Origin of the sequence: Streptomyces sp. NBC_01460 (assembly GCF_036227405.1) — a bacterium.
Taxonomy (GTDB): Bacteria; Actinomycetota; Actinomycetes; order Streptomycetales; family Streptomycetaceae; genus Streptomyces.
This window is the reverse complement of sequence record NZ_CP109473.1, coordinates 8002623-8060293: the sequence shown is the minus strand read 5'-3', so window position 1 is coordinate 8060293 and position 57671 is coordinate 8002623. Positions and strand designations below refer to the sequence as shown.

The 57671-nt window shown below is 69.5% G+C and carries 46 protein-coding genes, 2 pseudogenes and 1 riboswitch (2 of these 49 cut by a window edge); of the genes and pseudogenes, 28 read left to right on the top strand and 20 right to left on the bottom strand.

Features of this window, described 5'->3' with window-relative positions:
- Together OG488_RS35910 and OG488_RS35905 are read right to left on the bottom strand one after the other, a co-directional pair.
- A protein-coding gene (locus OG488_RS35910; protein ID WP_329237026.1) for an endo-alpha-N-acetylgalactosaminidase family protein crosses the window boundary here: on the bottom strand, nucleotides 1-1907 show its 5' portion. It extends 1174 nt beyond the left edge of the window; the window shows 1907 of its 3081 coding nt (coding positions 1-1907); its start codon is at nucleotides 1905-1907; its stop codon lies beyond the left edge, outside the window.
- Nucleotides 1908-2122: 215 nt separating this feature from the next.
- On the bottom strand, nucleotides 2123-2530 hold the full coding sequence (locus tag OG488_RS35905; protein ID WP_329237022.1) for a hypothetical protein: 408 nt from the start codon (nucleotides 2528-2530) through the stop codon (nucleotides 2123-2125).
- A gap of 246 nt (nucleotides 2531-2776) precedes the next feature.
- Between OG488_RS35905 and OG488_RS35900 the strand changes: the two genes are divergently transcribed.
- From OG488_RS35900 to metE, 3 genes are all read left to right on the top strand, one after another.
- Entirely contained in the window at nucleotides 2777-3865 is a 1089-nt protein-coding gene (locus OG488_RS35900) for a magnesium and cobalt transport protein CorA (protein ID WP_329237019.1), read from the top strand.
- A gap of 174 nt (nucleotides 3866-4039) precedes the next feature.
- Nucleotides 4040-4654 carry a cysteine hydrolase gene (locus OG488_RS35895; RefSeq protein ID WP_329237016.1) on the top strand — a complete coding sequence of 205 codons (615 nt, stop codon included), beginning with the start codon at nucleotides 4040-4042 and terminating at the stop codon, nucleotides 4652-4654.
- Between the two features lie 229 nt (nucleotides 4655-4883).
- Nucleotides 4884-5106, top strand: a riboswitch (cobalamin riboswitch).
- A 161-nt stretch (nucleotides 5107-5267) separates the two neighbouring features.
- Nucleotides 5268-7598: a 5-methyltetrahydropteroyltriglutamate--homocysteine S-methyltransferase gene (gene metE, locus OG488_RS35890; RefSeq protein WP_329237014.1), complete on the top strand. Its 2331-nt coding sequence runs from the start codon at nucleotides 5268-5270 to the stop codon at nucleotides 7596-7598.
- Between the two features lie 152 nt (nucleotides 7599-7750).
- On the opposite strand, the gene OG488_RS35885 is transcribed toward metE, so the two are convergent.
- The gene (locus OG488_RS35885; RefSeq protein WP_329237011.1) at nucleotides 7751-8314 is read right to left on the bottom strand and encodes a GNAT family N-acetyltransferase; all 564 of its coding nucleotides are present in this window, start codon (nucleotides 8312-8314) and stop codon (nucleotides 7751-7753) included.
- Between the two features lie 306 nt (nucleotides 8315-8620).
- On the opposite strand from OG488_RS35885, the gene OG488_RS35880 reads away from it, so the two are divergent.
- The 4 genes from OG488_RS35880 to OG488_RS35865 all read left to right on the top strand — a co-directional run bounded on the left by OG488_RS35880 (nucleotide 8621) and on the right by OG488_RS35865 (nucleotide 14538).
- Nucleotides 8621-11443, top strand: a complete 2823-nt coding sequence (locus OG488_RS35880) for a PQQ-dependent sugar dehydrogenase (protein WP_329237008.1) — start codon at nucleotides 8621-8623, stop codon at nucleotides 11441-11443.
- Complete coding sequence (locus tag OG488_RS35875) at nucleotides 11440-13203, top strand: ThuA domain-containing protein (RefSeq protein WP_329237005.1); 1764 nt, start codon at nucleotides 11440-11442, stop codon at nucleotides 13201-13203. The genes OG488_RS35880 and OG488_RS35875 overlap by 4 nt, the downstream gene beginning before the upstream one ends.
- 287 nt (nucleotides 13204-13490) lie before the next feature.
- The gene (locus OG488_RS35870) at nucleotides 13491-13994 is read left to right on the top strand and encodes a DinB family protein (RefSeq protein WP_329237002.1); all 504 of its coding nucleotides are present in this window, start codon (nucleotides 13491-13493) and stop codon (nucleotides 13992-13994) included.
- Between the two features lie 328 nt (nucleotides 13995-14322).
- Nucleotides 14323-14538, top strand: a complete 216-nt coding sequence (locus tag OG488_RS35865; RefSeq protein WP_329236999.1) for a DUF6243 family protein — start codon at nucleotides 14323-14325, stop codon at nucleotides 14536-14538.
- A gap of 226 nt (nucleotides 14539-14764) precedes the next feature.
- Here the strand turns inward: OG488_RS35865 and OG488_RS35860 are convergent, their stop codons facing one another.
- Nucleotides 14765-15430 carry a TetR/AcrR family transcriptional regulator C-terminal domain-containing protein gene (locus OG488_RS35860; protein ID WP_329236997.1) on the bottom strand — a complete coding sequence of 222 codons (666 nt, stop codon included), beginning with the start codon at nucleotides 15428-15430 and terminating at the stop codon, nucleotides 14765-14767.
- Between the two features lie 110 nt (nucleotides 15431-15540).
- On the opposite strand from OG488_RS35860, the gene OG488_RS35855 reads away from it, so the two are divergent.
- The 4 genes and pseudogenes from OG488_RS35855 (at nucleotide 15541) to OG488_RS35840 (ending at nucleotide 18633) form a co-directional block, all read left to right on the top strand.
- Nucleotides 15541-16503: an alpha/beta hydrolase gene (locus OG488_RS35855; protein ID WP_329236994.1), complete on the top strand. Its 963-nt coding sequence runs from the start codon at nucleotides 15541-15543 to the stop codon at nucleotides 16501-16503.
- A gap of 121 nt (nucleotides 16504-16624) precedes the next feature.
- Nucleotides 16625-17419: an NAD(P)-binding domain-containing protein gene (locus OG488_RS35850; RefSeq protein WP_329236991.1), complete on the top strand. Its 795-nt coding sequence runs from the start codon at nucleotides 16625-16627 to the stop codon at nucleotides 17417-17419.
- Nucleotides 17420-17604: 185 nt separating this feature from the next.
- Nucleotides 17605-17836 (top strand): annotated as a pseudogene (locus OG488_RS35845) (hypothetical protein).
- A 212-nt stretch (nucleotides 17837-18048) separates the two neighbouring features.
- Nucleotides 18049-18633 carry a hypothetical protein gene (locus OG488_RS35840; RefSeq protein ID WP_329236986.1) on the top strand — a complete coding sequence of 195 codons (585 nt, stop codon included), beginning with the start codon at nucleotides 18049-18051 and terminating at the stop codon, nucleotides 18631-18633.
- Nucleotides 18634-18915: 282 nt separating this feature from the next.
- Here OG488_RS35840 and OG488_RS35835 read toward each other — a convergent pair whose 3' ends face one another.
- From OG488_RS35835 to OG488_RS35825, 3 genes are all read right to left on the bottom strand, one after another.
- The gene (locus OG488_RS35835) at nucleotides 18916-19269 is read right to left on the bottom strand and encodes a PRC-barrel domain-containing protein (RefSeq protein WP_329236984.1); all 354 of its coding nucleotides are present in this window, start codon (nucleotides 19267-19269) and stop codon (nucleotides 18916-18918) included.
- 304 nt (nucleotides 19270-19573) lie between these two features.
- Complete coding sequence (locus tag OG488_RS35830; protein ID WP_329236981.1) at nucleotides 19574-19744, bottom strand: hydrophobic protein; 171 nt, start codon at nucleotides 19742-19744, stop codon at nucleotides 19574-19576.
- A gap of 693 nt (nucleotides 19745-20437) precedes the next feature.
- Nucleotides 20438-21253, bottom strand: coding sequence for a hypothetical protein (locus OG488_RS35825; protein ID WP_329236978.1), 816 nt, complete (start codon nucleotides 21251-21253; stop codon nucleotides 20438-20440).
- 429 nt (nucleotides 21254-21682) lie between these two features.
- Here OG488_RS35825 and OG488_RS35820 point away from each other — a divergent pair, with 429 nt between their 5' ends.
- The 6 genes from OG488_RS35820 to OG488_RS35795 all read left to right on the top strand — a co-directional run bounded on the left by OG488_RS35820 (nucleotide 21683) and on the right by OG488_RS35795 (nucleotide 29087).
- Nucleotides 21683-22162 carry an ATP-binding protein gene (locus OG488_RS35820; RefSeq protein ID WP_443074259.1) on the top strand — a complete coding sequence of 160 codons (480 nt, stop codon included), beginning with the start codon at nucleotides 21683-21685 and terminating at the stop codon, nucleotides 22160-22162.
- Between the two features lie 258 nt (nucleotides 22163-22420).
- Nucleotides 22421-23551 (top strand): glutathione-independent formaldehyde dehydrogenase, encoded by a 1131-nt coding sequence (locus tag OG488_RS35815; protein WP_329239241.1) that lies wholly within the window; start codon nucleotides 22421-22423, stop codon nucleotides 23549-23551.
- 491 nt (nucleotides 23552-24042) lie between these two features.
- Nucleotides 24043-25230, top strand: coding sequence for an FUSC family protein (locus OG488_RS35810; RefSeq protein ID WP_329236976.1), 1188 nt, complete (start codon nucleotides 24043-24045; stop codon nucleotides 25228-25230).
- Between the two features lie 273 nt (nucleotides 25231-25503).
- Nucleotides 25504-26688, top strand: coding sequence for a zinc-dependent alcohol dehydrogenase (locus OG488_RS35805; protein ID WP_329236973.1), 1185 nt, complete (start codon nucleotides 25504-25506; stop codon nucleotides 26686-26688).
- Between the two features lie 262 nt (nucleotides 26689-26950).
- Nucleotides 26951-27427 (top strand): SRPBCC family protein, encoded by a 477-nt coding sequence (locus tag OG488_RS35800; RefSeq protein ID WP_329236970.1) that lies wholly within the window; start codon nucleotides 26951-26953, stop codon nucleotides 27425-27427.
- Nucleotides 27428-27470: 43 nt separating this feature from the next.
- On the top strand, nucleotides 27471-29087 hold the full coding sequence (locus OG488_RS35795) for a phytoene desaturase family protein (RefSeq protein WP_329236967.1): 1617 nt from the start codon (nucleotides 27471-27473) through the stop codon (nucleotides 29085-29087).
- Nucleotides 29088-29651: 564 nt separating this feature from the next.
- On the opposite strand, the gene OG488_RS35790 is transcribed toward OG488_RS35795, so the two are convergent.
- Both OG488_RS35790 and OG488_RS35785 read right to left on the bottom strand, forming a co-directional pair.
- Nucleotides 29652-31079, bottom strand: coding sequence for an MFS transporter (locus OG488_RS35790; protein ID WP_329236964.1), 1428 nt, complete (start codon nucleotides 31077-31079; stop codon nucleotides 29652-29654).
- Nucleotides 31080-31500: 421 nt separating this feature from the next.
- A complete protein-coding gene (locus OG488_RS35785) occupies nucleotides 31501-32757 on the bottom strand; it encodes an amidase family protein (protein ID WP_329236961.1) in 1257 nt (418 codons plus the stop codon).
- 991 nt (nucleotides 32758-33748) lie between these two features.
- Between OG488_RS35785 and OG488_RS35780 the strand changes: the two genes are divergently transcribed.
- The 4 genes from OG488_RS35780 (at nucleotide 33749) to OG488_RS35765 (ending at nucleotide 37257) form a co-directional block, all read left to right on the top strand.
- Nucleotides 33749-33952, top strand: a complete 204-nt coding sequence (locus OG488_RS35780) for a cold-shock protein (protein ID WP_010982331.1) — start codon at nucleotides 33749-33751, stop codon at nucleotides 33950-33952.
- A gap of 283 nt (nucleotides 33953-34235) precedes the next feature.
- Nucleotides 34236-35333 carry an FUSC family protein gene (locus OG488_RS35775; protein WP_329236950.1) on the top strand — a complete coding sequence of 366 codons (1098 nt, stop codon included), beginning with the start codon at nucleotides 34236-34238 and terminating at the stop codon, nucleotides 35331-35333.
- Nucleotides 35334-35563: 230 nt separating this feature from the next.
- A complete protein-coding gene (locus OG488_RS35770; RefSeq protein ID WP_329236947.1) occupies nucleotides 35564-35884 on the top strand; it encodes an STAS domain-containing protein in 321 nt (106 codons plus the stop codon).
- Nucleotides 35885-36795: 911 nt separating this feature from the next.
- Nucleotides 36796-37257, top strand: a complete 462-nt coding sequence (locus OG488_RS35765) for an ATP-binding protein (RefSeq protein ID WP_329236944.1) — start codon at nucleotides 36796-36798, stop codon at nucleotides 37255-37257.
- Between the two features lie 74 nt (nucleotides 37258-37331).
- Here the strand turns inward: OG488_RS35765 and OG488_RS35760 are convergent.
- Both OG488_RS35760 and OG488_RS35755 read right to left on the bottom strand, forming a co-directional pair.
- A pseudogene (locus OG488_RS35760) lies at nucleotides 37332-37637 on the bottom strand (nitroreductase family protein); the annotation flags it as partial.
- A gap of 32 nt (nucleotides 37638-37669) precedes the next feature.
- Complete coding sequence (locus tag OG488_RS35755; protein ID WP_329236942.1) at nucleotides 37670-38614, bottom strand: alpha/beta fold hydrolase; 945 nt, start codon at nucleotides 38612-38614, stop codon at nucleotides 37670-37672.
- Between the two features lie 89 nt (nucleotides 38615-38703).
- Between OG488_RS35755 and OG488_RS35750 the strand changes: the two genes are divergently transcribed.
- Complete coding sequence (locus OG488_RS35750; RefSeq protein WP_329236939.1) at nucleotides 38704-39294, top strand: TetR/AcrR family transcriptional regulator; 591 nt, start codon at nucleotides 38704-38706, stop codon at nucleotides 39292-39294.
- Nucleotides 39295-39668: 374 nt separating this feature from the next.
- Here the strand turns inward: OG488_RS35750 and OG488_RS35745 are convergent, their stop codons facing one another.
- A complete protein-coding gene (locus OG488_RS35745; RefSeq protein WP_329236936.1) occupies nucleotides 39669-40787 on the bottom strand; it encodes a fatty acid desaturase family protein in 1119 nt (372 codons plus the stop codon).
- 7 nt (nucleotides 40788-40794) lie between these two features.
- A complete protein-coding gene (locus tag OG488_RS35740) occupies nucleotides 40795-41850 on the bottom strand; it encodes a ferredoxin reductase (protein ID WP_329236933.1) in 1056 nt (351 codons plus the stop codon).
- Nucleotides 41851-41937: 87 nt separating this feature from the next.
- Here OG488_RS35740 and OG488_RS35735 point away from each other — a divergent pair, with 87 nt between their 5' ends.
- Complete coding sequence (locus OG488_RS35735) at nucleotides 41938-43077, top strand: PucR family transcriptional regulator (protein WP_329236930.1); 1140 nt, start codon at nucleotides 41938-41940, stop codon at nucleotides 43075-43077.
- A gap of 151 nt (nucleotides 43078-43228) precedes the next feature.
- Here the strand turns inward: OG488_RS35735 and OG488_RS35730 are convergent, their stop codons facing one another.
- Complete coding sequence (locus OG488_RS35730; RefSeq protein ID WP_329236928.1) at nucleotides 43229-43630, bottom strand: MerR family transcriptional regulator; 402 nt, start codon at nucleotides 43628-43630, stop codon at nucleotides 43229-43231.
- A 114-nt stretch (nucleotides 43631-43744) separates the two neighbouring features.
- Here OG488_RS35730 and OG488_RS35725 point away from each other — a divergent pair, with 114 nt between their 5' ends.
- The 3 genes from OG488_RS35725 to OG488_RS35715 all read left to right on the top strand — a co-directional run bounded on the left by OG488_RS35725 (nucleotide 43745) and on the right by OG488_RS35715 (nucleotide 47803).
- Nucleotides 43745-44653, top strand: coding sequence for an NADP-dependent oxidoreductase (locus tag OG488_RS35725; RefSeq protein ID WP_329236925.1), 909 nt, complete (start codon nucleotides 43745-43747; stop codon nucleotides 44651-44653).
- Nucleotides 44654-45152: 499 nt separating this feature from the next.
- Nucleotides 45153-45605, top strand: coding sequence for an STAS domain-containing protein (locus OG488_RS35720; protein WP_329239240.1), 453 nt, complete (start codon nucleotides 45153-45155; stop codon nucleotides 45603-45605).
- The gene (locus OG488_RS35715; protein WP_329236922.1) at nucleotides 45602-47803 is read left to right on the top strand and encodes a SpoIIE family protein phosphatase; all 2202 of its coding nucleotides are present in this window, start codon (nucleotides 45602-45604) and stop codon (nucleotides 47801-47803) included. The genes OG488_RS35720 and OG488_RS35715 overlap by 4 nt, the downstream gene beginning before the upstream one ends.
- Before the next feature lie 273 nt (nucleotides 47804-48076).
- Here OG488_RS35715 and OG488_RS35710 read toward each other — a convergent pair whose 3' ends face one another.
- Nucleotides 48077-49000 carry a TIGR03620 family F420-dependent LLM class oxidoreductase gene (locus OG488_RS35710; protein WP_329236919.1) on the bottom strand — a complete coding sequence of 308 codons (924 nt, stop codon included), beginning with the start codon at nucleotides 48998-49000 and terminating at the stop codon, nucleotides 48077-48079.
- A gap of 108 nt (nucleotides 49001-49108) precedes the next feature.
- On the opposite strand from OG488_RS35710, the gene OG488_RS35705 reads away from it, so the two are divergent.
- Nucleotides 49109-49699 (top strand): TetR/AcrR family transcriptional regulator, encoded by a 591-nt coding sequence (locus OG488_RS35705; RefSeq protein WP_329236916.1) that lies wholly within the window; start codon nucleotides 49109-49111, stop codon nucleotides 49697-49699.
- Nucleotides 49700-50707: 1008 nt separating this feature from the next.
- On the opposite strand, the gene OG488_RS35700 is transcribed toward OG488_RS35705, so the two are convergent.
- On the bottom strand, nucleotides 50708-51385 hold the full coding sequence (locus OG488_RS35700) for a response regulator transcription factor (protein WP_329236913.1): 678 nt from the start codon (nucleotides 51383-51385) through the stop codon (nucleotides 50708-50710).
- A 104-nt stretch (nucleotides 51386-51489) separates the two neighbouring features.
- Nucleotides 51490-53322, bottom strand: a complete 1833-nt coding sequence (locus OG488_RS35695; protein ID WP_329236910.1) for a sensor histidine kinase — start codon at nucleotides 53320-53322, stop codon at nucleotides 51490-51492.
- A 297-nt stretch (nucleotides 53323-53619) separates the two neighbouring features.
- On the opposite strand from OG488_RS35695, the gene OG488_RS35690 reads away from it, so the two are divergent.
- On the top strand, nucleotides 53620-54324 hold the full coding sequence (locus OG488_RS35690) for a hypothetical protein (protein WP_329236907.1): 705 nt from the start codon (nucleotides 53620-53622) through the stop codon (nucleotides 54322-54324).
- Nucleotides 54325-54684: 360 nt separating this feature from the next.
- On the opposite strand, the gene OG488_RS35685 is transcribed toward OG488_RS35690, so the two are convergent.
- From OG488_RS35685 to OG488_RS35675, 3 genes are all read right to left on the bottom strand, one after another.
- The gene (locus OG488_RS35685; protein WP_329236903.1) at nucleotides 54685-54858 is read right to left on the bottom strand and encodes a hypothetical protein; all 174 of its coding nucleotides are present in this window, start codon (nucleotides 54856-54858) and stop codon (nucleotides 54685-54687) included.
- A 769-nt stretch (nucleotides 54859-55627) separates the two neighbouring features.
- Nucleotides 55628-56281 (bottom strand): FHA domain-containing protein, encoded by a 654-nt coding sequence (locus OG488_RS35680; protein ID WP_329236900.1) that lies wholly within the window; start codon nucleotides 56279-56281, stop codon nucleotides 55628-55630.
- Nucleotides 56278-57671: the 3' portion of an AAA family ATPase gene (locus tag OG488_RS35675; protein WP_329236897.1), read on the bottom strand. Its footprint extends 574 nt past the window's final position; the window shows 1394 of its 1968 coding nt (coding positions 575-1968); its start codon lies off the right edge, out of view — the gene reads right to left on this strand; the stop codon is at nucleotides 56278-56280. Before OG488_RS35675 ends, OG488_RS35680 begins: the two co-directional genes overlap by 4 nt.

Here is a 57671-nt window from a genome sequence, read left to right as displayed (position 1 = left end):
TAGTGGTAGAGCCGGTCCGGGTCGGTGGCCTCCCGTGGCTCCCAAGGCAGCAGATAGCGTCCCTCCTCGTACACGACCCGGCCGTCCGTGGTGATGCGTCGGGTGCCGTCGACGTCGTCCACGGACGTCTTCGTCGGACCGGAGAACGTGATCTCGTGGGCGCCCCAGGTTCTGACGGGATACGCCTGGAGGTACTTGGCGGGCAGGCTGTCGGTCCAGATCTGCTGGTAGAAGGTGTTCCAGTCGGTCTTGTTGACCCAGCCCTCGAAGTTGCCGGTGCGCGGGATACCGAGGAGTGTCGGCCACTTGTCGGCGAAGACGTCCTTCTGGTGGTTGCGGATGAAGCGGATCAGCCGCGAGTTGATGCCCCGGGACGTGTCGCCGCCGTAGTCGGTCTCGGTCGCCCAGTGGGACCAGAGAGAGGAGCGTTCGAGGCCGTGGCCCCACTCGGTGGTGACCTGCCAGCCCTGCTCCCGCAGTGCCCGCTGGAGCCGGTCCGAGGTCCAGCCGGACTCGCGGAAGACATCGATGTACAGCATGTTCAGCGCCGGGTCCGTCTCGTCCCTGAGGTCCTGGAAGCGCGTGACGATGTCGCCGGACACGAGATCCCGACGCTGGTCGATGCGGTAGCTCTGGTCGAGCCAGTCCCACTGTTCGTCGTTCTTGTCGACGAGCGTCTCGGAGAACGCGTTCGCGACGGGGTACGACTCGGTGGCGTTCACGTGGACACCGAAGTCGCTTCCCCACCCGCGCCCCTCGCGTACGAGCGTGTTGAGGTCCTCGAGACCACCCGCGCGCTCGTTGTGGTTGCCCGCGTAGTCGGGGTGGGCGGAGTCGTGGCCCTCCGACTGGTATCCCTTGAGGAGCGTGTACTGGCGCAGGCCGTCCGTCGCCAGGGAGATCCGCTTGACGTTGTCGAGCGTCGCGAGGAACGGGTTGGTGGCCTGGCTCGCGAAGTTGAAGGGGATGTGCGGGACGACGCGCAGGTGCTGTTCGTCGGCGCCCAGCGGGTCGACCATGATGTCGCGGAAGGCGATGGCGGCGTCCTGCCAGTCCACCACACCGTCGCCGTTGCGGTCACCGGTGATGATCACGGTGGCGTACGGGAGCGGCTCGGTGGCGTCCAGGGGCGCGGTCGCGGCACGGTGCGTCCACTGCCCACAGGTGAGCTGCGCCTTGACGTAGCCGTCCCTCCCGAGGGTCTGCCGCCAGAGACGCCCGTTCTCCCAGGTGGCGCCGGGCACACTGTCGGGCTTGTCGTACGTCGTGTTGGTCTCCAGGGCGCCGCCGAGCCGGTCGTGGGCGACGACGGCGTACGCACAACCCGTCGGCGAGGCGTCGGGCACGGTGTCGGAGGTGAGCTCGACCAGGGTGTCGCCGCTCGTGGCCTTGTCGAGCTGGATCCGCGCGGCAAGGAGGGCGGCGCCCGGCTGATCGCTGCGTACCGACAGGAACGCCAGGGACGGGAACTGAAGTGTGCCGACGCGCAGGGCGGGTGTGTCGGCGATGCGGGTGACGCACCAGTCGACCCGGCGGCCGGTGACACCGATCTCGACCCGGATCTCCGTGCCGCCGTCGAAGGTGAGGGTGTACGACGCCCGGTCCCGGCCGGCGCGCGAGGTCACCCTGGGGGTCCGGGCGGTCCCGTCGATCACCACCGAGGCGACCGGATCCTCCTGACCGTGGAGTACGGCGCCGTCGGCACGGTCGGCGTACGAGACGATGCGCGGGAAGTCCGGATCGACGCGAACCTCCAACTCGCGGGAGCGCAGCACCGTTTCCCGCCGCGCCGTCTCCCGCTGCGCCGCGAGTGCGGCGCCGGGTCCCGTGAGAGCCAGTCCCGCCCCTGCCAGTGCGGTGGCCGCCACCACGGTCCTGCGGCTCGGCCCGGGGTCCTGTGCGTGCATGCGCGCTCTCCTGACGCTTGACGGCATCTGTGCTCGCCAAGATGCGCCGCGCGGGATGAACGCGCCCATGGACAAAGGAGGAGAGGCTGTTGGACTAACGTGCCCGGCTCGCCCAGGGTCCCCGGTCTCCGGGGGGTCTCCGGGGGCTACGGGGGTCTCCGGAGGGACGACGTACGCCGGGCGCGGCACCACGCACCGTGCCCCGGACGGCCTGTCTACGGATCGGTCCGGCCCGCGTCCGGCGGGTCGGCGTCGAGTGCGGTGGCGCCGTCCTCCCAGCGCCGGCGACGCTCGCCGACGGACTGTTCCCACCACGGGGTGCCGCGTTCACCGAGCGCCACCTTCGCCGTCTGCACACGGCTTCGGGCCACCCTCTCGGCCTCCGGGTCCTCGTTCCGGTGCGAGGCCGCCACCGCGCGCCGGGCCGCCATGAGGTGACGGCGCAGGCGGGCGGCGACGTCCTCGGGAATCTCAGGATCCGTCGCGCGCCATCTGCGTCCGCCCACCACGAGGTACCGGCCGTCGGGCGTCCGCTCGGGCTCAGACTTCGGCTTCGGCTCCTGCTTCCGCTTCGGCTTCGGGCTCGGCTTCGGGCTCGGGCTCGGCTTCGGTGGGGGTCCCATCCGGGTCATGCTGCCCCACCCACCGATCCTTGCCGCCCGGCCACGCCGCCCCTCCCCGCGCGCATGCCTTCGGCACGTGGGCGGGGGCACGAGCCGCCCGGTGGATCGGACGGACCGGTCCGCTCGGAGGGCCTCTCCGCCTGGCCGCGCAGGACTTCTCAGGGATGAGACCGCGCGCGATCACCCATGGTCATGGCCTGGCCCGGGGATGGCACACTGGCTGCTGATCCGCCCGAAGGAGCCACCGTGTCCACGTTCAGCACCATCCGACGAGCGGTCCGCCGCGGCTACCGGCGTGCCGTGGATCTCAGCCACCCGGCACGCTCGCCCCTGGGCAGCTCGGTGGTGAACTGCGTGGTCTACCGCGAGGGTGCACGACAGGACGGGACCGCCGACGCCGCAGAGGCGCTGCGGCGGGTCCGCAGGTCCGGAGAAGGATTCGTCTGGATCGGGCTGCACGAGCCGCAACCGGACGAGTTCACCGATCTCGCCGAGCTGTTCGGTCTCCACCCGCTCGCGATCGAGGACGCCGTGCACGCCCATCAGCGGCCCAAGGTGGAGCGGTACGACGACATCCTGTTCGCCGTCTTCAAGACGGTCTGCTACGTCGAGCACGCGGAGCTGACGGCCACCAGCGAGGTGGTCGACACCGGCCAGGTCATGGCGTTCGTCGGTACCGACTTCGTCATCACCGTCCGGCACGGCCGGCACGGCTCCCTGGGCCCGTTGCGGGAGGCCCTCGAGGACATGCCGGCGCGGCTGGCCCAGGGGCCGGCCATGGTCCTGCACGCGATAGCCGACCATGTGGTCGACGAGTACCTGGCCGTCGCCGACGCGGTGCAGAACGACATCGACGCCGTGGAGACCGCCGTCTTCAGCGGCAGCAGCGGCCGGGGCGACGCCGGGTGGATCTACCAGCTCAAGCGGGAGCTGCTGGAACTGAAGCGCGCGGCGGCGCCGTTGGACCGGCCCCTGCACCAGCTCGCCACCCAGCCCATGCCCGCTGTCGGGCCCGACCTCCGTGCCTACTTCCGGGACGTGGCCGACCACCTGACCCATGCCCGGGACCAGATCACGTCGTTCGACACACTTCTCGACTCGATCCTCCAGGCCCATCTCGCCCAGGTGACCGTCGCTCAGAACGAGGACATGCGCAAGATCACGGCATGGGCCGCGATCATCGCCGTGCCGACCATGGTGTGCGGGGTCTACGGGATGAACTTCGAGCACATGCCCGAGCTCGGCTGGACCTACGGCTATCCCCTGGCCCTCGGGGTCATCGCCGTCGCCTGTTTCACCGTGCACAGGGGTTTCCGCCGCAACGGCTGGCTCTGATCCTTCCCGCCACGCGGCCCGGCTCGACGGTCAGCCGTCCGCCGGGACCGGTCGGTCGGCGGCGGCCGGTCCACGACGGGGAGCCGCCGATCCTGGTCATCACCGTCCGGTTGCTCCCCTTGTCGGGCAAGATATCCCTGCCACCGGTGTGACCGACATCGCTAAGGAGCCGTCATGTCCGAGACCTTCCACCTTGATCCGGCGAAGACCGCACTCATCCTGATCGAGTACCAGAACGACTTCACCAGCGAGGGCGGGGCGCTCAACGGGGCTGTGGCGGGAGTGATGGAGAAGACCTCCATGCTCACGAACACCGTGGCCCTCGCCGCCGCCGCCCGCGCCGCGGGCGTCACCGTCATGCACGCGCCCATCACCTTCGCCCCCGGCTACGGCGAGTTGTCCCGGCACCCGTACGGCATCCTCAAGGGGGTCGTCGAGGGCTCGGCCTTCGTCAAGGGCACCTGGGGCGCCGCGATCGTGGACGACCTCGCGCCGGCCCAGGGCGACATCGTGATCGAGGGGAAGCGCGGCCTCGACACCTTCGCGAGCACGAACCTCGACTTCATCCTGCGGAACAAGGGGATCGACACGATCATCCTCGGCGGCTTCCTCACCAACTGCTGCGTCGAGTCGACGATGCGCACCGGGTACGAGAACGGCTACCGGGTCATCACACTGCCGGACTGTGTCGCCGCCACCTCCCAGGAGGAGCACGAGAACGCGATCACGTACGACTACCCGATGTTCTCCCTGCCCATGACGTCGGCCGAGGTCATCGCCGGCCTCTGAGAGTACGCAGGGGCCGTACCGAGACTCCGTCAGCCCGGGTGAGCGGCCGGCGGAGTACGGCCTCGAACAGCAGCCGGTATCCGCGACGCCGCCACGCGGCCCCCCGCTCGCGACCCGCCTGGTGCACAGACGTGCGGGGCCGTTCACGACCCCCAGGATGCCGGTCGGAGGACGCGTTCCGGCCATGTCCCGGACGGTGAGCGGGTTTGCGGACTCCGCCCGCCCCCGTAGGGTGTCCGGTGCAGCTGGTTCGCCCCGTCACCCAGACGGGATGCGTCGTAAGAGGGAACCCGGTGGGAATCCGGGACTGCCCCGCAGCGGTGAGTGGGAACGAACGCCGTCATACGCACTGGACCCGGACGGGTCTGGGAAGCGACGGCCAGTAGGAGGACGCCTCTCCCGAGGTGACCGTGCCCACGAGTCCGAAGACCTGCCCGCTGCCCGCACGCGACCGATCGCGTGCGGAGATCCCGGTGACCTCGTGGGCGGGTCGGCGCAGATATCGAGCGGCACGCACGGTGCATCCCCGGCGTGATCCGTCCGATCGTCGCCCCTTCGCGTCCGCGTCCCGTCTCCGGGATGTCCAGGACACATCTTCGCGAAGGAGAGTTCCATGACACCGACACCGAAGCCCACAGCCGCGGCAGCGCGAGCCACCGTGTACGGCTACCCCCGCCAGGGACCCGACCGTGAACTGAAGAAGGCCGTCGAGGGCTACTGGAAGGGCCGCGTCACCGCCGAAGCCCTCGACGGGACCGCAGCGGACCTCCGCCGGTCGAACTGGCGGCGGCTGGCCGACGCCGGGCTCCATGAGGTGCCGTCCGGTGATTTCTCGTACTACGACCATGTCCTGGACACCAGTGTCATGGTCGGGGCCGTCCCCGAGCGCCACCGTGCCGCCGTCGTGGCCGATGCACTCGACGGCTACTTCGCGATGGCCCGGGGCAACCAGGACATCGCACCCCTCGAGATGACGAAGTGGTTCGACACGAACTACCACTACCTGGTCCCCGAGCTCGGCCCGGACACCGCCTTCACTCCCGACTCGACCAAGCAGGTGGCCGAGTTCAAGGAGGCCTTCTCCCTCGGCCACACACCCCGCCCGGTCCTCGTCGGCCCGGTCACCTACCTGCTGCTCGCCAAACCCGCTCCCGGTGTGGCCGCCGAGTTCGAACCGCTGACCCTGCTGGACCGGCTCCTTCCCGTCTACGCCGAGATCCTCGCCGATCTCCGCGCGGCCGGCGCCGAGTGGGTGCAGCTCGACGAGCCCGCCCTCGTCCAGGACCGTACGCCTGCCGAGCTCGACGCCGTCGCCCGCGCCTACCGCGAGCTCGGCGGGCGCACCGACCGGCCACAGCTGCTGATCGCCTCGTACTTCGACCGCCTCGGCGACGCGCTTCCGGTGCTGGCCAAGTCCCCCGTCGAGGGCCTCGCCCTCGACTTCACCGAGTCCGCCGCCGGAAACCTCGAGGACCTCGCCGCCGCCGGGGGCCTCCCCGGGAAGCGCCTGGTGGCAGGTGTCGTGAACGGCCGCAACATCTGGATCAACGACTACGAGAAGTCCCTCGCCACGCTCGGCACCCTCCTGGGGCTCGCCGAGCGTGTCGACGTCGCCGCGTCCTGCTCGCTGCTGCACGTCCCGCTGGACGCCGCCGCCGAAGAGGACATCGATCCGCAGATCGCCCGCTGGCTCGCCTTCGCCCAGCAGAAGACCGCGGAGATCGCGGTCCTGGCCCGCGGGCTGGCCGACGGCACCGACGCCATCACGGCCGAGCTCGCCGCCAACAGGGCCGATCTGGAGTCCCGTTCAGGATCCGCGCTGACCAGGGACTCCGCCGTACGCGCCCGCACGGCTGCGATCACCGACGCGGACGGCCGACGCTCGCAGCCCTACCCGGAGCGGACCGCCGCCCAGCGCGCGCACCTCGGGCTCCCACTGCTGCCGACGACCACGATCGGGTCGTTCCCGCAGACCACCGAGCTGCGAACCGCACGGGCCGACCTGCGGGCCGGACGGATCGACGACGCAGAGTACGAGGAGCGGATCAAGGACGAGATCCGCGAGGTCGTCTCCTTCCAGGAGAAGGCCGGCCTCGACGTCCTGGTGCACGGCGAGCCCGAACGCAACGACATGGTCCAGTACTTCGCGGAACGGCTCACCGGCTACCTGGCCACGCAGCACGGCTGGGTCCAGTCCTACGGCACCCGCTACGTCCGCCCGCCCGTGCTCGCGGGCGACATCTCACGCCCCGAGCCGATGACGGTGCGCTGGACGACGTACGCGCAGTCACTGACCGAACGGCCCGTCAAGGGCATGCTCACCGGGCCGGTCACCATGCTCGCCTGGTCGTTCGTCCGCGACGACCAGCCGCTCGGCGACACGGCCCGCCAGGTCGCCCTCGCCCTGCGTGACGAGGTGGCCGACCTCGAGGCCGCGGGCACGTCGGTCATCCAGGTCGACGAACCGGCCCTGCGCGAGACCCTGCCGCTGCGTACCGCCGACCACGCCGCCTACCTCGACTGGGCCACCGAATCCTTCCGGCTCACCACCGGCGGCGTGCGGCCGGACACACAGATCCACACCCACATGTGCTACGCGGAGTTCGGCGACATCGTCCAGGCCATCGACGACCTCGACGCCGACGTCATCAGCCTGGAGGCCGCCCGCTCCCACATGCAGGTCGCCCACGAGCTGGCCGAGCACGGCTACCCGCGCGAGGCAGGTCCCGGCGTCTACGACATCCACTCCCCCCGCGTCCCGAGCACCGAAGAGGCGGTAGCCCTCCTCCGCACGGGACTCGAGGCCATCCCCGCCGAGCGGCTGTGGGTCAACCCCGACTGCGGCCTGAAGACCCGCGGCTGGCCCGAGACCCGGACGTCTCTGGAGAATCTCGTCGCCGCGGCCCGCGAGATCCGCGCGGGCCTGGCATCCGAGAACGCCTGATCGCCGGACCCGGGGCCGGACGCCTGTCCGCGGGCCGGGCCGGCCCCGGCCCGTCTCAGGGCGCGCGCGGCGTGCTCGCGGTCCGCCGCAGCCGGGTCCGGGGCCTCCCGCACGCACGCACTCGGGCGGCCGGTCATCGTGCGGGGAACTGATCAGCCGCGCCGACGGAGGTCCAGCATGCAGAGCACCTTGTCGTAGCGGCGTTCGCCGACCGCGACGAAGTCGGGCAGACGTCCGTACTCGGTGAACCCCAACGACCGGTAGAGGTGCAGGGCGTTGGTGTTGTCACCGCGGGCGTCCAGGGTGAGTACCTCGATCCCCGCCTCCCGGGCGTCAGCGATCAGGGCACCGGCCAGCGCCCGGCCGATGCCACAGCCGTGGGCAGCAGCGTCCACCGCGATCTTCTCCAGATCGGCGTGCGGCCGCTGGGTCGGCCGGTCGTGGCGCAGCCAGTAACCCAACCCGACCAGCCGGCCGTCGAGATGGGCGGCACGCAGCGCCGCGTCCCCGGCCCGCACCGCGGAGAGGACGTGTCCGAGCAGTTCCGCCACCTCGTCCCGCGACGGTGGTTCGACCCAGCCCAGCGCGGCACCTCCGCCGACCAGGTCCGCGAGGATCCGGTGGGCCGACTCCGCGAACCGGACCTCCGACTCCGGGTCGGACGTCAGCTCTCCGGCGTCGAGGATGGCGGGTTTGGTGGCCCCTTCGCTGGTCATGGCCGCATTCATGACGGACAGCCTAGTAGGGCGGCCCCGGACCGTGATCTTGCGGCCGGGGGCCAGGATCCGGCGGCCCCGAGCCGGCGGCCCGCCCCCCGCACCCAGCCCCTTTGTCCCTCGACTAGAGAAAGTTGCGGTCCAGTACGTCAAAGGTCTATCTGGACGCCGCAAAAGCCATTACTTTCCTGATCTGAACCGGACAGCAAGGACCGGGTGCCCTCCTCCCCCTGGGGCACCCGGCTCCCGGCGCGACGGCACGCGCCTGTGCTCCACCCCGACCCCGTCTCCACACGGAGGATTCGCGTGCACAGGAAACTCATCAGACCTCTCGCGGCCCTGGCGTGCACCTTGGCCGTCACCGCGGGCGTCCTCACCGCCCAGGAGAGACCGGTCGAGGCCGCCCCCATGGCGGCCGAGGAGTTCCAGCAGGTCACCCTGGCCAAGGGAGTGGCGGAGACAGGTGAGCCGATGACGCTCGCCGTCCTGCCCGACAGGTCCGTCCTGCACACCTCACGGGACGGCACCCTGCGCCTCACCGACGCGGCAGGCACCACCAAGGTCTCCGGGCGCCTCAACGTCTACTCCCACGACGAGGAGGGGCTGCAGGGCGTCGGCGTCGACCCCGGCTTCACCAGCAACCGCTTCGTCTACCTCTACTACGCCCCGGTGCTCTCGACTCCTTCGGGGGACGCCCCCGCGAACGGGTCGGCCGCCGACTTCGCGCCGTTCGACGGCGTCAACCGGCTCTCACGGTTCGTCCTCAGGACCGACGGAACCCTGGACACCGCGTCCGAGAAGAAGGTCCTGGACGTCCCCGCCAGCCGCGGTCTCTGCTGTCACGTCGGCGGGGACATCGACTTCGACGGCCAGGGCAACCTGTACCTCTCCACGGGCGACGACAGCAACCCCTTCGCCTCCGACGGGTTCACCCCCGTCGACGAGCGGTCCGGCCGCAACCCCGCCTACGACGCCCAGCGTTCGGCGGGCAACACCAACGACCTGCGCGGCAAGGTCCTGCGCATCAAGGTGAACGCCGCGGGCGACTACTCCATCCCGTCGGGCAACCTGTTCGCGCCGGGAACGGCGAAGACCAGGCCCGAGATCTACGCCATGGGATTCCGCAACCCCTTCCGCATGAGCGTCGACAGGCCGACCGGCACCGTCTACCTCGGTGACTACGGTCCGGACGCCGGCACAGCGAGCGCGAGCCGCGGGCCCGCCGGGCAGGTCGAGTTCAACCGCATCACCAAAGCGGGCAACTACGGCTGGCCCTACTGCACCGGGAAGAACAACGCGTACGTCGACTACGACTTCGCCACCTCGACGTCCGGAGCCGCGTTCTCCTGCTCCGCCCCCAGGAACACCTCGCCCAACAACACCGGCCTGACCGACCTGCCTCCGGCCCAGGCCGCCTGGATCCCCTACGACGGCGGATCGGTCCCCGAGTTCGGCAGCGGCTCCGAGTCCCCCATGGGCGGGCCCGTCTACCGCTACGACGCGGCCTCGACCTCGGACGTCAAGTTCCCCCAGAGCTACGACGGCGACTTCTTCGCCGGCGAGTTCGGCCGCAAGTGGATCAAGCGCATCGAACAGGGTACCGACGGCGCCGTCCAGTCGATCAACGCCTTCCCCTGGCAGGGCACCCAGGTCATGGACTCGGCCTTCGGGCCGGACGGCGCCCTCTACGTGCTCGACTACGGCACGGGCTACTTCAACGGGGACGCGAACAGCGCCGTCTACCGCATCGAGCACATCACCGGCGGGCGGTCCCCGCTCGCCAAGGCGGCCGCCGACCGCACCTCCGGCGGCGCCCCGCTCGCGGTGAAGTTCTCCTCGGCGGGCAGCTCCGACCCCGACGGCGACCCTCTCACCTACGCCTGGAAGTTCGGTGACGGCACGACCTCCACCAGCGCTTCCCCCTCCCACACCTACTCCTCCAACGGGCGCTACACCGCGGAGCTGACGGTCTCCGACGGCACCGGGAAGACCGCGACGGCGTCAGTGATCATCACCGTCGGCAACACGGCGCCCAGCGTCACCCTCGAACTGCCCGTCGACGGATCCGTCATCGACCCGGGTGCCGCCGTGCCCTTCAAGGTCACCGTCTCCGACCCCGAGGACGGCACGATCGACTGCTCCAAGGTGAAGGTCACCTTCATCATCGGCCACGACAGCCACGGCCACCCGCAGACCTCCGCCACCGGCTGCTCCGGAACCGTGCAGACCATCGCGGACGGTGAACACGACCCCAACGCCAACATCTTCGGCGTCTGGGACGCGGAGTACACCGACAAGGGGGCGAACGGGCAGCCGGCCCTGACCACCCATGACCAGAACCTCAGCCAGGGCAGCCAGCGCCAGGCCGAGCACTTCGGGGACTCCGCCGGCGTCACGATCGTCGACAAGGCCCAGGCACACGGCGGGAAGGCCGTCGGCTACATCGACAACGGCGACTGGATCTCGTTCAAGCCGTACCTCCTCGCCGACGTCACCAAGCTGACGGCCCGCGTCGCCTCCGGTGGCGCCGGAGGGACCCTGGAAGTACGAGCGGGCTCGCCCACCGGCACCCTGCTCGGGTCGGCGGCCGTCCCCGCCACCGGAGGCTGGGAGTCCTTCCAGGACGTCTCCACGAACCTCACCGCCCGCCCGGCCGGCACCACCACGCTCCACCTCGTCTTCAAGGGGGGCAGCGGATCCCTCTTCGACGTGGACGACTTCACCGTCACCACGAGTGCGCAGCCCGCCCGGACCGGCAGGATCACGGGGATCGGCGGCAAGTGCGTCGATGTCGCTGCCGGCGCCACGGCCGACGGGACGCAGATCCAGCTCTACGGCTGCAACGGGACGACCGCCCAGAGCTGGACGGTCGGCACGGACCAGACGCTGCGCGCGCTCGGCAAGTGCATGGACATCAGCGGGGGCGCCACGGCCGACGGCACGAAGATCCAGCTCTACGGCTGCAACAACACCGGAGCCCAGAAGTGGGCTCCGCAGTCCGACGGCACTCTGAAGAACCCGGTGTCCGGCAAGTGCCTGGACGCGGCCGGTGGGTCTTCGGCCGACCTCACCAAGCTCCACCTGTGGACCTGCAACTCCGGTGCCAACCAGAAGTGGATCCTGCCATGAGCCGACTTCACGGGCGCGTTGCCGCCTGGGCCGCGTGCGCCCTGCTCGCCACGGCCGCCCTCCCCACGGCGGTCTCCACCGCCGCATCCGAAGCCGGGGCACCCACCCCCGCCGGAGTCTCCGCGGTGGCCGCCGCCGACCCGCAGTACGACGTCCTGGTCTTCTCCAAGACTGCCGGATTCCGCCACTCCTCCATCGACGAGGGCGTCACCGCCCTGCGCGAACTGGGCGCCGCCAACAACTTCACCGTGACCGCCACCGAGGACGCGGCCGCCTTCACCACCGCCAACCTGGCCGGCTACGAGGCCGTCGTGTTCCTCTCCACCACCGGCGACGTGCTCAACAGTGCGCAGCAGACCGCCTTCGAGGGCTACATCACGGCGGGCGGAGGCTACGTCGGCATCCACGCGGCGGCCGACACCGAGTACGACTGGGCCTGGTACAGCGGCCTCGCCGGGGCGCTGTTCAAGTCCCACCCGCAGATCCAGCCGGCCACGGTCAAGGTCGAGGACCGCGCCCACGACGCCACCGCCCACCTCGGCCCCACCTGGCAGCGGACCGACGAGTGGTACGACTACCGCACCAATCCCCGGACCACCGCACACGTCCTGGCCTCCCTCGACGAGTCCACGTACAGCGGAGGCACGATGGGAGGTGACCACCCGATCGCCTGGTGCAAGGACTACCAGGGCGGGCGCGCCTTCTACACGGGCGGCGGCCACACCGAGGACTCGTACACCGATCCCGCCTTCCGCCGCCATCTGCTCGGGGGCATACGCTGGGCCGCGCGCCTGACGGAGGCCGACTGCAGCCCGGAGACGGGTTACACGCCCCTGTACGGCACCTCGGGCACCGCCGGATGGAAGCAGGCCGGACCTGGTTCCTTCACCGAGTCGGGCGCCACTCTCACCTCCCAGGGCGGCCTCGGCCTGCTGTGGTACCAGGCCAAGGAGTACAAGGCGTACTCCCTGAAGCTCGACTGGCGGCAGGCCGGCGACGACAACTCCGGTGTGTTCGTGGGCTTCCCGGCCTCGGACGACCCTTGGTCGGCCGTCGACAAGGGATATGAGATCCAGATCGACGCGACGGACTCCCCCGACCGCACGACGGGGTCCGTCTACGGCTTCAAGTCGGCCGACCTGTCCGCCCGCGACGCGGCGCTGAACCCGCCGGGAGAGTGGAACACCTACGAGATCCGGGTCGAGGGCGAGCGCCTCCAGCTCTTCCTCAACGGCCGCAGGATCAACGACTTCACCAACACCGATCCGGTGCGCAGCCTCCAGCAGGGCCACATCGGCCTGCAGAACCACGGCACGGGTGACGACGTCTCGTTCCGCAACATCCGCATCAAGGAGCTCGGCGGCACGACCGGCCCCAAGGAGGGCGCCGTCACGGGCGTCGGCGGCAAGTGCCTCGACGTCGCGAGCGGTGCGAGCGCCGACGGCACGCAGATCCAGCTGTGGACCTGCAACGGGTCGGCCGCCCAGAAGTGGACGGTCGGGACGGACCAGACGCTGCGCGCCCTCGGCAAGTGCCTGGACATCAGCGGCGGCGGCACGGCCGACGGCACGAAGATCCAGCTCTACGGCTGCAACGGCTCGGGCGCCCAGAAGTGGGTACCGCAGGCCGACACCACGCTCAGGAACCCGCAGTCGGGCAAGTGCCTGGACGCTTCGGGCGCCTCCTCGGCGGACGGGACCAAGGTCCACCTCTGGTCGTGCCACACCGGCGCCAACCAGAAGTGGAACCTGCCCGGCTGAGCACACACCCGACTCCGTCGTCACCGCGGGAGGCGGTGACGACGGAACCGGCCGCGGGACCGGGCCGGTGACGGCGGCGGGGCGCGAAGCCGTAGCGCCCCGCCGCCGTTCTCGCGCGTTCGGCGAGCTGCGTGCATTCCGGTAACCGGGGCATGCCCCGGCAGGTCACACCGGACAGTCCCCCCAGGAGTCGGATGGCTCCGACACCCCAGGGGGCGGGGTGCGGGTGGAGCGAACCGTCGGTTAATGCCTCGACATCGGGTGCGTGATCGGGGATTCTTCGCGCGATGACCAGAATCGACGACACACCGCCCTCATGGGACGAACGCGCTCAGCTCACCACGTTCCTCGACTACGCACGCGACGCCGCCCGCGCCAAGTGCGACGGCGTCTCCGCCGAGAACGCACGCAGGGCGCTTCTTCCGGGCTCACCGCTGATGACCATGAACGGAGTGATCAACCACCTCCGCTGGGTCGAGTACTACTGGTTCCACGTGGTCTTCCTCGGCGAGGAGGACCAGGGCCCCTGGACCGACGAGGACCCCGACCGCGAGATGCGAATCGCCGTCGACTTCCCGCTCACCCAGTTGCTCGCCGAATACGCCGGACAGGCCGCCGACCACCGGGACCTGGTCGCCGTGAACAGCCTGGACGAGCCGGCCCGGCGAGCCGTCCGCAACGGTGTCCACGTCAATCTGCGCTGGATCCTCCTCCACCTCACCGAGGAGACGGCCCGCCACAACGGCCACCTGGACATCCTGCGCGAGATGCTCGACGGGACGACCGGCTAGAAGCAGGTGGGACGGCTAGGGGACGTCCGCCATGCGGGCTCTTCCACTGGTTTTGGGTGAGCCCGCGGCGTCCCAGGTCGCAGACGGCCCGCGCCGTGGCCCTGTGATCCACGAGCGACGCGGCCCGGGTGAGGAGGATCCGGCCGCTGTCGTCCGCAGGGCTTGGTGCGCGGGACCGACGGGACCGGGTATTCTCGGGCATGTTCTTCCAGACACCGGTTTACGAGTGAGCGCGTGATGGGCCCCTGTCCGACGTCCTCCGACGTCGCCGCGCCCGTCCCCCACCGATGAATCCGTAGATCACTTCACATCATTGCCGGGAGAGCCCGTGACCGACAGCAAGAACATCAACAACCCCGTGGGCCAGGGCGGCGGCCAGCGCAAGAGGCAGTCCCGCGCCGAACGGCAGAACCACGGTCCGCACCGCAATCTCGACCGCCAGGGCGCTGCCGACAAGAAAGCGGAGTTGGTGCGCAAGATGCGCGAGAAGGCAGCCGCAGCCGAGGCCGCCGCACAGACGGGCGACGACACCGCACAGAGCTGATGCACCACCGCCGGGCGACACCGGCAGAACGGGGCCCGGACCGCGACGCGCGGTCCGGGCCCCGTCACCGTGCCGGGGCTCTTCCGCCGTGCCGGGTGCGGCCGGCGGCAGGCCGCGAACAAGCACGGTGATGCCGCATTCACCCGCCGGGCGGACCTCAGTATCGGCAGTGGTCGGCCATGACCTCCGTGAGCACCGTCCGGTGCGACTCGGAGTGCGCCGCATGTCAGCCCAGGGGGTGCGGTCGGAACCGGCTACTGGCGGCCTGTTCCCGAATCCCGCCGATCACGGTGTCGAGCATCCGGTCGAACTCCGTCCGGGATCCGAAGTCGGCCATGAGGGGAGTGAGAGCGGCCATGGCCGGGTGGTCGGCGGCATCGAACGCCGGCACGGCACCGGGCTCGCCGGGGGCCGCACTGATACGCGCCAGCAGGTGTCCGTTGAGGAAGCTGAACAACACCATGGGCGCGTCTGCGACGACTTGGTCGGGCAGTCCGGCCTCGCGCATCGCGGAGACCAGTCTCTCCAGGGCGGAGATGGCCACCGTCGAAGTCTGAGCACGCGTCACCAGCAGGGGAAAAACCTGCGGATGCCGGTAGGCCATCTGCCGGTAGCCGTGCGCCGTCCGGCGCGCGATGTCTTCCCAGCCGTCGGCTGCGTCGTCGTCCACGGTGGCCGCCACCTCTGCGAGCACCGCTTCGGACACGGCGTCCAGCAGAGCGGCCTTGCCCTTGACGTGGTGGTAGATCGACATGGGGTCGACCCCCAGCTCTTGGCCGAGGCGTCGTACACCGAAGCGCTCCAGGCCGTCCCGGTCGACCAGCGCAACGGCGGCGGAGGCGATCCTGGCACGGTCAAGTCCCGCCGGAGTTCCCTGAGTTCGCTTGGCCACGTCAACTCCGTTCCTTGTCAAACCTACAACGTAGAAACTATCGTACGGAACGTGAACCTACGGCGTAGGTTTCAGGACTCGGCTCCACGGGAGCCGACCGAGGAGGAGACATGGGCGAGGCGATTGACACAGGACGGCCGCCGGAGCCGGACTGGCAGGCGATGACGCACGAGGAACTGGTCACCTATCGCGACGCGGAAAACCGCTGGCGGGCCTCCGCCGCGGCGCGGGCGATCCTCGGGCATCCTGATCCCGGCGCCGCGATCGAGTGGCAGGAGGTGGCGCTGTCCGGCCGCAGGGTCCCGGTCCGGGTGTACCGTCCGGCCCCCGCGCGCGACGGCGGAGGCGCCGGACGGGCCGATCTCCCGCTCGTGATCCACGTGCACGGCGGCAGCTTCGTCGGCACAGCCGCGCAGTGCGACTGGGCCAACAGCCATCTCGCCGCCCGGCTGCCCGCCCTCGTGGTCTCGGTCGAACACCGCCTCCTCGATCTGCGGACTCCGCTGCCGGATGCCGTCGACGACGGCTGGGACGTGCTCCGCCATGTGGTGCGGCACGCCGCGGGGTGGGGCGTCGACCCGGCACGCACGGCTGTGTTCGGCGAGAGCTGCGGTGCGTTGATCAGCGCCCTCCTGGCGATCCGAGCCAGAGAGGCCGGCCTGACCCTCAAGGCGCAGGTGCTGGTCAACCCAGCGGTCGACGTGACGGGAACCATGTTCGACTACGCCTCGATGACCGAATTCGGGTACAGCCCGACCCCCGCCGCGCCTCAACTCCGCCTCTTCCGGCGACTCTCCGCTCCGCCGGCCGTCGACGCTCGTGACATCTCACCGCTGTACGCCGAGAACCTGAGCGGGCTGGCCCCGGCTCTCGTGGTGGTGCCGACCCAGGACGCGGTGGCCGATCACGGCCGCCGCTACGCCGGCCGACTGCAGGCGGCCGGGACACCCGCGCGGCTCACCGAGTACCCCGGAGCCCGGCACGCCTTCCTCACCCTGCCGGGCGTGGAACGGCAGGCGGAGGCCGCACGAGCGGAGATCGTCGAGTTCCTCCGGACCTCCCTCGGCGCATGACCGAAAAGAAGGTGAGGACTGTGACGACGAAGCCTCGTGACGAGGCAGGGAGGCCGATCTGTGCGACGTCCGACATCGCAGACCGTCATCACGCGCGCCACGAACGACAGGGGCAGAGGCAGTGAAGCGGATCGGCATCATAGGTGTGGGCGAGATCGGCCGGGCTGTCGTGACGGGCCTCTGCCGCGAAGGCGACCACGCGCCGGAAGTCTTCCTGTCCCCCCGAGGAGCCCGTGCAGCCGCAGAGCTGTCCGAACGCTACGAGAGCGTACAGACATGCGCCGACAACCAGGAGGTGGCAGACCGCTCCGAAGTGGTGATCATCGCCGTACGCCGAGCGGACCGGCACGACGCACTGGCCGGTCTGAGAGTGGACGGCGACAAGGTGATCGTCAACGTGATGGCCGGCGTCGGCAACGACGACCTGCGCCGCACACTCGCGACCGATGTCCCGCTGGTACGGGCCATCCCCCTGCCCACGGCACGCGAACAGCGCTCCGTCACGGTCACGTGGCCGTCCCACCCTGCCGTGGACTCCCTCTTCGAGCAGCTGGGCGGGGTGCTCCCAGCCATGGACGAAGCGGCGTTCAACGTCCACTCCGCCCTGACGGGGACACTGACCACCCACTACGCGTATCTCGCCACACTCACGCAGTGGGCCGTCCGCCACGGCATCTCCTCCGACGACGCGGACCGCTACGTGCGCAGCCTCTTCCAGGGGGTAGGCCGCACCCTGAGTGACCAGACCCGTTCGTTTCAGCAACTCGCCGCCGACCACGAGACCCCGAACGGCAACAACGAACGCATCCGCACCTCATGGTTCGACAGCGCCAACTCCGAGTCCTTCAACAAGGCTCTCGACGACCTCCTCGGCCATCTGGACGTGCCCGGGAACGAGCGCCCGCAGGCCACGTGAGAACCTCATCGGTCGTCGCTCCTCGCCTGGACGCGCGATCTCGGGCTCGATCCCCCGCTGCCACGGCACGGCTGTCCCGTACCAGTTCCTCGATCCTGCGGGGAGGGCGCCCCTATGTATGTGGTCAAGGTCGGAGGCCAGTAGGTTCGGGGGTCGAGGGTGGGAGCCGAGCCGTGGGGGTAACCGTGGGCTGCAGTCAGGTCACGATCGAACTCACGGCTGACGAGGCGCTGGTGCTGTCACATTGGCTGGAGAAGCTCCAGATGACGGACCTCAGTCGTGTTGTCGACGATCCGGCGGTCTGGGCACCGATCCATCGTATTGCGGGGACGCTGGACAAGGCGCTGCCTGAGCAGTTCGCACGCGATGACGACGCGGCTCGAGGCGGCTCGTCGGCGGTTGCGGCCGGAGGTCTGACGGATCGGTGTGACCTACTCATACCGAAGAGGACATCGGTCCGGCTTCTGGCAAGGCAGAACAGAGCCACGGAAGCCTGAGCGGAGGATGTGGAGATCATTGACGGCTACTGAAGAGGTCGCACCGGTCCACCTCGGTCGGGATCTCATGGAGGACTCCGTCGAGGGGCTCGTCGTCACCCGGTGCACTGCCGCTTCCGGGGAAGGGGCCTGGTGACCGGGATCGAGCAGGAGGGAACCCTGATCTCGGACGGCCTCGCCGTCATGCACGCCCTTGAGCGTGTTCTTGGACGGCGATACTCCGAAAAGACTCCCCGGTGGACAGATCTCGGCTTCCCTGTGATCGACCGGGGCTCGTACGCGATTTTCCCACTCGCTGTGGTCGGTACGCCACAGGACGGTGATTCCGGAATGACCGAGGCCCTGTCGGACATGCGGCACGGCCTGCGGCGCAGCTGCGTCCATTTCTTCGGTGGCGACGACTTCCACGCCGAGATGGAGCTGGATCCCGAGGACGGGTACGGCCGGAAACTCGTGGATTCCGGAGCCCTCGTCACCGGGCCTCCTTGGGAATGCCTCTGGTGTATTCAGCGCTTCGCCGTGGTGCTCGTGCACTCGGTCGACCAGCAACGAACCCTGGAAACCCTGGCTCTCCATATCGTTCCGATGGACTGGGTCCGGTACCAGCCTCTCAACTCGGGTACGAAACGCGAAGCGTCACGCCATCGGCGGGTCATCAGGGAACGGGAGGATGCCGATGTGATCTGGTCATGGCCGCTTTCGGTTCCGGACGAATGAGAATGTCCTACATATTCTGACCCTCGTCCGATGCGACGAAGCTCGGGCGTCATCCGACCGTCCCAATCTGACGGCGACCACCACCACGCTCGGATCCGCCCCGGGATCGGTGTACTGGGGCTCCGTCGCGAACTGAACGCACCGCGCACATGGCATGCGGGATGGATTCCTCGAATCACTCGTCCGAAGGCAGGTACGCCACGGGGCGGCCCAGCATGACACAGCGCAGGAGGCGCCCGGAAAGGTCTCCGGGCGCCTCCACATCTGGCTTGTGCTGCGGGGTTACGGGCGTCGGTGGCTGTGGTAATAGCCGCCGACCTGCTCGTGGTAGCCCGTGTCGCCGACATGCTTGTCCTTGTCGAACTCCGGGGAGCCCTTGATCTGGTCCTTGGTCAGGTCGACGAAGATCTTCCGCTCGGACTCGTCGATGGTACGGACGGTTCCGGCCGGCAGCAGAACGTGCTTACCGAAGATCCAGACGCCGGTGTCAACCACCAGATACGAGGAGTTGACTTCGTCCGAGTGCTTGTCGACCTTGCCGATACTGCCGTCGGTGGCCTCGACCTTGTATCCGATCAGATCGGTGCTCGCGGTGCGGCCGGCGGTCGGCTGGTAACCCCAGATGTTGTCACTCATAAAACGGCTCCTTCATCAGATAGCTGCCACTCCCCGACCGAAACCGTGGAGCGGGATCGGCGTCGCCGAAATCCGGTGACGCTCTCTCAATACCTCACGTGCCCAGCATTCCTGAGCTCATGCATCGCAACCCCGAACGGTCCCGCTCCTTCAGCGATCGGAGTTCCTGTCGCTGAAATACATGATTCCTGACGCATGACCGGCCATATTCCCTGCGGGCGCACCGGACATGCGGGTGGGCCGCGACAACGGTTCGTCGCGGCCCACCCGCACAGAAGAGGAGTTTCTACTCAATCACCGATCGTCACCATCGATACCAGCGTCCCCGCTTACCACCACTCGCCGTCGGCCGGACAACGAATCCGAGCAGCCAGACCACCAACACGATGATCGCGATCCACCACAGTGCCTTCAGAGCAAAACCAGCACCGAAGAGAAGTAGGGCGAGCAGAAGAACAAGAATAACGGGAACCATGATTATCAACCTCCGACACGTCCTGTGCCCCGACACTCCGTCCTCACGCCAGACGCCTGACGAAAACCTGTGGACGCACCCCGGCCACGGACAGGTTCGGCGGCCGTCCACGGCAAGGCGCTTCCTGAGCTGCTCGCACCTGACTACGAACGACGGCTTGAGGACGCTCGTCGGCGGCTTCGGCCGTAGGGCTGCTCGAGCGGCATGAACTCCGGCACCGTTGAGACAGACCTGCAGCATGACCCCATCCTCGCAGGCCGCACCTGCGGGGCCTCCTGGCAGACAGCCGGATCAGGCCGAAATCAACTCCCGAAGATCGAGGGCGAGTCGATACACATCCTGGGGAGTGGGTCGTCGGGAGGTATCCGTCGCGGGTCACTCAGCCGACACACCGAAGACAGCCACGCTCTTCGCCGTTCGCTCGGGAACAGACATCCCGTCCGAGGTGCAGAAACTGTTCGACGGCTCCTGATCCGAAACGCGAGGTTCGGTGTGGTCCAGAGCCTGCGCCACACCGACCCCCGGCACACCGGACCGGGGCAGCCGCGTAACGGCCTTTCTCGGTCTCGCTGTCCACCTCGCGCGTCCAGCGGCGGGTGGGGATCGCCTGCACGGGGGCTGGAAGTTGAGCGGGCCGGACCCGTCGAAGGTCAAGATGACCTCGGGTTCGCCGCACTCCGCGCGATAGCGGCGTCAGGCGTGGCAGTGGAGCCGGACGAGGATCGTGTCAGCGGGAAGAGCCTCAAGGTATGCCTCACTGCCCGGCCACACCGCGGGCTTCGGAGGGTCATGAGGGCAGAGGGCGGGCTCGCACGACGCATGGACGGCATGAGACCTGCCCTCCAACCACCAGCCGTCCAGGGTGAGTACGTCGGTATCCGGCCGGGCCGATGAGGTGAACTCCCGGATATAGGCGGAGCGGGAGCCGTCATAGCTCATGACGGGATGCTCCTCCGGGTCGTGAGGGCCGATGAAACCCAGGTATCCCAGGCCGAGGCTGAAGGGGTGGTCGAGGTAGGCCTCGACCAGCGGCTGGGCCCGGTAGGCGGAGATCATCTCGTCTCCCCGACGGTCGCCGGGAAACGCGCCCGGATCGTTGCGCCAGCGGTCGACGAAGACCGTGAGAGGAACGGCCGGCGGGTGTACGGCGGACAGGCTCTGCCACAGATCCCAGGACGCGGCGACCGCACGCTCGGACGCACGATGCGGCTGCGAGAAGTCGAGCAGGCCGCGCGGCCCTCCGGCGCAGACACCTGGGGCGCTGGGGCAGGGGGTGCCGCCGTATCCCGGATCGTCGTGGATGAGCCTGGGGTCGTTCTCGTATCCGGCGGCGACCGCGAAGCCCAGACCGTCGCTGCCCCCCTGGATGCGGCGATGGTCCCACATGCCTCGGTCGACGGGGTTGTCACTCGTGTCCAGGTAGAAAGGCGCCAGGGCGTCCGCAAGAGCCCCTTCGACATCACCTGCGGCCTCAGCCGGCAGACAGACCGTCACCCATAGGCCGGCCATCCCCCACCTCTTCACCTCGTGTCGGCGAACAGCATGATCGCACGCATACGGAGTCGCACCACACAGGCCACCACTATCGACAGCGGCCCGACCGTGCGCCGGGCTACCGGTGCTCGCGCCCAGCAGCGGGTTCGACCTCGGAGACCTCCCCTCGCCGGAACCACAGATCACAGCAGTGACGGCCACGCACCCCGGCTGGTTCCGGACACCGGCAGCATCACCTTCGCCGACTCGATGTTCCTGCGGCTGGTCCTCGCCGGGCCCCAGCACACCACCCGTGCGCCCCCACCGTTGAGGCCCACACGCCGCCTGATCGACCGCACTCTCGCCTCCGTCGTGTGCTCGTCCTGTCTGAAACACGTCGGGACGGGTAGGCAGGAAGTGTTCCGAACCGCGGTGAACGCGGATCAGATCGACGGGGGAAGGCTCATGGAGCAACTGATGTACGGCATGACCGGGCAAGAACGACGAGAGGCGGCCGCCACGGAGTCCGTGCGGGCCGGCACCGCCTACGACATGGGCTCGGAGGAGATCGCTCTCGCCCGGCGCTTCGTCGAAGAGTTCCTGACCGTCGCACGGTCGCGGCACGGGCTGGATGTCTCCGCCCGGGCGGTGGAGATCGCGCAGCTGGTCGTGAGCGAGCTGGCGACGAACGTCTGCAAGTACGCTCCCGGACCGTGCCTGCTGGACCTGGAGACGGACGGCAGCACCCTCGACATCGTCATGTGGGATTCCGGCCCCGTCCTGCCTGCCGCGTCCCCCGCCGACGCGGCCCGGATCGGCAGGCACGGACTGGAACTGGTGCTCATGGTCTGCCAGAGCTTCGCGGTGGACCGAGAACCTGTGGGAAAGCGCATACGTGTCCGGGTCGCCCTGCACGACGACCCGGCCGGCCACACCCCCTGGTAGCCGCCGCGAGCACCGGCATGCAGTGTGACCCCGCTTCCGTCGACAGGTCTCGGCGCGCTGTTTCACTGCACGCGTCCGTACGGCGCGCCCCGAGGACATGGCGGTCGACGCACCACTGCGTCATCGCGGCAGATCCCGTTCCTGGCCGAACTGCGTGGAAAGCCGTCGGCGGGCATGGTGGAGGGAAGGCTTTCCCCCGTGCCCCGGGCCGCCGATCGCCCGGCGTGCTGCGGGCCGACGGAGAAGGCGGTGAGCCATGTGAAAGCACTCGTCTACCAGGGTGCGAAGAATGTCGCGGTCGTCGACGTTCCTGACGCGAGGATCGAACGTCCCACGGACGCACTGGTAAAGATCACCTCGACCAACATCTGCGGCTCCGACCTTCACATGTACGAGGGTCGGACCACGATGGAGACCGGGCGGATCCTCGGCCACGAGAACCTCGGGGAAGTCATCGGGACCGGGGACGGAGTCGACCGCGTGAAGGTCGGTGACCGGGTCTGCCTGCCCTTCAACATCGGCTGCGGATTCTGCGCCAACTGCGAGCGCGGCCTCACCGGTTTCTGCCTCTCCGTCGACTCCGACACACCGGGCGGTGCCTACGGCTTCGCCGCCATGGGCACCTACGCCGGCGGCCAGGCGGAGTACCTCAGAGTCCCCTGGGCCGACTTCAACTGCCTCGTACTGCCCGAGGACGCGGCGGAGAAGGAGAACGACTACGTGATGCTGGCGGACATATTTCCCACCGGCTATCACGCCACGGAGTTGAGCGACGTGTCACCGGGTGAATCCGTGGTGATCTACGGAGGCGGGCCCGTCGGCCTGATGGCGGCGTACTCCGCCCGTCTGCGCGGCGCCGCCCAGGTCCTGGTCGTGGACCGTCACCCCGACCGGCTGCGACTGGCCGAGGAAGCCGGAGCCCTGCCGGTCGACGACTCCGAGGGCGACCACGTGGACCGGATCGTCGACCTGACCGACGGCGGAGCCGACAAGGGGTGTGAATGCGTCGGCTACCAGGCTCACGACCCCCAGGGCGACGAGAAGCCTGAGGGGACCATGAACGACCTGGTGGCCTCCGTGAAGGCGACCGGAGCCATAGGCGTCGTCGGTGTGTTCCTCCCCCAGGACGAGGGCGCTCCCACCGCACTGACACGCGAGGGCAAACTGCCGTTCGACTTCGGTCAGTTCTGGTTCAAGGGCCAGCGCATCGGCACCGGTCAGGCCAACGTGAAGGCGTACAACCGCCGCCTCGGCCGACTCATCCAGCAGGGGAGGGCGAAGCCCTCGTTCATCGTCTCGCACGAACTGCCTCTGGACGCCGCGGTGGACGCGTACCGCCACTTCGACGACCGCGATGACGGATGGACCAAGGTCGTACTCAAACCGTGAGCCGGCTCAGGCCGCACTGAGCGGGTCCTGCGTGCCCAGCTGCCGGGCACGGGTGGGCGGGTGAGGACGTCCGCCCTCAGAGCTGGCCTCCCGCGCTCGCCGACACGCCCCCGACCACATGCGGACCCTGCGACGCGGCATGACGCAGCGCGTGCGGGCGGACGTCCACTCGTACGTTCACGGCGCCGGGCCCCGGTGTACGCGCCGACTCCTACCTCCGCTGCGGCGGCGACCCGCCACCGGCCACAGGTGAGGACCGCACGCCGGTGGCTACCCTCGCATCGAGCGGCCACCGCGTGCTCCGCACGAGACTGTTCCCCGTCCTCACCTCCGCGCGCCTGACGGCACGCGCCGGACTCGGATACGGCGACCACCTCGCGAGACACGTGCGGCTGCTCGATCGACGGTCTTCCGCCGCGAACGGGTTGCTCGTGGCGGCAGGCCGGCCATGACGGAGTGACGGGAGGGCGCACGCCCCTATGACCAATGGCATGACGACCGAAGGGTCCGGCACGGGGCGGCGATTCGCGGCCGTGGCGCAGTGGTGGCGGCGTGCACGCGCGTACTCCGGGGACGAACGCGAAACCCTGCTGATGCTGGGGAAGAGCACGCTCGCGGCCACGCTGGCCTGGGTCGTCGCCTACGACGTCCTCGATTCCCGTTCGCCGGCCTTCGCACCGTTCTCGGCAGTGCTGATCATGCAGGTCACCGTCTACCGCTCGGTCACACAGTCGCTGCGCTATGTCGGTGCGGTGGTCGTCGGGGTCCTCGTGCAGGCCGCCCTCGGCTTCCTCGCCGGCCCTGACCTGCTGACCTTCGTCGTCGTGGCTCTCATCGCTCTCGCGATCGGACGGTGGCCCGTGCTGGGCGTTCAAGGCCCGCAGGTGGCCACCGCCGCCTTCTTCGCCTTCTCCACATACGCCTCGTCGTCGGGGGACTCCCAGCGGATCTGGCGGCTGGGGGAGATCGTGGTGCTCGTCCTCATCGGCTGTGTGATCGGCACAGCGGTCAATGTGCTCGTGGCGCCGCCTCTTCGGTACCGCAGCGCCGAGTACGGGATCCACAGCCTCGCTCACACGCTTCACGATCTGCTGGCCGACATGTATCCCGTCCTCGCCGAGGGAGTACCTCACCAGGACGTCACCCGGGGGTGGCAGGACCGCGCGGCCCGCACCGGAGCGATGATCGGACAGGCTCGGTCGGGACTGCAGACCGCCAAGGAGAGCGCCCTGTTCAACCCTCGACGCCTGATGCGGCGCTACCGCGGCCACCCCGGATTCCAGGGGTACGAGGCCGTGCTCGGGGCGCTGGAGCGCACGCTCTACCAGGTGGCCGCGCTCACCCGGGGACTCGACCGGTCCCGCGAGAAGGACGAGGCGGTCCGGCCGTTCCTGCAGCGGTACGCGGCATTCCTGAAGTCCGCCGGCGCGGTCGCCGAGGTGCTGACGACGCTGGACGAGACGACGCTGCCCCAGCAGGCAGAACGACTGGAGCGGCTGACCGATGAAGCCGAGGCTCGCCGCGACGAGGTCATCGGGGAAACGGAACGGCTGTCCCTGTCCCTCTCCGACCCCGCCTCTCCGTACGGCATCCTCGTCACCGAGGCGACGAGGCTCACGGAGGAGTTTCGCTACACCTCCGAGGTCCTCCTCGACCTTGCGCACGCCGAGGACCGCTGAGTGATCATGCCCCATCGCCGCGCCGCCGTCCGACGCCGACAGCCGGACGGGACCATCCCCCGATCTGCGCGGGAGCGCCGCCGTGGGCATGCTGGAGTGAACAGTCGACGGGGTCGGGCCGCCTGCCGGAACCGGTCTGCGGGACGGGCCGACGCCGGGCTCCCCCGACTGTCCGCCGAGGCACTGGCCGCGTTCCCCGGCGGGGTGCGCGGAGGCAGAGGCGCCCCCACCACAGCGAACGACATGCAGACCCGACAGACAGGGAGAGCTCACATGCGCGCACTCACCTACCAGGGCAAGAGGGATGTCCAGGTGAAGACGGTTCCTGATCCGAAGATCGAGAAGCCCGACGACGTCATCGTGCGGATCACCTCGACGGGCATCTGCGGATCGGACCTGCACCTCTACGAAGTGCTCGGCCCGTTCCTCGATCCCGGAGACATCCTGGGACACGAGCCCATGGGGATCGTCGAGGAGACCGGGGCGGAAGTGACCGCGCTCTCGCCGGGCGACCGTGTGGTCATCCCGTTCAACGTCTCCTGCAACCACTGCTTCATGTGCAAGCAGGGCCTCCAGTCGCAGTGCGAGACCACCCAGAACCGTGACCGCGGCACCGGTGCGTCGCTCTTCGGGTACACCAAGCTGTACGGCCAGGTGCCCGGAGGGCAGGCCGAGTTCCTGAGGGTGCCGTTCGGCAACAGCCTGCCGATCAAGGTGCCGGACGGGCCGCCCGATGACCGCTTCGTCTATCTGTCGGACGTCCTGCCCACCGCATGGCAGGCCGTCGACTACGCGGCGATCCCGCCCGGCGGCTCCGTGACGGTCCTCGGCCTGGGACCGATCGGGGCGATGGCGGCCCGGATCGCGCAGCACCGGGGAGCTGGGCTGGTCATCGGCGTGGACCTGGTCCCCGACCGGCTGGAGCGTGCCGCCGTTCACGGAGCGAAGTGCTTGGACCTCCGCAGGTACGGCAAGGACCTGGGCGACGCCGTCCGAGACCTCACACAGGGCCGGGGAACCGACGCGGTCATCGACGCAGTCGGGATGGAAGCGCACGGAGCTCCACTCGCGAAGGCGGCTCACTGGGCGGTCGGGATGCTGCCCGACGCGGTGGGCGAGCGTCTCATGGAGAAGGCGGGCGTCGACCGGCTCTCGGCGCTCTACGCCGCGATCGACGCGGTGCGCCGCGGCGGAACGATCTCGCTGTCAGGGGTCTACGGGGGCGCCGCCGACCCGCTGCCCCTGCTGACCATGTTCGACAAGCAGATCCAGTTGCGCATGGGCCAGGCCAACGTGTGGCGCTGGGTGGACGACATCCTGCCGCTCCTCACCGACGAGGACCCCTTGGGCGTGGACTCGTTCGCCACCCACCGGCTCCCCCTGGAGGAGGGACCTCAGGCCTACCGCACCTTCCAGGAGAAGGCCGACGGCATGATCAAGACACTCCTCATTCCCTGACCCGGCGCCGTCGGCCACGCGGCACCGCTGGTGAGCGGCAGGTCAGGGCCTGCCCCACCCCTCCGCGCCCTGTCAGTCACCGCCCACCTCGTGAACGAATACGCGCATGGTGTCGAGGGTGCCGTCGTGGGACGCGGTCACGGTGGACGGTGCCCGGAGGCCGCCGCTGACGGCACGGCCGCCGACGCGCGACGTCGTGCGCGTGCATCTAGCGTGGGAAGCCGCAACGAGGACCATCACGTCGAGCAGCGGAGGTGCCCCCGTGGCCGTACGACACCGGTTGATCAGGAAGCCGCCGGAGGACGTGTGGACGGTCCTCTCCGACGTCGCGCAGTACGGGAACTGGGTCGTCGGCACCGCCCGCGCCGAGCCCGACGAGGGCGCGTGGCCCGAGCTGGGGGCTTCGCTGCGCTACGAGATCAAGCTCGGACCGGTCACCCTGCACAACCGGACGGTCGTACGCCGCAGCGAGCCCCTCAAGGCTCTGGAACTGGAGGCGGACAGCGGGCCGTTGGGTACCGCGCGGATCGCGGTGGAACTGCGCCCGTGGGGCGAGCACACCCTGGTCATCTTCGACGAACACCCGCTCAGCGGTCTGGGGGGCCTCCTCCACAACGGCCTTCTGGAGCTGGCTCAGCAAGTGCGTCACCGCGTGGTCCTGCGCCGGCTCGCCCGGCTGTGCGAGCAAGGGAGCAGCGAGGCCACGGGCTTCGCACCGCTGCAGACAGGCGGGGCCTGAGCGGACAGCGATTGCCCGGGTGCCATCGAGGCGGGAGAGAGCCATGCCGGACGCCGTAGTCGTCGGAGCCGGACCCAACGGGCTGGTGGCGGCCAATCTCCTGGCCGACGCGGGCTGGAGCGTGGAGGTCCTGGAGGCGCAGAACGAGCCCGGAGGAGCGTGCCGGCACGATCGTGGGGTCGACGCCGACTTCGCCAGTGATCTGTTCAGCGCCTTCTATCCCCTGGCCGCGGCTTCCCCCGTCCTGGCCGCTCTGGAACTGGAGCGGGAGGGGCTGGGATGGAGCCACGCCCCGAAGGTGCTCGCCCACCCCTTGCGGGACGGGCGCTGCGCGGTCCTCAGCCGTGACGTGGAGGAGACCGCCACGAGCCTGGACGTGTTCGCTCCCGGGGACGGTGCCGCGTGGAAGGACCTCCGGGAGCTCTGGGAGACGCTGCGGCCCGGCATCCTCGACGCCCTGTTCACCCCGTTCCCGCCGGTCGTCGCCGGGGCGCGGCTGGCGCTGCGGCTGCGTGCGGCGGGCGGACTGAGAATGGCCAGGACCATGGTGCTGCCGGTGCGGCGCCTGGGCGAGGAGGAGTTCCGGGGCGCGGGCGGCAGGCTGCTGCTCGCCGGTAACGCGCTGCACGCGGACCTCGCCCCGGAGGCGGCGGGCAGCGGCGGCTTCGGATGGCTGATGTCGATGCTGGGGCAGACCTACGGCTTCCCCGTGCCCACGGGCGGCTCGGGAGAGCTCACCGGCGCCCTCGTCCGCCGGCTGGCTCGCCGCGGCGGAGCGGTGCGCTGCGGGGAACGGGTCACCGAGGTCGTCGTGCGCGGCGGCAGGGCCGTCGGGGTCCGTACCGCCGGTGGCGAAACGGTTCCGGCCGGCCGGGCCGTGCTGGCCGACGTGTCGGCGCCCGCTCTCTACGGTTCCCTGGTGGCCGCGGAACACCTCCCGGGGCGGCTGCTCGCCGACCTCAAGCGCTTCCAGTGGGACTTCGCGACCTTCAAGGTCGACTGGGCGCTCGACGGCCCGGTGCCCTGGTCGAGTCCCGAGGCATCACAGGCCGGGACGGTGCACCTGGCAGAGGGAGTGGACGGGCTCACCCGGTTCGCCGCACAGATCGCCATGGGACGTGTACCGGACGCCCCCTTCACCATCTTCGGTCAGATGACCACGACCGATCCCAGCCGCTCACCCCGGGGCACCGAGTCGGCATGGGCCTACACGCACGTACCGCAGCACGTCCGCGGCGACGCCGGCGACGCCGGACTGACCGGCGTCTGGGACGCACGGGAACAGGAGGTGATGGCGGACCGCGTCGAGGCGCAGGTGGAGCGCTATGCCCCAGGATTCCGCGCCTTGGTCAGATCCCGTCGCGTCCTCGGCCCGCCCACGCTGGAACGTCTTGACGCCAACCTCCACGGGGGCGCGATCAACGGTGGGACCACAGCCATGCACCAGCAGCTGGTCTTCCGCCCCTCCCCCGGCACGGGGCGCCCCGAGACCCCCGTACCCGGGCTGTACCTCGCGTCCGCGTCCGCGCACCCGGGCGGAGGCGTGCACGGCGCTCCCGGAGCCAATGCCGCGCGAGCGGCGCTGCGCCGACAGCGCACCGCGCCACTCGCCCGCCTCCAGAGCGGCCTGACTCGCCGAGACCGCCAGGGCCGACGCTGATGCTCCCCGCGGCGCCGGTCCGCACCTCCGCTGTCCGGCCCGGTCCGCATCGAGCGCTCCCGTTCGACTCTGATGGATGCTTCAGCTCGGCGGATGCGGGGCTCTCGTGAGGTCCATAGCCGGTTGGCGCCCCAGTTGCACGTCCACAGCTCCAGGGCCGTGCCGTTGACGTTCCCAGCGGGTGGGAACGATGTCGCCGAAGAACGCGTCGACGTGTACACCGCCACGTCGGCGGCCTCTTCCCCGCCCTGATACTTCGGCATGGCCGTGTCCACCACGCTCCTGCGGATCCAAGCCCGCTTCGGCATGGCCGGCCTCGCCTCGGCAGCGCGCCGATGATGCTCCTGGGCAATCGTCTCTCCAGCCTTGCCACAGGCCCCACTGCTGCCGTCCGACAGGCGGCGACATGCGGCAAGCACCGCGCGTCGCCGCCACTGCCCCGTCGGACACCCGAGACACCCGGGGAAGAGAGGGCGCTCCTCGCCCACAGGTGTCTCGGCCCGGACACCTCGGGGAACCACCACGAAAATGCGTGGACGATCAGGCACACCCTCCTGGTCCGCGTCAGGCGGACGGGTCCTCGGTCCCGGCGAGGGGGGCCGGGACCTCGCCCTCGTCCAGGGCCACGTCCTTCGTCTCCTTGCCGATGAGGAGGGCGGTCAGTGTGAGGACGGCCATCACGGAGAGGTAGACGCCGACCAGCCATGGGGAGCCGTCGCCGGCCTCCCAGAGGGCGACCGCGACGAACGGGGCGACGGCCGCGCCGAGGATGGAACTGACGTTGTAGGCGATGCCTGAACCGGTGTAGCGGACGCTGGTCGGGAAGAGCTCCGGGAGCATCGCGCCCATCGGGCCGAACGTCGTGCCCATCAGCGTGAAGCCGAGGACCAGCCACAGGACCACGCCGAGCGTGCCCAGGTTGATCAGCGGCACCCAGACCAGGCCGAAGACGATGATGCCGACGGTGACCCAGGCGAGGGTCTTGCGGCGGCCGTACTTGTCCGCGAGCGGGCCGGAGATCAGGGTGAACGCGGCGAAGAACAGCACACCGAAGATCATCATCAGGACGAACGTGGTGTAGCTGTAGCCGAGGCCCGGGACGTCCGCGTCCTCGGCGGTGCGGCCGTAGCTCAGCGAGAACGTCGTCATCAGATAGAAGAGGACGTACGTCGCCAGCATCGCGAAGCTGCCGAGGACCAGCTGCTTCCAGTGGTGGCGGAAGACGGTGGCGAGCGGCAGCTTGCGGACCTTGCCGGTCTCCTGCGTCTTCGCGAAGACCTGCGACTCGACCAGGCGCATGCGTACCCACAGACCGATCGCGACCATGACGGCCGAGAACAGGAACGGGATACGCCAGCCCCAGCTCTGGAAGGCCTCGGAGGGCTGCGACGGGTCGGCGCCGGCCGCGGAGGGCAGCAGCGCGCCGATGAGCAGGAAGAGGCCGTTGCCGATGATGAACCCGAGCGGGGCGCCCAGCTGCGGGAACGTGCCCCACAGCGCGCGTTTCCCGGCGGGCGCGTTCTCGGTGGCGACCAGGGCCGCACCGCTCCACTCGCCGCCGAGCGCGAAGCCCTGGGCGAGCCGCATCAGCACCAGCAGTGCCGTGGCGACCCAGCCGACTTGCGCGTACGTCGGCAGAACGCCGATCAGGAAGGTGGCGATGCCCATCGTGAGCAGCGAGGCCACCAGGGTGCCCTTGCGGCCGAGGCGGTCGCCGAGGTGGCCGAAGACGATCGCGCCGATCGGGCGGGCGACCATCGCCGCGCCGAAGACCGCGAAGGAGGAGAGCAGGGCCGTGGTCGCGTCGCTGCTCGGGAAGAAGAGTTTCGGGAAGACCAGGACCGCGGCGGTGGCGTAGACGTAGAAGTCGTAGAACTCGATCGTCGTGCCGATGAGGCTGGCGATCAGGACACGGGACCGCGAGTTGGCGGGCGCGGCCTCGGCCGGGGACTGCGGCGGCGCCTGGGCGGGCCCGGTGGTGGGGGCGTACATCTCTGGAACTCCCACGAGGGCATGGAGCGGCCGTCGACGTAGCCGGCCGACGGTCCCGCACGGCGGCGCAGGTCCCCCTCGTGGCAAGGCCGCGCGACCCATGCGGGCGCCATGACGATCTCACGCATCTCACGGACCGGTTGATCGTCGTCCAGAATGTGGGATTCGGAAGCCGGCCACGGGCCGCCCCCAGGCGGTGTTCCGGACCGAACTGAGAGGCGCTGAGAGGCCGCCGCGACCGGACAGGCGACCGGCCTGCCTTCACGCCCTTCGGCACCAACGGCTCCAGCGCCGCCCCCTGTTCGTCCGTGAGATCCCCCCGGCGCATGCGCGGCGATCGTCCACCGCTCAAGACCCACTGACGACACACGGCCTGACCGCGCCCGGACCTGCGATACCCGGCGCCGGCGGGCATACCCGCTCACACCCCGGCTGACTCCACGCGGACCGCGAGATCGAGCAGGTGGCGGTCGCTTCCGCGCGGGCCCACCAGACACAGGCCCACGGGTGCGGTGCGGCTGCGTACGGGGATGCTGACCGCGCAGCGGCCCGTGAGGCCGGCGAGACAGGTGAGCTGGAAGGTCTGAGCCCTGGCCTGCTCGATGACAGGGCCCCCGAGTGCGGCCTCCTCACGGGTGGGGGCCACCGAGGACGCGGACGGCAGGATGAGTACCCGGTCGCCGAGCAGGTCGTCGACGCGGGCTCGCGCCTCGCGCAGAACCCGCTCGGCCGCGGCGAGATCGTCCGGGGTGTACTGGGACGCGGTCTCGAACCGGGACCGGACATCCGGGTTGAGGGACTCCCAGTGCCGCGAGACCCACGGCCCCCACCGGTGCCAGGCCTCCACGCCCTGCTTGGTCTGGAAGGCGCGCACCCATCCGGGCAGCACGCCGGCGTCGAACCGTACGCCCTGGACGCGCGGCAGTCCGGCGGCGCGCCAGCCGGCCACCGCCCGGCGCACCGCGGCGCCGACCTCCGGCGAGGCCACGCCGATGATCTCCTGCGCGAGTACGGCACCCGACGGAGCCGGGCCGCCGCCGGGCAGCAGAACCCGCCCCGCGGCGCGCAGTGCCCTGGCGTCACGGGTGATCCAGCCGACCGTGTCGAAGGACGGTGCGAGCGGCAGCAGCCCCTCGGTGGACACCGCGCCGTGGCTCGGGCGGATTCCGTAAAGGCCCTGGTAGGAGGACGGGATGCGGATCGAGCCTCCGGTGTCGGTGCCGAGACCGATATCGGCCTGGCCCAGTGCGACGGCACTGGCGGGACCGGAGGTCGAGCCGCCCGAGATGCGTTCCGGAGCAGCGGGGTTGGGCGGGGTGCCATAGTGGCCGTTCGTGCCCGCCAGGCTGTACGCGAACTCATCGGTGCGGGCCATGCCGGCAACGGCGGCGCCCGCCGCGAGCAACGCCGCGACCGCCGAAGCGGTGGTGCTCTCCGGGCGACTCCCGGCCAGCCAGGCAGGATTGCCCGCGCCCACCCGGTGCCCCTCGACAGCGAACAGGTCCTTGACGGCCACGGTAATTCCGTCCAGCGGACCGCGTCCCGTCGCCGGCACCAATGGGTCGCCGAACTCTCTCCACACCGTGGGATCGGGCTCGCCGGAGATGCGGCGGTCCGGTGTCGGCTCCCTGCCGGCTCCGGTCGCCGCGAAGACCGGCTGCCCTCCGGAAGAGACCATTGCCCCTGCCCCTGCTGCCGCCGCGAGTCCCAGAAACGGCCGCCGGTTCATCCCCATCTGCCGCACCCCTCATCTCGTAAGCCGGTGATGGAGGCTAGGCGGGGTGTATATCGGTGCTGTTTCACGATCGTGGGCGACAGGTAAACGGCGGTGCCGGTCAAGCAAGTTGACCTGTCTGACCGGCGAAACCGGTATACGACGCCCAGCCTGCGACCCTCACCGACCCTGACTCACCCCCGGTGATGAGACGCGTCCGGAACGCAACGGCTGCCACGGCATCGGAGCGGCGCGCAGTCCGAGGGCGTGGCGCAGCACCTCAACGGGTGTTCAGCGGTCCAGGCAGAGCCCTGCGACGAACGTCGTGACCAACCGCCGCCCCTTGGACCCGGGTGAGCCGAACGACGCGGCCCGGCCGGCACTGTGGCACGCTACGGTTCTTCCTCTCTCTCCCGTGAAGCAGCCGGATCGCGCGTGCCGCACTGCTTCACGCCCGGTACGTGCGATCGGCTCCGTGTCCCGACACCTCGGCGAAGACGACCGCCACCTCGCCGGTGACACGCCGGAAGGTGAAACGCCGCAAGGCGACCAGCGCACTCGGCAGCGAAGGACAGGCCACCTCACGGCCACCCCACTCACCGCTTCAAGAGCTTCGCTGTACGGCGCTCCCCGGCCTGAGGCTCGTGGCGGCCCAGCATGCCGGCAGCAGGGCTCGGCACGGCAGCCAGGCGTCCTCACGACCGTCTGGTTGAGGAGCCCTGGCCTGCGGTCGGGTCGATCCGGTTCAGAAAATGACGCTTCATCCAGCTGCAGTCATAGGCGGGAGTTGGCAGATCGGTGTACCGTCAGGTCCAGCTGTCGTGGTTCCTAGGAGATCGCCCGCGAGAATGTCAGCGGGCGATTGTGCTGTTCAAGCGAGTCTCGAAGGACCAGGGCGATCACCTCCGGTTCCCGCAGGGTGCGGGAACCGATTCTCAACGCCTTGGAGGGCAACATGGCCAGCGGAACCGTGAAGTGGTTCAACTCCGAAAAGGGCTTCGGCTTCATCGAGCAGGACGGCGGCGGCCCCGATGTCTTCGCCCACTACTCCAACATCGCCAGCTCCGGCTTCCGTGAGCTCCAGGAAGGCCAGAAGGTGAACTTCGACGTCACCCAGGGCCAGAAGGGCCCCCAGGCGGAGAACATCACCCCCGCCTGATCCCTTCATCCTCCTGGGACCCGCCCCGCGACTGCTCGCGGGGCGGGTCTCGTGCGTCAGGGCGTCTCTTCCCTCGCGACGTGATCGTGCCGTCAAGAGGATCGGGTCGGAGTAGCGGACCAGCATCACCCCGTGACGCCTTTGTGCCGGAAGCATGAAGATCGTTTGCCGGGTAACCCGGTCGGCTGAGAGGCGAAAGCGCCAGCGGCTGACGTACGGAGGGGTGCCCACGGTGCACATGACGAGAGCCGTCCGGCGACGGTCGGCGTACGAAGTCACAGCCGTGCGAAGAAGTGCGAGCCGGGCCGTGCGCTACCCCGGACCGGAGCGAGCCACCGCGGTCCAGGCGCTCAAGGCGGCGGGGGCGGCGATGCTCGCCTGGGCTCTGGCCGCATTCTGGATCGAGAGCCCCATGGCCCTGATGGCTCCCTGGACTGCGCTGGTCCTCGTCGATTCGACGGTCTACAGGTCGTTGCGGGCCGGTGCGCAGCAACTGGGCGTCATCTCGATCGGCACGGTGTGGGCCTCGGTGGCCATGTACCTCACCCATGGCAGCACCCTGCCGGCCATGGCCGTCTCGCTGCCTCCCCTGATGCTCATAGCGGGCTACCGAAGACTCGGGGCGCACGGCGTCTACGGAGCAACCACGGCTCTGTTCGTGATCGCCTACGGCGCCTACCAGCCGTGGCAGGTCGGCCACCGTCTCCTGGAGACGCTGATCGGAGCGCTGATCGGCCTGTCCGTCAACGCATGCGTCCTGCCGCCCGTGCGCCTCGCCGGCGTACGGGCCGGTCTCCACGCCCTGGCTGTGGAATGCGGCGACCTCCTGCAAGGGATCAGCGACGGCCTCAAGCACCCGTGGGATCCGGACCAGGCCGACGCGTGGGAGGGCGCAGCACGCAGACTTCACCGCAGCGTCCAGGCCGTCGGCCGCGCGCGGCACCTGGCCGCTGAGAGCACGCGCCTCAACCCGGGGCGGCGCATGCGCCGCGGTCACCGCACTCCCCATCCGCCACCCTGGCTGGACCGACAGTGGGAGGACGTCGTTCACCACCTCACCGCTCTCACCCACACTCTGTCCGGCATCGCAGCCAGGTCGCACACACTGTCGCCGCCCACCGAAACCTTCACACACGACTACGCGGCCCTGGCCCATGATCTTGCCTGCCTCTGCGCGGACCAGGCCGAGCTGATCGCGCGGCACGACGAAGGCGGCGACGAGCAGCAAGAGCGGGCGGTGGCGTCCTGGAAACGCTACGAGCAGCTGTTGGGGAAGGTGCACGACCAGAGGGACCGGGCGGCCACGGCGGTCAGTGGTGGCCTCCTCATCTCGATCCGCCAAGTACTCATCGCCCTGGCCCCGGAAAGAGCCGAGGGGTGAGCCCGGCACCGTCACCCGCACAGTGCGGCACCACCACGGGTCGAAGAAGCCACCCCGGGACCGCGATCTGGCGGCGGTCGATGAGCTCGGCTGCACCCGCCTCCGCCCAGGGCATGGCCCTGGGGACTGTCCGCTGGTCCGGTGGCAACAGGAAGCCGTGTGTCGCACTTGCGTTCGGTATCTGTTCAGGGTTGTGTATGCCTCAACCGGGGGAGCTGCAACGTACGTCGATGTCTGGAGAAGACTTGCCGCTCGCTATTGCCCTTGTCGTCGCCGAGGGCGAACTGGACGTCGAGTCCGCACGCCCCTTGCAGGAACGTCTCGAACGGGCTGCCGCCGACCACGACGCCATTGTGCTCGAGGCGAGCGGGGTGACGTTCGCCGACTCCTCCTTCTTGAACCTGCTTCTGCGCACCAACCAGGCCGCTCCTCTGCGGATCGCCGCAGCCTCTGCCCCTGTGCGCCGGTTGCTCGAGGTAACCGGGGCCGACCAGGTACTGCGGGTGCACCCGGATGTCGATGCCGCCCGGGAAGCCCTGAGCCGCGAATAGGTTGTGCCCGGTCGATATTGGATCGCGGGACGATGCTTCTCGTGACTGATGTCCGAAGGACCCGTGCCGCGTAGAACACCGGCTTCACTTCGGCCGCGTCCACGCGGCTGGGGGCGACCGTGGGTGCACTGTCGCGATGTCCCGAGACTGTCGGGAGCCGCGAATGCGGCCGTCCGCGCCCTCGAACGGGAACGTTTGACCCCGGGCATCGTGTCGGTGGCGCTGAGCGTCCGGTCTGTCCGTGTCCACGGCAGCAAGCGCCGTTGGGGGCGTGAGGAGGCCGAGTTCGCCTGTCCGTGCTGTGGTGAAGCCGGGCTCGGGACAAGCCGGAAGAAGCTCTGCTCCTGCTCACGGCGAGCGCCGCCACCGAGCTCCGGGTACGGGTCGAGAGCCTCGATGAGGTGCTGCTCGGGCGAACGCATCACGAGCCCGTGGCAGATCCGGAGTTGTCGTGGTGGCACCGCAGATGCTGAGCGCTTCCCGCAGCCGCCGTGGGACACGGACAGCAGCCCAGGTGGTGTCGTGGAAGAAGCGCTTGATCTCACCACCATGCAGGGGATGACGAGGGTCGCGAACTCGGCCTCGCGGGGAGCTCGAAGCGGTCGATGGCTTTGATGCGCCGATGGTCCCGACCTGGATGACGTCTTCCCTCTGCCGTCGCCTCGGTTGCGGAGCCCTGGGCGTGGTGCACGGCCACGCCAGGCGTGAGCGAAGCGTTCGTACGGAGGATGGGTCCGTGCCCTGTGGGCGGGCGCGTGCCGCACGGGGGTGCGAGGCCGACGGTTGCGCAGCTCTGCATGCCCGTACCAGAGGGTTGTCAGCGCCACGGGCTATGGTGCGGGCGCGGGTGCCGGAGCGTATAGCCGGCGAGTCAACGGGCAGGCGGGATGCTATGGAAGAAAGCGTTGAAGATGGATGAAATCCTTGCGGATCCGGTTGATGACGGCTTCCCGCCTCCGCTGACAGCCTCCCTCGTGCTGAAGGAGGACGGGGCCGGCATCTCTCAGGCCCGCCACTTCGCAGCCGGCTTCCTGAAGACGTCGAGGGACCAGCACAAGGTCGATGTCACCACCGAGGCTCTGGAGATCACCCAGCTGATCGTCAGTGAACTGGTGACCAACGCACGCAAGTACGCCCCTGGCCCAGCTCTCCTGAAACTCCAGATCGTCGGTCCGACCCTGCGCCTCCACGTCTGGGACAGTGCTCCTGTGCGACCCGAGGCCCGGAGCGCGGATCCGGAGCGCATCGGGCAGCACGGCCTGGAAATCATCACGGCGCTCGCCCGGACCGTGGACATCCGCTCCGCGCCACCCGGGAAGTGGGTCACCGCCCACATCAGCCTCGGCACAGATCCACCAGGCATCACGTCCTGAGAGCTCGAGGGGTCCGCGGCGTCAAGGACATCGTCCCGCTCAGCCAGGCGCTGTTCCCGTGAGTTCGGCAGTGATCACCAGCGGTCCCAGTGCAGGACCTGCTCGCGCGCGATCCGTCGGGCCGGACGGAACTCGGTGCCGAGGGTGTACGCGACGGGGATGAAGGCAGCCTGCATGACCTCCGCGTAAGGAATACCCAGCTCCTCGGCGAACTCCCTTTCCAGCGGGAGGTTCCCGGTCGTCCACACGGTGCCGAGGCCGCGCTCCCGGGCGGCCGGCATGAAGCTCCACGCAGCAGGCAGGATCGATCCCCAGGTGCCGGCCTGGTGGGTGACGGAGAGGCCCTCGGTGCGCCCCTCGACGCAGGGAATGACATAAGCCGACGTCACCGGGCCGACCAGCGCGTCGCGAACTACTCGACACGCTCGTGATCGATGAACGCGGTCAACACGTCCACAGTGGCGCCAGGCTGTTCGTCGGGAATGAAGTGTCCGGCCTGTGGGATGAAGACGCCGGTCGCGTTCTCCGCCCATGGGCCGAGGGAGGCGGCCATGTCGGGGATCGAGCCGTGGGAGCTGGAGATCCCCAGGATCGGGACGGTCAAGTGCCCCCGTTCGAGAGCGTCATGATTGCTACGCGCTGATTCCGCGGCGTCGCGGTAGTAGGCGAGACACGCTGAAAGACCTCCCTCGGCCGCGATGGCGGCGGCGTAGTGGTCGATCTCGGCGCTGTCGAAGGTGTTCGGGGCCAGAGCTTTGACCTTCAGGAACCAGCCGACGTAGTCACGCTCCCGGCCGGTGAGCAGGGTCTCGGGCAGTTCGGGCACCAGGTGGAAGGCGAAGTGCCAGGTCTTCCAGGCCCGGTCGGGATCCGTCGGGATGGAGTCCGGGAGGGTGATTCCGGGAATGCCGGCGTCAAGCAGAGCGACACCGTGCAGGTGCTCTTCGTACTTCAGGGCCAGCGAGAAGGCGACCCAGGCCCCGATGTCGTGGGCGACGAGCCAGTACGTCGGCACGTCGAGCGCGGCCAGCGCGGCCTGGACACGCGAAGCGACGGTGTGCGTGTCGTAACTCCCCTGAGGGCGGTCGGAGTGGCCCTGCCCCGGCAGGTCGATCGCGATCACGTGGAATCGCTCGGCAAGGCCTGGCATCACCTTTCGCCATGCCCACCAGGTCTGCGGGAATCCGGCGAGCAGGACGACGGTGGGTCCGGCCGGCCGGCCGCCTTCCACGGCGTGAAGGCGGATTCCTTCCGCGTCGACCCAGCGGTGGGTGAACCCCGCAAGGTCGTACAGCGGCAACCCGGGGATCGGGTTCTGGTCGCCGGAGCGGTTCGGGGCCATGGTGTCGTCGGTCATGTCTCGACCCTACGCCATCTTGAACTGGTCAGTTCAAGATAGGCTGGGCAGGGCCACACCGACTGGTCCGAGAACGAGGAGCGTGCGTGATGGCCGGAAAGAAGCAGTTCGACGTGGACATCGCGCTCGACGCGGCGATGGTCCAGTTCTGGCGGGCCGGATACGCCGACACGTCTCTCGACGACCTCTCCAGGACGACCGGGCTGAACCGGAGTTCCCTCTACTCCTCGTTCGGCGACAAGGACTCGCTCTACCTGCGCTGCCTGGACCGCTACGCCGCGCGGTACGGGACCAGGTACGACCAGGCGCTCTCACACGCGTCCGAGGAACCGCTCCAGGCGGTACGGGCGTTCTTCGAGGTCACCCTGCAGCGCATCGCCGACCCTGACGTACCGGATGGATGTCTGATCGCGCAGACCGCGATGGCGGCACCGGCACTCAGCCCCACCATCGCCACACGCGCGATCGAAGCTCTGGGCTTTCAGCATGCGCGGCTGCGGACCGCCTTGCACGCGGCGCGGTTGGCCGAACGCGATGTCGAAGACTTCGCGGTTCACCTCACGGCGGTCAACCAGTCACTGGCCGTGATGAGCAGGACCAGGGTGAGCCAGGAGCAGCTCCGCACGGTCATCGGCATCAGCGTGAGCGCGCTCTCGCGCGCCGTGCACGGCCGGAGCTAGCATCGGCCGTTTCCGATCGGACGGCAGCAGTCACTTGGTCATCTCGCGACAGCCGCCTGCCCCGGAAACACGCCGTGCCGCCAGGCACCCGTCGTCCCGCGCCGGGTGCCTGGCGGCACGGCTGTCACCGAAGCGTCTGCTCACAGGGATCACCCGAGGGCAGATCGCCGGGCCTGCGCTTCATCGACCCACGGGTGGACACAGTCGCGTTCGCGCCCGTCCCGGCTCTCCCCCACCGGCAGCAGCGCGATCGCGTCGCCGAGCGGATTCGGCTGCCGACCGCGGGAGTTCCGGGCGCGGCGCCGCCCGTGACACTGTCGGAGTGGCGGGCCTGTCATCGGTTCGGCCGTCGTCGCGGAGTGACGTACCGGGAATCAGGCCGCGACAAGCTCCTGCTCGCGGTCCGGCGTCCTGACCTTGGGCTTCTTGTTCGGCAGCGAGAGCCGGAAGACCTTGTGCCACGCGGAGAACACCTGCTTGGGCAGCGGGCCGGTGACGTACTCCAGCTCGTACTTCTCGAACAGCGCGCGCACCTTCACCGCGACCTCGGCGTACCGGTTGCTCGGCAGGTCCGGGAACAGGTGGTGCTCGATCTGGTGCGACAGGTTGCCGGTCATGAAGTGCATGGCCTTGCTGCCGCTGATGTTCGCCGAGCCCATCATCTGGCGCAGGTACCACTGGCCGCGGGTCTCGCCCCTGATCGACCGGCGCTCGAAGACCTGTACGCCCTCGGGGAAGTGCCCGCACATGATCACCGAGTGGGTCCAGAGGTTACGTACCAGGTTCGCGGTGAACGTGGCGGCGAGTGTGGTGAGGAACGACGGGCCCGACAGCAGCGGGTGGATCACGTAGTCCTTGAGCACCTGCTTGCGGATCTTGCGGCCCACGGCCTTGGCCCGCGCGCGGAACTCCGGGTTCTTACGGCGGCGCTTGTGGAGGTTCTTGCCGAGTTCCAGGTCGTACGCCGCGATGCCGTACTCGAAGAAGCAGGCGTTGAGGAAGTTCCACAGCGGCTGGCCGAGGTGGAAGGGGTGCCACTTCTGGTCCTCGTCGACGCGCATGATGCCGTAGCCGAGGTCGTTGTCCTTGCCGATCACGTTGGTGTAGGTGTGGTGCAGCTCGTTGTGCGAGTGCTTCCACTGCTCGGACGGCGAGACGTGATCCCACTCCCAGGTGGTGGAGTGGATCTTCGGGTCCCGCATCCAGTCCCACTGGCCGTGCAGGACGTTGTGCCCGATCTCCATGTTGTCCATGATCTTCGCCACGGACAGCCCGGCGGTGCCGAGCAGCCACGCGGGCGGAAAGAACGAGAACAGCAGTACGCCCCTGCTGGCCAGCTCGAGCTTGCGCTGCGCCGAGATGACCTTACGGATGTAGGCGGCGTCCTTCTCGCCGCGGTCGGCGATCACCTCGTCGCGGATCGCGTCCAGCTCGCGGCCCAACTCCTCGATCTGTTCCGCGGTCAGGTGGGCGGTGGGGTCGATGGCGGTCAAGGTGCTCCTACCGTTCGATGTCGCAGGGGCCCGCCGCGGCGGACACACAGGTCTGGATGAGGACGCCCGGCTCGGCCTCGGTGATCTCGCCGGTGCGCAGGTCGCGGACGGCGCCCGCCTTGAGCGGAGTGACGCAGCCGAAGCAGATGCCCATGCGGCACCCGGAGGGCATGAGTACGCCGGCCTCCTCGCCGACGTCCAGCAACGGCGTGGCGCCGTCCGCGTCGACGGTCGTGCCGGTGGCGCTGAACGTGACCTCGCCGCCGGCCCCGACGACGACGATGCCGGGACGGAAGCGTTCGGTGTGCAGGTGCTCTCGGAAGCCGTGCTCGGTCCAGTGCTCCTCGGCGGCGTCGAGCAGGCCCGCGGGCCCGCAGGCCCAGGTCTCGCGCTCGGCCCAGTCGGGCACGAGTTCGCCGAGACGGGAGATGTCGAGCTGGCCGTCCGTGTCGGTGTGCACCTCGGTGAGCCGCAGCTTCTTGTCCGCGACCAGACCGTGCAGTTCTTGGCGGAAGATCACGTCCTGCGGCTGTGGCGCACAGTGGACCATGACGACGTCGTCGAACTCGATGTCGCGCAGCATGCCCATCACGGGCGTGATGCCGCTGCCGGCCGTCAGGTAGAGCACCTTGGCGGGCTTGGCCTGCGGCAGCACGAAATCACCGGTCGGCTGGTCGAGCTGGATCAGCGTGCCCGGTTTCGCCCTGCGGACCAGGTGGTTGCTGACCTTGCCGTCCGGGACCGCCTTCACGGTGATCGTGATGCGGCCGTCCTGGCGGTTTGTCGGCGAGGTGATGGAGTAGGCACGCCACAGGCGCACCCCGTCGACGTCGACCCCGATCCGCACGTACTGACCGGCTGTGTGGCCGCGCCAGCCCCGCCCCGGCCTGATCACGACAGTCGCGGCGTCACCCGTCTCGGGGTGCACGGCCTCGATGCGCCCCCGTAGGTCAGCACCCGTACGCAGCGGGCTGACCAGGTCGAGGTAGTCCGACGGCAGCAGCGGCGTCGTGACCATCTCCAGCAGTTTCCACGCCCTGCCGCGGAGGGCTGTACTCGTCATGACTCCAGCTTGCTGTGTCCCTGGGCGTAAAGTCCTAACCACAGGACGTAAATCTGATCGGCTGATTTGTTCGCAGGGAATAAAAACGTGAGCCATGCAATCCGGAGGGCCAGCGAGCTGGCCCTGGACGAGACGACGGTCACCGCTCTTCGGGCCGCGCTGAAGACCACCGCCGACGAGGTCGTCCAGGCGATCATCGACGAGGTGCCTCCCTACGCGAACGCCCTGTCGGGCCACATGGGCGCCACCATCCGCCGAGCCGTCCGCACCGCCCTGGGGCACTACCTCGACCTCGCGAGCGGGAACGCCACGGGCGGCGACGGCGGCGACGCGGCCTACGAGCTGGGCCGCGGCGAGGTGCGCGACGGCCGTTCGATGGACGCCCTGCTCAGCGCCTACCGCGTCGGCGCCCGCGTGGCCTGGCGATGCCTGGCAGCGGGTGCCGTACCCGCAGGTCTGCCCGCCGCCGAGGTCGCCAAGTTCGCCGAGCTGACCTTCGCCTATATCGACGAGCTCTCCGCCGCGAGCGCCGCGGGCCACGCCGACGAACTGGCCGCCCGGGGCAGGGCCCACGAGCGCCACCTGGAACACCTGGCCCGCGACCTGCTCGCCGGCGCGAGCCCGGACGTGCTGCTGGCCTCTGTTCAACGGGCCGGGTGGCAGCCTCCGGTTTCGTTGACCGCGGTCCTGCTGCCCGCCGCCCAGGCCCGGCCCGCCTACCGCGAGCTCGACCCGAGCACCCTCGTCCTCGACGATCTGCCGGACTCCACCGGTGTGCTGCTCGTCCCCGATGCCGACCGATCACACCTCTTGCGACAGCTGACCGACCGCACCGCCGTGGCCGGCCCGGCCCGGACGTGGACGCGTGCGTCCGCCTCGTACACACGAGCCGTACGCGCGCGCTCCCTCTCCCCCGATATTCGCGACACCGAGGACCACCTGCCCGAGCTGGTGCTGAGCGCCGACATGGAGGCGTTCACGGACCTGCGTACCCGAGCCCTCGCACCGTTGCGGACCTTGCCTGTCGCGACCGCGCGGCGGCTGGAGGAGACGTTGCGGGCATGGCTGTTGCACCAGGGCAGGCGGGAGGAGGTGGCGGCTGCGCTGTTCGTCCATCCGCAGACGGTCCGGTACCGGATGTCGCAGCTGCGGGAGCTGTTTCCGGATCTCGCATCGCCGCACCGGGTCCTTGAACTGACTCTGGCGGTCGGTCTCCGGGGCAGCTGACCCGTACGGCCGCTCGTCGGCCGGCATCGTCTTCGGGCGTGCAGGTGCCTGCGCTGCGGGACTGGTCCCTGTCCCCGGTGACGAGAAGGGGGCACGTGATCGCGCGCGAGGGGGACGTCGACCGCACGCCCGGGCAGGACGGCAACACCGGTCAACCGCGTGCGGCGCTGCGAGCCGGTCGCACCGGCGCCCGCCCGTGGGCGCACTCGGGCGGAGGGTTGCGTGTGGTGGCGATCACTCCGTCGAGCCGGTCACGTGCGGCAAGGAGCTCAGTGATCCGCTCACTGATCCGTGCGCGTTCGCTCTCCAACTGATCGAGAAGCCCCGGCTCCACGGTGCCGGCGTACACGCTGCGCAGCACCTCCCGCACGGATCTGCTCGGCAGCCCGGCGGCGAACAACTGCTGGATCAGCTGTACCCGGTCGACAGCCGAGTCCGGATACCGACGCTGCCCGCCGGAGCTGCGTTCGGCCTGCAGCAGGTCCTGCTCCTCGTAGTAGCGCAGTGCTCTCACGCTCACCCCGGCCTGGCGAGCCACCTCACCGATCCGCACGCGTCCTCCTCCCTCCTGGCGGACGCCTCGACTTGCACCTCACGTCGACGTCAGGTTTTAGCGTAGTCGACGTCAGGGCATACCAAGCCGACCGCATACACAAGGCAGGTCCTCATGCGCGCAGCCCGCTACCACGAGTACGGCGGTACGGACACCCTCGTCGTCGAGCACGCCCCGGACCCGTTGCCGGGGCCCGGAGAGATCCGCGTCCGTGTCGCGGCGGCCGGCGTCAATCCCGTCGACTGGAAGGTGCGTAACGGATCGGTGCGCGACTTCTTCCCGGTCGATCTGCCGGCGATCCCGGGACGCGACGTCGTAGGTCTGGTGGACATGATCGGAGAAGGGGCCACTTCGGTCGAGATCGGGGACCGCGTCTTCGGTCTGTGCGGGGTGACGGGCGCGACGGCCGAGCTGGCGGTGGTCTCGGCCTGGGCTCCCGCCCCCGCCGCCTGGAGCGACGAGGAGGCGGCCGGGGCCGGCCTGGCGTCCGTGACGGCGCTGGGCGGACTCAAGGCCCTCGGCGATCAGCTGGAGGGTCGCACCCTGCTGATCGAGGGGGCTGCCGGAGGAGTCGGCGGCGCGGCGGTCGAGATCGCTCGCGCTCTGGGTGCCACCGTGATCGGGACGGCCAGTGAGCGCAACCACGCGTATCTCACGTCCCTGGGTGCCATTCCCGTCGCCTACGGTCCGGGCCTGGCGGAACGTCTCACCCGCCTGGCCCCGAACGGGGTCGACCTCGTTCTCGATGCCGCCGCTTCCGGCTCCCTGTCCGATCTCGTCGAGATCGCCGGTGCCCCGGACCGCGTGGTGACGGTCGCCGACCACATGAACGCACAGCGTCTGGGCGTCCGGGTGGCCAACGCGGTCAACGATTCCACGCTCCTGGCCGAAGCGGGCGCCCTCGGCGAGCAGGGTCGCTACGTGCCGCGCATCGATCGGACCTACCGGCTGGAAGACATCGCACAGGCGCACGCCCACTCCGAAGGCGGGCACGTGCGGGGGAAGATCGTGGTCCTCGTGTGACCACAGGGAGCCCCTGGGCGTGATGCCGGCAACCCCGCCCGCATGAGGGCAGGCTCACCCTCTACCCATGGTCAGGGCTTGTGGATCATGGCTGCTGGTCCCGTTCACCGCGCCCCGGTCCCCTCGACAGCATGAACCGGGGCGCGGAGCCTGCGGTCCGCATCTCACTCCGAGGGCGCCATGCGATCGAGGTCACAGCAATCGGTCGACCAGCCCGTCGACGCGGTCAGGGGTGAGCGGAACGATGCCGGTCGGGACGCGATGGACATCGGGCCAGGATGTCGTCCAGGAGATCGCGCCCGCCGATCGCGTCCGCCGCGATCGGCGGGCGCGATCGAGGGCGCGATCGGCGGGCGCACCGTAGATGACCTCTCCGAGCCGCGCGTGCAGAACTCTCACAGAGGAACACGTGTGAGAGAGCTCCGCCTTGTCCGACGCTGCGGATTCCGGCCGCCTGCCGACCGGGGTGGCTTCTCCGGCCGGGAAGGGCGCTTCTACGATGAGGTCCTCAGTGTCTTGGCGGCGGGAGGCGTGGCGGCAGGTGTTTTCGGTTCAGGTCAGGCCGGTGCCGACGGGAGCTGTGGTGCTCCAGCTGCGAGGAGATCTCGACGTCGAGAGCGTGGTGCAGCTGGACGAGGCAGCGGATGCGGCGCTGGCCCCGCGGCCCACGCCGCCATTGGTGGTGGTCGACTGCGCCTCCCTGTCCTTCTGCGACTCTTCCGGGATCGGCGGTCTGGTCCGTCTTTACCAGCGCTTGTCGGCCCAGGGGGGACGGCTGCGGCTGGCTGCGGCACCGGCGTCGGTGGCCAAGGCCTTCTCCCTCACCGGGCTGGACGGGGTGATTCCCGTGCACACCAGCACCGGGGATGCTCTTGCCGTCGCCCGGAGCGGGCGTGACAAGGTGGCCGATGCCGGTGAGGGAACCGTCGTTCGGGGAAGGGGGGTGGGATGACCAGCACACCAGAGCTGCCGGCCGTACTGCGAGGTCCCGGGGCGGCGGCGTCTGCCGACGAAGCGGATCTGCGCGCGCTGTTCGGTGAGTCGACCGCCCTGTTCGCCTCGATGGCGGGCCCGGCCCACCTGCTGGAGTCCGCGAACCCGGCCTTCTTCACCGCTGTCGGCCGCGCGGCGGAACGCACCGGGCTGCCGCTGGGACAGTTGATGCCCGAGCTCGTCGAGCAGGGCTTCTTCACCCTCCTGGACCGTGTCTACCGCACCGGCCAGCCCTACACAGGACGCAACGCACGGGTACTGCTGGGCGAGGGAACGCGGCTGCGTGAGGCGTTCTTCGACTTCACCTACGAGCCCCGCCGTGACGAGGGTGGCAACGTCATGGGGGTGCGGATGATCGGAGTGGAGACCACCCAGGTCAACCACGCCCAGCGGCTGACCGCCGAACACCGTGCCCTGCTGGAGCAGATCGCCCGACAGGCCCCCCTGGAGGACGTCCTGGAGGGCATGGCCAAGGCCATCGAAGACCTTTCGCCAGGAGTGCTGGTCTCGGTTCTCCTTGCCGACGAAGACGGTCTTCACCTGCGCCACGGCACCGCCCCGAGCCTGCCCGCCTTCTACAACCAGGCCATCGACGGCATCGCCACCGGTGACGGCATCGGATCCTGCGGCACCGCCGCGCATCGCCGGCAGCGGGTCATAGTCACCGACATCGCCACCGACCCGTACTGGGACGACTTCCGCGACCTGGCCGAACGCGCCGACCTCGCCGCCTGCTGGTCCACCCCCATCCTCGCCCGCGACGGACAGCTGCTGGGAACCTTCGCGATGTACCACCGCGTCCCACGCGCTCCCGTCGAGACCGACCTCGCGCTCGCCGGCGTCTTCGCCGACACCGCTGCACTGGCCATCGAGCGCCACCGTGCCGAGGAGGCCAGGCTGGCCGCCGAGGCGCGGGAGAAGGCAGCCCGCGACGAACTGGCGTTCCTCCTCAAGGCCAGCACCGCCCTGAGCTCCGATCTCCACTACGCCCAGACCCTGGAGCGGCTGGCCGCCCTGTGCGTGCCGGCCCTGGCCCCGCTGTGCGCCGTCGACGTCATCGAGCAAGGACGGGTACGCCGTATCGCCACCGCCGGCCCGACCGAGGACGAACAGCGGCTGCTGGCCGCGCACATCCCGGTCTACGACGCCGACGACGACGCGGTGGCCCGCGTGCTGGCATCCTCGCTGACCGAAGTGGCCCGCCGCACCCCCACCGGGCCCGGCCCTTGGCAGGACCTGGATGTCACCGGCTACCTGTGCGTACCGCTGACCGATCGCGGCCAGACCTTCGCCACCCTGACCCTGCTGACCACCGGCGATCAGGTCTTCGACGGGCACACCGTCGCCCTGGCGGAGGAACTCGCCCGCCGCGCCGCCACCGCCGCCGCCAATGCCCGCCAGTACACCCAGCGCGCCACCCTGGCCCGCGACCTGCAGGCCGGGCTTCTGCTGCCCGACCTGCCCACCCTGCCCGGCGCGGAGCTGGCCACCTACTATCATCCCGCCGGTGAAGGGCTGGAAATCGGCGGGGACTTCTACGACGTCTTCCCCCTGGAGGACGGCAGCTGGGCCTTCATGCTCGGTGACGTCTGTGGGCGCGGCGCGCTGGCCGCCACCACCACCGCCCTGGTCCGCCACACCGCGCGGGCCGTCGCCTCGTTCCTGCCCGGCCCCGAGGCCGTCGTCCAGGCCGTCAACCACGCCCTGATCAAACGGCACGGCAGCCACGGCACCGGCTTCGTCACCCTCGTCTACGGCCACTTCACCCCGACCGAGGCCGGACTGGACATCGAACTCGTCCGCGCCGGCCACACCCTCCCCCTGCACCTCACCGCAGACGGCACACACCCCGTCGACAGCGACGGCCCACTCCTCGGTGTGCTGCCAGACCCTCGCCTGGACTCTCGCCGCATCAGCCTCACCCCCGGGCAGAGCCTGGTCCTCTACACCGACGGCATCACCGAAGCCCGCAACGGCGCGGACGAACTGTTCGACGAGGACCGTCTCAACCAAGCCCTCACCCCTTCACCGCAGCGAGCCCCAGCCGTCCTGGACGCCCTCACCGCCGCGGTCCACGCCTTCACCGGCGGCCGCGACATCGACGACGACCAGGCCGTACTCGTCCTGACCGCCACCCACTCCGACACGGACGCCTGATTCTCCGACCATGCCCGGCCGGAACGCGCGGCTGACCTCTGCGCCCCGCCTGCTCCGGCCAGGACAGTCCCGGTCGGCGTTCGCCGAAGATGTCCGCCTCGCGGACGACGCCCTCCGTTGCTCCTGAAACCAGGGACCGGGGAACTGCCGGACATGCCCTGTGTGAGAAGCAGGCCCAGTCGGCACGGGCCCTGCCCACAGTCCACGTTTCACCTACCCGTCAAGGCACGTGGGCGCCCACGTACGGCTCGCTTCTGCAGAGGCGGGACTCACTCATGCTGTGTGGTGAGACAGGAGAGCGGCGGCAAGATCGCGCCACTCGCGCTCGGGCAGAGAGGTGGTGTCGGCGGTGAGCACTTGCAGGCAGACGTGGTCAGCTCCTGCGTATAGGTGCTCCCGAACGCGTCGGCGGATTGCTTCCACATCCCCGTAGGCAACGATGGCATCCACCAGTCGGCGGCTCGGCCCGCCGACGATGTCCTCGTCGTTGAAGCCGAGTCGTCGAACGTTCGCTTCCTGATGCGGTGCTGCAAGGTAGCCGGCCACGTGCGCCGTGGCCACCTGGCGGGCACGGCTCAGGTCGGTGTCGAGCACCACTGCCTGTTCCACAGCGAGGAAGGCGTTCGGTCCCATGATCTGGCGCGCCTGTTCGGTGTGCTCGGTGGACACGAAGTAGGGGTGTGCGCCCCAGGTGTGTTCGGCGGCCAGTTGAAGCATCTTCGGACCGAGCGCGGCCAGTACGCGGCGCGGAGCCGGATCCGCTATGGGGCCGTGGGCCGGTACCGCATCCATGGCCTGCAGGTAGGCGCGCATAGTGGTCACCGCTCTGCCGCGGGCCGGTACGGGGTAGCCGTCCAGTTCGTGGACGGTGTCGTCGACGCGGTGTCCGCCCAGGCCGAGTACGTACCGTCCGGGGAACGCCTCGCCCAGCGCACGTGCCGCGGTAGCGGTGGCGATCGGGTCCCGGAACGCGATGTTGGCGATGCCGGAAGCGACGACGACGCGCTGTGTCGCCGACAGTAACAGCCACGCTTGACCCACTGTGTCGCGGCCGAACGCCTCCCCGTACCAGATGGCCCCATAACCCAACTCCTCGATCTCCGCGGCAGATTCCCGTACCCGCCCGGCAGGCTGCCCCTCGTAGGCGAAGGTCCAGATCCCGACTCGTCCCAGCTCGATCCGCCGGCTGTCCGTCATCCGTGCTCCTCAGTCCAAGAATTCCGGAGAGCCTCTCCGCTTAGCTGACGCTACTATACGGAGAGGCGCTCCGCTCAACTACCCTGCACTCGACCGGAAGACGGGACGATGACGACCACACACGGGCACGTCCCCGCGCGACGACCGCGGCGTACCGATGCGCGACTCAACCGGGAACGTCTCATCGCCACGGCGCAGGAAGTATTCGCCGAAGCCGGGCCAGAGGCGTCCCTCAACGAGGTCGCCCGCCGAGCCGGCGTCGGCCCGGGGACCTTGTACCGTCACTTCCCGAACCGCTCCGCCCTGCTGACCGCGGTCCTCAGGGACCGGATCGAGACGCTGTGCGAGCTTGCCGAGACGCTGTCCTCCTCGGAATCCGCCGACGGCGCGCTGACGCAATGGCTGCGCGCGTTCCTCGTCCACGCCAGGGCCAACCAAGGGCTGGGGGGCGCGTTGCTGGTCGAAGAGTCGGGCGCGCTGGGGCTCGACTGTCATCGGCTGATCCTGGACACGGCAGCCGATCTTCTTGCCCAGGCCCAGCGGCGGGGAACGGCGCGCGCCGACCTGACCGCCGACGACCTGGTCCAACTTGTCGTCGGGATTGCGCTGTCCACGGCTCGCGGCCACGACGCCCAACAGCCCGACCGGCTGCTCGCTCTGGTGCTTGATGCCACGTACGGGACACCACTTCAGAACTAGGACAGGATCCCGAGCCAATCACTGCTCGGCTTCAGGCACCAGGTTGACCTGTCCTGCGGCTCGGGCTGTGACCGTCGCATCGCGATTACGGCGCTGCATGGCACGCAGCTCCATCCGAGCGCCCCGGCTTCCATGGTGGAGTGATTCTCGTCGTTCGGATCGTCGAGGTTCCAGGGCCCGTCACGGCCGAGACGGTCCGCCGCGGCATCGGCGATGCCCTGGTACGGGCCCTCTCCCCTCGGACCGAGGTCCCGGCTTCAGCCGCGTCATCGGGTCGGTAGCGCCCGATACCTCCCGGCCGTCCGCCCACGCGATGACGTGCCCGCCCACAGTCTTGACTGCGGCAAGCACGTCTTCACGCCGGCGCTCGGGGGAAGACGTTGAGACAGGCGGCGGACGCCGGCCAGGCAACGTCCGCATGCGCCGCAGGCCCGTTCGATCACTGTCTCCGCCGCACCACGCACGCGTGCCTCCGCCGTCCGTCCTCAACCGCGGTAGGCCTCCAGCAGCCGCCGTAAAGGACACACCGTAGCGGTCGCTCCAGAGCCGTCGGCAAGTTTCTGAGGTCCCCGAGCACGTAGCTGTCCGCGCTGGCGAGTACGGCGACATTCTGCGCATCACGCACACGGCGAGGATGGGGAACTGTCCAGCGGCAAGGGAGACCGGTGGCTCCGAGGCCGGCTGGCGAAGCAGACAAATTCGGCGTCTCCGCCCGTGCAGCAGCAGACGCACACCACATCGGCGAGATACTGGTCCGCGCCTACGCTCAAGCCGGCACCGCCCCCGCCGCTCAGACATCCTCAACTTCCTGGATGATTTGCTCCTCAACGGGGCACAGGGGCTGACCGAAGCAGTCGACAGCGCCGGCCGCCGATGAGTCGGACACACACGGCTCAGCCCCAACCCGAGACCTATGCATTACGAGTTGTCTGATCTTGGTCCAGGAGCGTCCGGGAATCCACCGTACGGCGTTCACCCTTGGTCAACGGGCTTGGTAGCTCCGTCCGGTCAGTGCCCGCCGGGCTGAAGTCCCCCCGGCTGGAACCCTGCGTCGCGAGCGAGTAGGGCGGCCTGGACTCGGTTGTCGCAGTCGAGCTTGGTGAGGATGCGGCTGACGTACGTCTTCACCGTGGCCTCGCTCATATGCAGCCGCCGCCCCGCGTCCGCGTTGGAGAGCCCCTCCCCGAGCAGCGCCAACACCTCGCGCTCCCGGGTGGTGAGCCCGTCGAGCCGGCGCCGCGCGGCCTCCCCGCGCGTGGTGGCCCCGGTGGCGGAGAGCGCGTCCGCCACATGCCGAGTGGCCGCGGGTGAGAGATACGCGTTGCCCGCCGCCGCGGCCCGCACCGCCTGGATCAGCTCGCCGGGCGCGGAGTCCTTCAGCAGGAACCCCGCACCGCCGTGGCCTAGCGTCCGCAGTACGTTGTCCCGCTCGCCGAAGGTGGTGAGGATCAGGACCCGTACCTTCGGCGTGGCGCGGCCGAGCTCGACCAGCGCCGTCAGCCCGTCCATCACCGGCATCTGAATGTCCAGCAGCGCCACGTCGACCCCGCCGCCCCGGGCCTTCTCCACCGCCTCGCGGCCGTCCCCGGCCTCGGCGACCACGTCGATGTCGTCGGCCGAGGTGAGGATCATTCTGATGCCGGCCCTGATGAGCGGCTCGTCGTCGGCGACGAGGACCCGGATCACACAGCCTCCTGCGCGGTGTCGATCATGACGTAGTCAAGGAGAACGGACGGAGTGGCCCCGCCATCATGCCCTGTAGGGGCCGACCCGCCGCACGGAGCCCGGCATCACTTCGCCTTGTACGTCTCCTTGGAGACCAACTTCCCGCCCTGGAAGCAGAACCGGAAGACGGTGAGGGCGTCGACCCCCCGGTCGTCCTTGGAGGTGAAGTGTCGGCACGTCGCTCCCTCGGGCAGCTTGGGCCCCTGGTCCGCCAGGTCCGAGGTGAGCCACGAGTCCTCTTCGGGGAGCCTGGCCTGGATGTCCGCCTCGGCGTCCCCGACCTTCGCCTCCTCGTAGACGCTCGGCGAGATGTCCGCCTTCTTCACCTCTTCCGTCATGACGCCCACTCCCCAGACGCCCAGGCCGATGACGCCCGCGACGAGGACGACGGCGGTGACGGCGCAGCCGATGGCGACGTTCTTCCTGGTACTCATAGTGGTGGTGAACTCCCTCTGTGGATCGGCCCCGTTGATGACCGTTCCACCGTCGCCCACCGCCCCCGGACGCCGCTGCCCCCGAACGTCGCCAGCCGGTACGACGGAGGTCGCGCCGCACGGCCCCGCGCCCCGGGCACCGTTCCCCGCCCCGTGTCCCCCGAGGCTCACCGCCCCGCTTCCCGCCTTGCTCTCCTCCCCGTACGGCAGCATCCCCGCGATCCGGAAGCCGCCGTCCTCGGTGGGCCCGGTGTGCACCATGCCGCCGACCCGGCCGACCCGCTCGCGCACCCCTTTCAACCCCTGGCCGCCGCTGATCTCCGGCGGCACCTCGGGCGCTCCGCCCGGCACGGGCCCGTTGGTGACCTCCACGACCAGGCTGTCCGGTTCGTACCGCAGGGCAAGGCGTATCGGGGCGCCCGGCGCGTGCTTGTGGGCGTTGGTCAGCCCCTCCTGGACGATGCGGTACGCCTCGTGGTCGGCGGCGGGCGCCAACGGCCGCCGGACACCGCTCCGGTCCAGCGACACCGCCGTGCCCGCGCCCCGGGACGACTCGACCAGGCCGTCGATGGCGGCGGTGGTACGGGGCACGTACGGCACCGAGGCACCGCCGCCCACCGGCTGCCGCCGGCGCCCCTGGTGCTCCCCGTACTCCCGGTAGGAAATCTCCCCCTGATTCCCCTGGTGGGGCTGATGCCCCTGGTACTGCTGCTCGTTCTGTTGCTCCCGATACTCCGCTTCGTCGTGGAGCACCCCCACCGCCGCCCGCAGCTCCGCCATCGCGGTGACGGAGGCACCCCGGAGGATCCGTACGGCCTCCCGCTGGTTCCCGGTCAGCTCCGGGTCGACCTGGAGGGCGCCCGCGTGCACGGAGATCAGGGCGAGCTGGTGGCCGAGGCTGTCGTGCATGTCATGAGCGATGCGGTTGCGCTCCAGCAACCGCGCCTCGCGGGCCACCATCGCCTGCTCGCGCCTGAGTTGCTCGTTGTTCTGCCACAACGCGTCGAGCAGCCGACGCCGTTGGTCCCGATAGCGGCCGACGAGGGCCGGCACCACGGCCAGGGTCAGGAATGTCACGACGTTCCACCCGAGGATGACGGGCAGCACAGGAGCGGCCCCCGAGGTGATGTCGTGGTACACGCCCGGGACGGTGTGGAGCACACACGCGGCCCCGAACGCGGCGGCCACCCGCCAGGGTTCCGTGATCCGCCGCCCCGCCGACCAGGCGGCGCAGACCAGCAGCACGGAGGCCATGACATTCCACCCCCCGGCCAGCGGGGCGGAGAGGATCAGGGCGGTCGCGGGCAGCGCGTGGCGCGCGGGCGCCAGCAGGGCCATCGCCCCGGCGAGGAGGACGGTGCGCGCCCCGAACGTGTCCACCCACGCGCCGATGCCCGTGGCGAGCCCGGCGAGGGTGACGGCGAGCACCGCCTCCCCGACGATGCGGGCGGGGCTCCAGAGCACACCGCCGGTCAACCGCCGCCGGAGGCCCCGAACGGCGAGCCCGGCGGAACGTACCCGTCGATCTCCCACATCCGTACCCGCCCTCACATCCACATCCACTTCCCTGTCCGCATACACCGGACCGACGGTAGGCCCCCGGAAGAACGCGCGCATCGGCCGAGCGTCGTGCCACCGTACGACGAAAGTCGACACCTTTCGTCGCCCGGGATCGCGACTTCCGGAGACTGCGCCGGGCCGGTCGTGCGGCCGACGATGGACGGACCAAAACGGGGACACGGGGACAACGGGAGATGCCACATGGACAGCACGGGCACGGAGTCGAATACAGGAACAGGCGCGGAGCAGGACAAGACCGCCGTCGGCCTCACCAAGGCCACCCCCGCCCCAACCCTGGCCCCCACCCCCGCGGAAGCACCGGACATCCAGTCCCACGACACCTTCGTCATCAAGAAGACATTGAGCCTCACGGCCGGCGAGTACGTGGTGAGCGTGGCCCGGCCGGACGGCTCCGAGGGCGAGCCCGTCGCCTACGCACGCGAGAAGCGGCTGTCGCTCAGGGGGCAGGTGACCGTCTATACGGACGCGTCCAGGAAGTCCGTTCTCGCCGCCTTCAAGGGCCGCGACCACGAAGTGGGCTACATGTACGACGTGCGGGACGCTTCGGGCCAGTCCTTCGGGTCGTTCTACGAGGACGCGGGCGCGTCTTTCCTCCGCAGGACATGGCAGGTGCGGCAGCCGGGGACGATGAAGCTGACCGGCCGCGAGCGCAGCCGGGTGGTGGCCTTCGTCCGGTTCGTCTGGGAGTTCGTGCCTTATCTCGAATACGTGCCGTTCATCTGGCCGTACCGCTTCAAGTACACCGAGAGCGGCAAGCTTCTGATGACCGTCACCAAGAAGCTGGGGCTGCACACCCGGTACGTACTTGAGATCTTCGCGCCCGACATCGACCGCCGCCTCGCGATCGCCCACACGCTGGCCCTGGACGCCCTGGAAGTGGACTGACACGTACATCACGCCCGTTACGGCGATATAAGCCAGGTACGCCACGTATCGCCGGTACGCGTCGCATTGCCGACAGGCCGTCGAGTCACATGCCGGCCGGATCAGCGAGCAAGGGCTGCGCGAACCGATCCTCATGATGCCGACCGCGCCGACCGCGCCGACCTCGACAGCCTCGCCCGCTCGGCTACGAGAATGGTGCCGCCTGGGTGTGCGGTCAGCAGCCGCCCCTGGTGGAGAAGGGCCACTCCGTCGAGCGTGGAGAGGTCCGCTTCCAGGTCGGTGGTGCGGACGTACGTGGCGTGTTCGGCCGAGCGGGTACGGCGGGCAGGGTGTGCTTGCCCGGGTGGAGGGGGAAGCCGTTCACCCGCGGGTGCTCTCGCGCTCGTAGGGGGAGGTGGCCAGTTGTTCCTCGGCAGTGATATGGCCGTGGTTGAGGGTGTGCCAGGGCAGGACGGGCTCGTCCATGTGCCGCAGGTGGCGGTCGAACGACAGGCCGTGCCGGGCGAGGCCTTCGACGAGTTGGCTCTTGGTCACCGTGTGCAGGTCGATGTCCGCGCCTCCGAAGACAGCGTGATCCGTTCGGGGTCGGAAAGAATCCTTCGAGCAGCGTTCCGAATGACCGTAGAGGCGTGGCCGTGGAGGGCCACGGACGCCGTGGGAGCCCGCCGTATGTACTCGTAGCCGTAGAAGGGCTTGGCTTTCCATCCGGCGGGCCTGCCGGGCCTTGATGGTCGCTTCACGCTTGCGGCGCTGCATGGCTCGCAGCTCCATCTGCGCACCCCACGCCTCCACCGTTTGTACTCAACCGCGGTAGGTCTCCAGCAGCCGCCGTAAAACCTGGACACTACGAGGCGGACCACAACTGATCAACCGCACCGGGCACCGAGCCTGCGAACCGTGACGGCCATCGCGACGGCCGCAGACGCAAACCCGGAGACCTGCGAGCAGCTCCGAAATCTTTGGCACAAAGCCACGCGACCACCGGTGGTTGCCGCTCCCGGCGCGTCTGCGGCCTCGTCCGTCAGTCAGGGCGGCGACAGGGTCGCGGGGCCGGCTCTGCTCGAAGTGCAGCAGGCCCCGTTCCTGACGACCGACTCGGACGACGCCGCTGAGAGCACAGCGCGCGTGGTCCGGACCGACTTCGGAAAGGAAGCTGCCCTCACTCCCTACCTCGCTCGCCCCCACGATCAGAAGTTGGAGCGACTGCTCGTCCCGGCACTGCACATGGGGCTGAGTCCTGCTTCGTCATGTTCACCGGCTCTCCGCACTGCTCGCCCTCCGTTCCCCGGGCCCGGAGGGCCTTTCAGACGCCGGGCGGCTGGCCGGTGTCGTCCGGGCCGGGCCGGGGGCCGCCACCACGTACCAGGAAGTTGATGTGCGGGCCGAGCCAGACCGTGTCCCCGGTGCGGATGCGCAGGCCGGCTCCGGGAGTGAGGACCTGATGCTGGTTGACGCGGGTGCCGTTGGTGGAGCCTTCCGTCACCTCGGTCAGCCAGACCGTGCCGTCCTCGGCGTACTCGACGCTGGCGTGCCGCCCGGAGACCGTGGACTCGTCCGCCAGGATCTCCGCCGCTTCCGGCGTCGCCCAGTTGCTGCGGCCCAGCCGTACGGTCTGCCCGCGGCTCAGAAACAGCTGTCCGTTCAACCCGATGAACTGGAGGGCAAGTTGTGCGTTCTCCACCCGGACTGGATGCGCGTTCCCGGCCCGGGCGGGACGCGGAGGCAACACGGTCCCGGGGGCGACGGAGACCCAGCCGCCGTCCTCCGGGGAGGGCGGCGAAGCCCCTGGGGGCGGTGGAGGTGCGGTGCGCCCTTCGGCACCCCGGTCCCGGCCCTCGTCCTCGGACCGGAACCGTGTGAAGGGCTCCTCGGACAGCGAGATCCAGCCGTCGTCCTCGGACTCGGCACCGAACTCCGGTCCGGCCTGCTCGTCCTGGTCGCGTTCGTTCGCCGTCACCGGTTGACGGCCTCCTTCCCGAAGTCCACCAGGAGCTCCACCTGGCCGTTCGGGAGCTCTTTGACACCGGCCACCACCACGGTGGTACCCGCGCCCAGGCCCGGCTCGGCGAACAGCGCCCGGGCCAGCGGATTGATCAGGTCGGTCTCCAGCGCCATGCCGATGCCCCGCCCGCCCGTCCAGGGGTCGTTGGTGCAGCGGCGCAGCAGCGTGGCGCGGGCGTCCTCACGGAGCTCCAGGACTACACGGTGCTCGGCCGCGAGCTGCCGCTGGATGTTCCTCACCTGGAGGTCGAAGATCTCCTTCGCCACTTCCTCGGAGATGAAGTCGAACACCACGACGTTGCCGCCGATCCGGTTCATCAGCTCGGGTCGGCCGATGACCTGCTCGAAGTGCTCCTTGACATTCTTCTTGATCGTCGCCTCCAGCTCGGAGTACTCCGTGCCCGGCTCGACGACCCACTCCCGCTTCTGGGTCTGCGGGTCGGTGCGCTGCACCCCGAGGTTGGAGGTGAAGATCAGCACGCATTCGCTGAAGTAAGTGGTGACTCCCTGCCCATCGGTGAGCCTGCCGTCTTCCAGAACCTGGAGGAACTTGTCCAGCACCCCCTTGTCGGCCTTCTCGATCTCGTCGAAGAGGATGACCCGGAAGGGATCCTGCCGTACCGCGGCGGTGAGTTCACCGCCCGCTTCGTACCCGACGTAACCAGGGGGCGCCCCGACGAGCCGGTCGGCGGCGTGCGAGGAGGAGAACTCGCTCATGTCGAAGCGGAGATACGCCTGCTCGTTGTCGAAGAGGACCGCCGCCACAGCCTTGGCCAGTTCGGTCTTGCCCGTGCCGGTCGGACCCGCGAAGAAGAGGACGCCGCGCGGCCGGTGACCGGGACTGGTCGCCTGGGCTCCGGAGAGGCCCAGCGCGGCGCGCTTGAGGATGTCGAGTGTCCTGGCGACGGCGGCCTCCTGGCCCAGCACCCGCCGGGGGACCGAGCGCTCGTCGTCCGGGTCCTCACCTCGCAGGATGCGCCGGCGAACCTCCTCCCGGCTCCAGGGGTTCCGCTCCACGCCGAGGCGGTAGATCCGGACCGCGTCGGACATCGAGCGGAACGCGAGGCCCCTGTCCAGCGCCAGATCGAGACTCTCCCGCATCGCCCTCAGCGTCATCCCCCCGGCCGCCCGCGCCACCGCCTCGACAGCCTCCTTGTCCTCCTGGAGGACGTCGCCGGAGGGCACCGCTGACGTCCGCTGCCTGGCCCGGAATTCCCGGCGCAGGAGGTCGGCCATACGGCGGCGTTCATCGGCGTCAGGCTGGGGAACCGCGATCGGCCGGATGCGCTCGCTCCCTGAGATGAACCAGTTGGGCAGGTCACGCTCCCCTTCGGCCAGCCAGATCA

Excerpts from the sequence above, each read along its gene's own strand:
- OG488_RS35905 (WP_329237022.1), bottom strand. The coding sequence starts at position 2,530 with ATGGGACCCCCACCGAAGCCGAGCCCGAGCCCGAAGCCGAGCCCGAAG.
- OG488_RS35895 (WP_329237016.1), top strand. The coding sequence starts at position 4,040 with ATGTCCGAGACCTTCCACCTTGATCCGGCGAAGACCGCACTCATCCTG.
- metE (WP_329237014.1), top strand. The coding sequence starts at position 5,268 with ATGACACCGACACCGAAGCCCACAGCCGCGGCAGCGCGAGCCACCGTG.
- OG488_RS35885 (WP_329237011.1), bottom strand. The coding sequence starts at position 8,314 with ATGACCAGCGAAGGGGCCACCAAACCCGCCATCCTCGACGCCGGAGAG.
- OG488_RS35875 (WP_329237005.1), top strand. The coding sequence starts at position 11,440 with ATGAGCCGACTTCACGGGCGCGTTGCCGCCTGGGCCGCGTGCGCCCTG.
- OG488_RS35870 (WP_329237002.1), top strand. The coding sequence starts at position 13,491 with ATGACCAGAATCGACGACACACCGCCCTCATGGGACGAACGCGCTCAG.
- OG488_RS35855 (WP_329236994.1), top strand. The coding sequence starts at position 15,541 with ATGGGCGAGGCGATTGACACAGGACGGCCGCCGGAGCCGGACTGGCAG.
- OG488_RS35835 (WP_329236984.1), bottom strand. The coding sequence starts at position 19,269 with ATGAGTGACAACATCTGGGGTTACCAGCCGACCGCCGGCCGCACCGCG.
- OG488_RS35830 (WP_329236981.1), bottom strand. The coding sequence starts at position 19,744 with ATGGTTCCCGTTATTCTTGTTCTTCTGCTCGCCCTACTTCTCTTCGGT.
- OG488_RS35825 (WP_329236978.1), bottom strand. The coding sequence starts at position 21,253 with ATGGCCGGCCTATGGGTGACGGTCTGTCTGCCGGCTGAGGCCGCAGGT.
- OG488_RS35820 (WP_443074259.1), top strand. The coding sequence starts at position 21,683 with ATGGAGCAACTGATGTACGGCATGACCGGGCAAGAACGACGAGAGGCG.
- OG488_RS35810 (WP_329236976.1), top strand. The coding sequence starts at position 24,043 with ATGACGACCGAAGGGTCCGGCACGGGGCGGCGATTCGCGGCCGTGGCG.
- OG488_RS35805 (WP_329236973.1), top strand. The coding sequence starts at position 25,504 with ATGCGCGCACTCACCTACCAGGGCAAGAGGGATGTCCAGGTGAAGACG.
- OG488_RS35795 (WP_329236967.1), top strand. The coding sequence starts at position 27,471 with ATGCCGGACGCCGTAGTCGTCGGAGCCGGACCCAACGGGCTGGTGGCG.
- OG488_RS35790 (WP_329236964.1), bottom strand. The coding sequence starts at position 31,079 with ATGTACGCCCCCACCACCGGGCCCGCCCAGGCGCCGCCGCAGTCCCCG.
- OG488_RS35785 (WP_329236961.1), bottom strand. The coding sequence starts at position 32,757 with ATGGTCTCTTCCGGAGGGCAGCCGGTCTTCGCGGCGACCGGAGCCGGC.
- OG488_RS35780 (WP_010982331.1), top strand. The coding sequence starts at position 33,749 with ATGGCCAGCGGAACCGTGAAGTGGTTCAACTCCGAAAAGGGCTTCGGC.
- OG488_RS35770 (WP_329236947.1), top strand. The coding sequence starts at position 35,564 with ATGTCTGGAGAAGACTTGCCGCTCGCTATTGCCCTTGTCGTCGCCGAG.
- OG488_RS35765 (WP_329236944.1), top strand. The coding sequence starts at position 36,796 with ATGGATGAAATCCTTGCGGATCCGGTTGATGACGGCTTCCCGCCTCCG.
- OG488_RS35755 (WP_329236942.1), bottom strand. The coding sequence starts at position 38,614 with ATGACCGACGACACCATGGCCCCGAACCGCTCCGGCGACCAGAACCCG.
- OG488_RS35750 (WP_329236939.1), top strand. The coding sequence starts at position 38,704 with ATGGCCGGAAAGAAGCAGTTCGACGTGGACATCGCGCTCGACGCGGCG.
- OG488_RS35740 (WP_329236933.1), bottom strand. The coding sequence starts at position 41,850 with ATGACGAGTACAGCCCTCCGCGGCAGGGCGTGGAAACTGCTGGAGATG.
- OG488_RS35725 (WP_329236925.1), top strand. The coding sequence starts at position 43,745 with ATGCGCGCAGCCCGCTACCACGAGTACGGCGGTACGGACACCCTCGTC.
- OG488_RS35720 (WP_329239240.1), top strand. The coding sequence starts at position 45,153 with ATGAGGTCCTCAGTGTCTTGGCGGCGGGAGGCGTGGCGGCAGGTGTTT.
- OG488_RS35715 (WP_329236922.1), top strand. The coding sequence starts at position 45,602 with ATGACCAGCACACCAGAGCTGCCGGCCGTACTGCGAGGTCCCGGGGCG.
- OG488_RS35710 (WP_329236919.1), bottom strand. The coding sequence starts at position 49,000 with ATGACGGACAGCCGGCGGATCGAGCTGGGACGAGTCGGGATCTGGACC.
- OG488_RS35705 (WP_329236916.1), top strand. The coding sequence starts at position 49,109 with ATGACGACCACACACGGGCACGTCCCCGCGCGACGACCGCGGCGTACC.
- OG488_RS35690 (WP_329236907.1), top strand. The coding sequence starts at position 53,620 with ATGGACAGCACGGGCACGGAGTCGAATACAGGAACAGGCGCGGAGCAG.